A 57,671-nucleotide genomic window follows, 5' to 3' on the forward strand; every position below is an offset into this window, starting at 1 on the left:
AGAAAGATTTTCTTCCGATTTTATTAACACGCTGCCTGTTTCGCTTTATAATCTCATCATTGCCGACATAGCTCATAGTGAGAAATGCCAGGACGAGAGACATGATAACTATAAAACCGCCTATAGTTTTTGAATGTGCTCTGTCTATTTGAATAATCCACAAGTCCTTTCCGAATATAAATCGTATAGCAAGGAATATATCCGTTAAGACGAAACAATAAAATACAGAAAGAAGTGTTCCTATCCCACTTTCAAATAAGTGTCCAACATTAGCATCGCTTAATTTAGAATTATGTTGCAATATATAATCTGCGTTCTGTTCTGGAGTTTGCCCCTGCTTCCTCAGATTCCTTTTAATAAACGGAAACAGATTAGGAATTAAAATAAGTAGCCACCTACCAAGAGGGTTCAAGAGTCTAACGCAGAAGCGGTCGAACCTCCAAACAGAAAAATAGATACCGAAATATAAAAGTTCTATATATTTCTTTACCAACATAATTTCTTGGATTAAAACATTTAAAAGAGTTTATGATTTCTATACCATTTATCATATATAATGTCATTTACTTGCAAGTAGCAACAAAGTAGGATAAAGCAATAAGTAAAATTGTTTCATATTCATTTAGGTTTATATAAGTTAGTTTTGCCATCTTTGATACTCCTGCTTTCATCGTAGCCAGCATCCTGTTTACTGAGGATGATTTGCGATGGGGTCATTATCGTTTGTTTGGTAGTAGCCATCTATCGCAAAGGCTTCAAGATAGTACAGTTGGTCTTATAACAGCATTTCTGCACAAATATACGAAGAAATGTTGTTAGCAACAAGAAAAAGAAGTTTTATTTAATGGTGTCTTTATGACACTCTCGCTATTCTGACCGTTGCCCACGCATTAGACTGCGCCACTTGAGGTAGCCCGCCACGGCAATGACCACATAGAGGGCATAGAGCGAGGCCTTGAAGGGGATGCCCTTGTAGAAATAAAGCACGCAGGTAACGATGTCCACGACGATCCAGATGAGCCATTGCTCCAAGTATTTGCGCGCCAAGGCCCAGATGCCGACAAAACTCAATGCCGTGGTGAAGGCGTCGGCCACGGGCACCGTGGAGCCGATCTGCGTGAGCCAGTACCAAAGGGCGCCCCATGCTGCCAGGGTGAAAACAGCCCATGGCAGGATGAGGCGCGGCTTGAAGTGCGTAACGGGCAGTTCCTCTCCCTCCCTCTGCGCATGCTTCCGCCCGAACTTCCAGGTGGCGAAGCCGTACACGGTCATGGCGATGTAATAGAACTCCATGGCGCAGTCGGCGTAGAGGCCGTGCTGATAATAGAGCACGATGTCCATCACCTGCATCACGAAGCCTACCAGCCAGAGCCATATCGATGCCTTGTATTCCAGCAGGATATAGGCCAGGCCGAGCAGGGTGGTGGCGATGTCGAGCCAGTGGAGGGAGAGGAATTCCGTCATAGGATGCTTAGAACCTGAGCGTGAGGTTGGTCATGCAGGTGAATCCTGCCATGGGAATGAAGCCTATCTGGTAGTAGCGGTTATCGGGGGTGTACTTGTTTTTCGCGCTTACCGCACTATACACCCATCCGCTGGCGGCATAGCGTCGGCTGAAGAGGTTGTTCAGGTCAAGCCCCAGTGCCACCTCCTTGATGCCGAGCGTGCGGCGTGTGGTCTTGGCGGTATAGCCCAAGTGGAGGTTGCTCTGCGAGAAGCAGGGCAGCGAGCGCAACTTGTCGGCGGTGTTGTCGAGATACTGCCGGCTCACGAAGTTGGTGTGCCACACAGCCTGGAAGCCCCTGTGGTGGAAGTCGATCACGCCGTTGAGGATGGTCGACGGCGAGAAGGCCAGCACCGAGCGGTCGTAGTGTGCTGTGGTGGGCTTCCAGTTGGGGTTCGACGGTGCAGATTGGGTCTTGAAGTCGTAATCCTTGGGGCGAGGATTATCCCAGTCGTCAATATACTCCGTGAAGTCCTTCACCTTGTTGCGGCTCAGGGCGGCGTTACCTTCCAGCGTGATCCATGCAAGCGGACTCCAGCTGGCCGAGAGTTCCACTCCCATGCGGAAGCTCTTGTCGATGTTGGTGGTCAGGTCCTCGCCGATGTCGCTTTGCTCTCCGGTTTGCACCAGCTGGTCTTTGTAGTCCATGTAGTACAGGTTGAAGCCTACGGTCCAGTTGCTGCCCGTGTAGTCGTAGCCCAGTTCGAAGTCGAGCAGGTGTTCGGCGTCGGGGGCGGGATAGTTGCCGTTGTCGGTAAAGTTGTTGCGCTCCGGCTCGCGGCTGGCATAAGCGGCAGAGGCATAGGCCTTGTGGCCGCCACTGTGGAAGGTGATCCCCGCCTTGGGGTTCACGAAATTATAGTCGGCATCGATGTCAAGCTGCTGGTTGCGGTAGGTTCCGTCGGGCTGCTCAATGAACTTGTCGTTGATGCCGTTGGTCTTGTAGGCCACATGGCGGTATTGGATGTCCGCGAAGAAGTCGAGACTGGAGCCGGCATGCAGCGTGCCCTTGACAAAGGCCGAGTAGTCGTCCTTGCGTGCGTCGGAGTCATAATATTGCAGTCCCGTGAAGTTGCGGGTCTGTCCTTTGTCCTTCACATAGGTGAGATAGCCGAAGTGGCTGCCGCGGAACTGCTGGAGGTTGACGCCCCCGAGCACTTCCATGAGCTCGTCGCTGTAGTTGAGGTTGTAGACCAGTCCGTAGGTGTGCTGTGCCAGTCCCTTTTTGCGCACGAAGTCGGTGCGCTTGATATTGTTGCCGGCGGCATCAGCGGCCGTGAGTCCGAACTTGGAGAACTTGTTGTCGGGGCGGAACTCGGAGTAGTAGCCGTAGCCGTAGGTATAGTGCAGGGCAGCGTTGTGAGTCCATCGGGTGCCCGGTCGCCAGACGGCGGAGAGGATGTTGTGGTTCTGGTAGAAGTTGTCGGTGGTCTTTCGCCAGAGCGACCCATCCTGCATCGTGTAGCGGCGGGTGATGAAGTTTCCCCCTGCGTCCTGCGGGAAACTCCAGTTGTCTTCGTCGAAGACGAGACGCTCATAGAGCGAGTTGAAGCGTCCGAGCCCGTGGCGGTACATATCCTTGTAGGTGCGGATGTCGTCGCCCATGAGCGTGGCATCGTCGTTGCCCGCCGTTACTCCGTTCCATGCCTGACCGGTCTTCTCAAAGTTGCCGATGTTCTTGTAGCTTAGCGTGAGGCGGTCGGCATAGTAGGTGAGGCCGCCGAAGTAAGAGCCCGAGCGTCCGCTCGTGCCGTGGAGGAATCCGTCGGTGGCTGTCTCGTGGTAGGCCCCGTTGAAAATCCAGTGGTTGCCGAGCATGCCCGACGAGAAGCTGAGCCCGAGGTTATAGGTGTTGTAGGAGCCGTAGGAACCGGTCAGCTCGAGGCTCGCCACCTGAGAGGGGGCTGCCGTGGCGAGGGAAACGGCACCGCCGAAGGCACCGTCGCCATTGGTAGATGCCCCCACGCCGCGCTGAATCTGCACGCTGCCGAGCAGGGCGGCATAGGAGTTCATGTTGGCCCAGAACACGGTCTGGTCTTCCGGCGAGTTGAGGGCTACGCCGTCGAGGGTTACATTGATGCGCGAGCCCGCCGCTCCGCGGATACGCATATAGGTGGTTCCCGTGCCCATGCCGTTCTCGCTCCATGCCAGGATGCCCGGCGTGCGGGCGAAGAGGAAGGGCAGTTCCTGGCCAGACTTGCCGAATTGCTGCAGTTCCTGTTTCCTGATGTTGGCCACCGCAAACGGGGCGTTCTTCTGCGCACGCACGCCCTTGACCACCACTTCCTGAATCTCCTCGTGCAGCAGAGAGTCTCTCGGAGCCTGTGCACTTGCCGTCGCCACGCATGTCAGCGCGGCCGTCAGGATAAAAAGTTTCTTCATCTTTGAATCTTATAGATTAAATAATTAATGTATAAGGGATGTTTCATAGACCTACCTACGCCAGCATTATCTGGATCAGGTTATCGGGTATATTCTCAGCACCGTCAATCGTACGGGCACCCCTTAACAGGCCATTTGCCTGTCGACTGCAAAGGTACGAATAAAAAAGGAAACCTGCAAGACTTGCGGGATAAAAACTTCCCCCGCCCTCAGAAAACAAGGACGGGGAAATGTGTGGTTATGGGGTTGCGGGGATTGCCGTTGCCCTCCTTTCCAGGGCAGGTTCCCGATGGTTACTATTTCTTTCCGTAGATCATGCCCAGCCCCGTGAGCATGCCGGGCATCTGCGTGAGTTGAGGCATGGGGAGGGTCTTCTCCGTGTTGGGCACGAAGTGCAGCTCGCTGATGCCGTCGGCTTTCAGGTGATTTATAATGGTGTCGAAATCTTTATAGATCTGCTTGTTTGAGAAGAGGTCGTGCAGGGCAAATGCGCCGCCTTTCTTCAAAACGCGCAGGGTTTCGCGGATGAGGGCTTCCTTGTCGGGATTGTTGTGCACCTCGTGGTAGACGAAGTTGCTCACCACGGCATCGAAGGTCTCGTCCCTGAACTCCAGCCGATTGGCATCATCCTTCCTGAATGAGCATCGGTCGCTCACGCCCTCTATCTCGGCATTACGCTCACACATCTTCTGGTTGTAGTCCCACATGGCTCCCCAGTAGTCGATGCCCGTGCATTCGGCCTCTGCAAAGGCCTTGGCACAGCGGATGGTGAGTGCGCCGGAGCCACAGCCCACATCCAGCAGCCTGCCTTTGCCGTCCCATGCGAGGTGATCCAGTACATACTGGTGTATTTTGCCCATGAGCCCCCCGTGCCTGAAGTCGAAGGCGCGGCGCACATAGATCATGTAGCCGAAGATAAAGACGGCCGCAAGGAAGAGGAGGGTGGTGAGCACTTTCAGCAGCGTGCTCTCGCTGTAGAGCATCGTGAGGCCGAAGACGACGAAGAAGACAAGGGTGATCGAGAGGAGGATTCCTACCAGCTTTACGGGTATCCAGTTGCCGTATTCCGGTTCGTACCTGTTGTTCTTGTGAATAATTGATTCTGTCATGTTGCAAGTTTATCTGTTGTTTATGACAAAAGTAGTAAAAAGGCAGATGGTTTGCAATACTCAATAGTCGGTATTTTTAGCGTTTCTCGAGCAACTTCTCCACGAGGCGGGGAAGGGCATAGTCGGCGAGGTCGGCGAAGTCTATCCACTGATAGCCTTCGGGCAGGTCGGCGTCCGTGGCCCCCACCGCCATCATCCGGGCGTAGAGGGTCTGATGGGTAAGGATGTGCCTGACCTCGGCCTCCTCCCTGGGGAAGGGGTCTTCTTTCAGGAGGGGCTCCCAAAGACCTTGCCAGATGTCGCCGGGACCCCGTTGGTGGATGGCTGTCAGGCCGTTGTTTTGGAGTAGGTAATAGGTAAAGAAACGCTCGCGCCGCCTCAGCTTTTTCTCTTTCACGGGCAGCTCTTCTATCTTCCCGTTGCGCAGGGCGTGGCAGCTTTCCTGTAGCGGACAGAGGAGGCAGCGGGGCGACTGTGGCATGCACTGCAGGGCGCCGAAGTCCATCATGGCCTGGTTCCATGCGGCAGCCTTATCGCGCGGCAGCAGCTCGTCGGCTAATTGCTGGAATTCCTTCTTGCCGGCCGTGCTGTTGATGGGGGTGGTGATGCCGAAATAGCGGCTCAGCACACGGTAGACATTGCCGTCTACGGCCGCATGCGGCAGGCCGAAGGCTATCGAGGCGATGGCCGCGGCGGTGTAGTCGCCCACGCCTTTCAGGGCTCGGATGTTCTCGTAGGTATGGGGAAAGCCGCCGTTGGCAACAATCTGCCGGGCTGCGGCATGCAGGTTACGGGCCCGTGAGTAGTAGCCCAGCCCCTGCCATTCCTTCAGCACTTCATCCTCGGTGGCGGTAGCCAATAACTCCACGGTCGGCCACCGGCGCATGAAGCGGTGCCAGTAGTCGGTGCCCTGTGCGATGCGCGTCTGCTGGAGGATGACCTCCGAGAGCCAGACGGCATACGGATCGCGGGTCTCCCGCCAGGGGAGGCTGCGCCCGTTGTCGGCATACCACCGGAGGATGGTAGATTGGAAATTGCTGTTTGCCATGTCGGAAGGGCAGTTGTTCGAGTCTGTTAGCTTACCATAGTGCCTGCTCCAGCTCGTCGGGATGAATCACGAATCCTATCTTCTGTCCGCTCTCACTTCCCTTGATGGTGAAGGCGATGTCAATATGATTGTCCAAGGCCTCTTCCATGACATCCTTATCGTCATTGCTTGCAGCTCCTATGCTCTGTATGAATTGTTTCCTCAGGTAGTCGGCCACTTGGTTCATGTCCACGCTCCTGCCTTTCTCGTCGAGGGCGAGGTGATAGGAAACCTTATGGTTGCGGTAGTCCACGCGCGTCAGCGTGAGATCGTCGTAGAGCACCCGTCGGGGCAGGTTCTGGTTTATCTTCTTCACCTCCGACTTCAGCTTCCAGTCGGTTACTTGTGAACAACTTGCCAGCAGTAGCGTGGCCAGCAACAGTATTAAAGCTGCTATTCGATTCTGTTTGCGATACATGTCTTGTAGTTAAGTTGCTATGATTCTTTTGCAAAGATACGAAAAAAAACGGAATGTCGCCTCAGCCCGGCCGACATTTTTTAGGTGTGGAAACCTTTGAACAACCCTAACGCCGCTCCTCCTACAGCCCCGCCCTTGCCCTCCCGCGTAGGGAGGGCGTTAACCATTGGCTTTTATTCCCTTATTCTCTTAGTTTCCTTTTAGCCGCCTTTTACTCTCCTTTTAGCCGTTAGAAGCATTCCTTTTAACGGCTAAAAGCAATCCTTTTAACGGCCTTTTACTTTACCTCCCGCAACCTCCTCCCCACAGAGGGGAACTTCCTCTCTACAGGGGCTGTCGGGTTAGGGGGAGACGGTTGGATTTACCAATCCTCCTCTTTCCCCTTCTGGGCTTATATCACCTAAAATTCCGCAACATTTATTTCCCATGTGTGAGTTTGAGGATTTGCCCGTTTTTCTTTATTTCTAAGTGGTAAGCTCCGCCTTGGTAGCCTCTAAAAGTTCCCTCTATTATCCATATTCCATCTTGCAGCCCTGTCGGGGTGTGGGGATGTCAGGCTGTCTTCCGCCGCCTCCGCAGACAGAGCCAGACCACGAGGAGGCCGATGGCCAGCACATTCGCAAATAGCAGCCATCCCAGCCGGTCGACCTGATGGAGGGCGTAATCGCGTAAGTGGAGCGGGGGCACCGCTCCACTCTTGAAGGTCTTTATACTGAGGCGCGTCGTGTCCCAAATGTAGTAGTCGGTCATCATCAGGCCGTGGAAAGCCACCAGGAGTCCTATTTTCTGCCAGTTCTTCATATTGTTTCTTTTATTAAACCTCTCCTCACCCCTCCTCCTGCAGGGAGGTGGCGTGAAACCGGTACAAAGAGGAGAAGCTATTGGCTTTTATTCTCTTATTCTTTTATTCTCTTATTCTTTTATTCCATCCTTTTCCCTCCACAGGCAGATGAAGAGGAAGATGCACAGGGCTATGCTGATGCCCAATGCCACCGAGAGGCTGGTTACTATCAGATAGTATTCATGTACCAAGCCCCAGAGGTCATCGTTCATGCCGGCATGCGGCTCTACCATATACTTCATGTCGACGAAGGCGTTGAGCCATGTCATGAGGCCTGTTATCGACAGGCCGGCCAGCACGATGATTCCTGTGATTTTCTGCCAGTTCTTCATCTTTCATTCTTTTATTCTTTTATTCTCTTATTCTCTTATTCTCTTATTCGTCCCCCTGATTCTCCCTCTCCTTGGGAGAGGGTTGGGGAGAGGTCTTTCTTTGAAGAGAGGGTCGGTGAGAGGTTTTCATTCTCTTATCCGTTTCCTCTTAATTCTCCCTCCCTTTAGGGGAGGGTCGGGGAGGGGTTTCCATTCCATGACCGGTAGAACTCCTCCCGACTGATGCGCTCGTCTTCATGCAGCTTGTAAATGAAATCTCCGTTATGAGCCTCAGTCTCATTGATGAGTGCGAAGAACTCATCGGAAACGGGCTCGTCGGCCTCCTCCCGCTGTGCTTCGGTCAACTCGTCGTCGGGCGTGTCGAGATACCCGCATTGCTCTGAAGTTCCGTCTTGTCGCCTCCAGATGATTTTCCAGCTCTCCCGTTTGCTTTCCTCAAGTTCGATGAGCAGCGTCTCGCCCTTCACGCAGATGCGCCAATAGCTGAACCCTTTGCCTGTTTCCGATTCATTCATTTTCTTTTTTCCTTTGCTTTATATCACTCCATCCACTTCCTGCACAGGCGGTAGCAGATGATGATGGGAATCATGGCGAGGAGCGTGGCCATGCTGAAGAGCATGATGGCGAAGACGAAGGCCGAGTCTCTGAGTATGAACAACCTCATCATGAACGCCAGCATGCTCCAGAGGAGGATGCTGCTCACGATGATTTCCACAAGAGTCCGGTTGACCCGGCCCCATCTCCGGCAGACGAACCAGGTGATGATGCCGCCCGCCAGGTAAGGCAGTCCCAGCCACACGGCGGGCGCCACGACAAGCGTCAGGACTTCCCGGAGGCCTTGCGTCGGTATGTTCAATGAGAGCAGGAAGCCATAGCCCACTATGATAAACAGGGTGGCGAGCGCCGTTACGGCCTCAAACCTCGCCAGTCGTTTCCATTCCGTCTTTGTCATGTTGTTCAGAGGAGTGATGCGTTGCCGCCGTTAATATTTGATTCCCATGTTGTGGAAGATGAAGCTGTAGATGTCGGCCGTCTCCTCGAGCTGCTTGCTCAGGGGCTTGCCGCCGCCGTGGCCCGCCTTGGTGTCGATGCGGATGAGCGTGGGTTGGTTGCCCGCGTTGGCCTCTTGCAGGGTTGCCGCGAACTTGAAGCTGTGGGCCGGAACGACGCGGTCGTCGTGGTCGGCGGTGGTAATGAGCGTGGCGGGATAGTTCACGCCCTTGCGGATGTTGTGCAGGGGAGAGTAGCCCTTCAGGTAAGAGAACATCTCCTTGGAGTCGTCGCTCGTGCCGTAGTCGCTCGCCCAGTTCCATCCGATGGTGAACTTATGATAGCGCAGCATGTCCATCACGCCTACGCGGGGGATGCAGACCTTGTAGAGGTCGGGCCGCTGCGTCATGCACGCTCCCACGAGCAGTCCGCCGTTGCTGCCGCCGGCGATGGCGAGATAATCACGGCTGGTATACTTGTTGGCGATGAGGTATTCGGCCGCGGCGATGAAGTCGTCGAACACATTCTGCTTCTGCATCTTCGTGCCTGCCTGGTGCCACTCCTCGCCATACTCGCTGCCGCCGCGTATGCTGGGCTGGGCATAGACGCCTCCACGCTCCATGAAGGCCAGCAGCGAGGAGCTGAAGCTGGGCGTCATTGAGATGTTGAAGCCTCCGTAGGAATAGAGATAGGTGGGATTCTTGCCGTTGAGGCGGAGTCCCTTCTTATGGGTGATGAACATGGGCACGCGCGTGCCGTCCTTGCTCTCGTAGAACACCTCCTTGGTCTCATAGCCGGAGAGGTCGGCCTTTATGGCGGGCTTGGCGTAGGGGGTGGAGGAACCGCTCTCGTAGTCGTAGCGGTAGACCACATTGGGCTGGGTGAACGAGGTGAAGCTGAAGAATACCTCCTCGCGGTCTTTCTGTCCATATACGCCCACGGAGCCCGGTCCGGGCAGGCTCATCTCGCGGAGGAGCTTGCCGTCGAGGCTGTATATGCGCACCCTGTCGCAGGCATCCACCATATAGGTGAGGTAGAGCTTGCCGTCGATGACGCTGGCACTCTCCAGCACATCGTCGCCCTCCGGTATCAGGGTCTTCCAGTCGCCCACGCCCGGACGGCTGAGGTCGGCCACCATGAGCTTATACTTCGGCGCGCCGTCGTTGGTGAGGATATAGATCTTGTCGCCGATGAACTCCACGGGCGAATAGATGTTGTCCATGTTCGCCGTCATCTGCACGAACTGCGCGTCGGGCTCCTTGAGGGATCGCACATAGAGATTAGAGCCCGCTCCCGCCCCGCTCTCGAAGAGCATCTGGAGGGTCTCGTCTTCGTTGACATAGGTGGAGAAGAACTCCATCGGCTTCGAGGGGTTCTGATAGAAGAGGCGGTCGCTGCTTTGCGGCGTGCCGAGCTTGTGGTAGTAAATCTTGTGGGTGGAGTTCTTGCCGGAGAAGGCATGACCCTCCTCGGGCCTGTCGTAGGCGCTGTAGAAGAATCCGTCCTTATACCACGAGGCTCCGGAGAACTTTGCCCACACGATGTGGTCGTCCAGCAGGCGGCGCGTCTGCAGGTCGATGACATAGAACTCCTGCCAGTCGCTGCCGCTGCGCGAGATGGAGTAGGCGCAGTAGCGGCCGTCGTGGGAGATGGATGTGCTCTTCAGGGCCACCGTGCCGTCGGCCGAGAGCTTGTTGGGATCGAGGAACACGCGGGCATTCTTCTCGTCGCCGAGGCGGTCCATCTCGTAGAAGACGCTCTGGTTCTGCAGTCCGTCGTTCCTGGAGAAATACCATTTGCCGGTCTTCTTGCTGAATGACGGTGCCGACACCTTGCCGTAGTTGGCCAGCTCCTTGAGCCGTTTCAGGATTTTGCCGCGGAACGGAATCTTCTGCAGGTATGTCTGCGTCAGCCGGTTCTCGGCCTCTACCCACTGGGCCGTGGCCTCCGAGTTGTCGTCCTCGAGCGGGCGGAAGGGGTCGGCCACCTGCTCGCCGAAGTAAGTGTCCACGGTGTTGTCGCGCGGAGCTACGGGGTATTGAAGCCTCTGTGCCGTCATTGCCGTAGGTGCAATCATTGCAATTGCGAGTAATAGTTGTTTTTTCATCATGTGGCAAATATATATATTTTCCGCCGTTCCGCCAAATGTTAGCGGCGATTTTTGCCCTCCTCCCCGCACCTTGGGAGCGAAGATACGCCAAGGTTGGGCGAAGGGAACGCATTGCGGACGATGGCGTAACCCCCTATGGGGTTGGACATTTCTAAATACCGTTTAAGAGTGTACTGTACCCTGTAAATGGCATAATCCCCCAGGGGGGTGTGCATAGCAGCCGGTATCCTTTTCTCTATGGTTTGCGGGTGAGCTAAGTAAAAGGCCGCTAAAAGCTCGCCTTTTAGCCGTTAAAAGGAGAGTAAAAGGCCGCTGAAAGGAGAGTAAAAGGCCGCTAAAAGGAATGCGGGGGAGCGGAGGCTGACATTCGGGCTGTTTCCTCCATGGCAGGGGGAGACAAAGAAAGGCACCGGCGGAGATAGTCTCGCCGATGCCTGTGAGTTGATGAGAGGTTTGCCCGTTTACTTCCGGCAGGTCTGACAGGGTGCCCACGGCTTGAGCTGCTTGAAGAAGTCGTTGCCCTTGTCGTCTACGAGGATGAAGGCCGGGAAGTCTTCCACGGTGATCTTCCAGATGGCTTCCATACCCAGTTCGGGGTATTCCACGCACTCGATCGACTTGATGGAGCCCTGCGAGAGCACGGCTGCCACGCCGCCGATGGTGCCCAGATAGAAGCCGCCGTGCTTCCGGCAGGCATCGGTAACCACCTGCGTGCGGTTGCCCTTGGCTATCATCACGAGGCTGGCTCCGTGGTCCTGGAACTCGTCTACATAGGGGTCCATGCGGTTGGCCGTGGTCGGTCCCATGCTTCCGCAGGGATAGCCCTCCGGCGTCTTGGCCGGTCCGGCGTAGAGGATGGGGTGATCCTTGAAGTAGGCCGGCATCTCCTCGCCTGCATCCAGTCGTGCCTTGAGCTTGGCGTGGGCGATGTCGCGCGCCACGATGATGGTGCCCTTGAGGTTGACGCGGGTGGAGACGGGATACTTGGTGAGTTCGGCGCGCACGGCGTCGATGCCCTTGTCGAGGTCGATCACGATGCCCTTGCCGCCTTCGCCCGGCCGGCGATACTCCTCGGGAATGAGTTCCGTGGGGTTCTCGTCCATCCGCTCGAGCCAGATGCCGTCCTTGTTGATCTTGGCCTTGATGTTGCGGTCGGCCGAGCAGCTCACTCCCATGCCGATGGGGCACGATGCCCCGTGGCGCGGCAGGCGGATGACGCGGATGTCGTGGGCGAGGTATTTGCCGCCGAACTGTGCGCCGAGGCCTATCTTGTGGGCCTCGTCGAGGAGCTTCGCCTCGAGGTCGGTGTCGCGGAAGGCACGCCCCGTCTCGTCGCCCGTGGTGGGCAGGCTGTCGTAATACTTGATGCTGCCGAGCTTCACGGTGAGCAGGTTCTTCTCTGCCGAGGTGCCTCCGACGACGAAGCAGATGTGGTAAGGCGGGCAGGCCGCCGTGCCGAGGCTCTTCATCTTCTCCACGAGGAACGGGAGCAGGGTGCCCTCGTTCTGGATGGTGGCCTTCGTCATGGGATAGAAGTAGGTCTTGTTGGCTGAGCCGCCGCCCTTGGCCACCATCACGAAGCGGTATTCATCGCCCTCCACGGCCTCGATGTCGATCTGTGCGGGCAGGTTGCAGCGGGTGTTCACCTCGTCGTACATGTTGAGCGGGGCGTTCTGCGAATAGCGCAGGTTGTCCTGCGTGAAGGTGTCGAAGACGCCGCGGCTCAGCGCTTCCTCGTCCTCGAAGTCGGTCCACACGCGCTGTCCCTTCTCGCCGTGGATGATGGCGGTGCCGGTGTCCTGGCAGAAAGGCAGGATGCCCTTGGCTGCCGTCTCGGCGTTGCGCAGGAACTGCAGGGCCACATACTTGTCGTTCTCTGAAGCCTCGGGGTCGTTCAGGATGCTGGCTACTTGCTCGTTGTGCTCTCGGCGCAGCATGAACTCCACATCGTGGAAGGCCTGGCGTGCGAGCAGCGTGAGGGCTTCGGGAGAGACCTTGAGGATGGTCTTGCCCTCAAACTCGGCCGTGCTCACGCCCTCCTTGGACAAGAGCCGGTACTCGGTGGTGTCGGCGCCCAGCTGGAACATCGGGGCGTACTTGAAATCAGGTGTCTTACTCATATTCTTCCTCACCATTACCCTCCTGCGGGAGAGGGAACGCCGTGTGAGGTGTCGCGTTAAAGTTTATAATGTTGTTGTATCTGTAGTCTGCCGTTTATCAATAGCCGAATATCTCCTCGGTGGTGAGGCGGCGCACAGGGCCTATCTTCTCAAGAGCCTTCATGTCGAGGTTTTTCTCGTCGCCGAGGATAATATATTTATAGGTCTTGCCCTGGATGTTTTCTCGGGCGAAGTCCATCAGGTCTTTCAGGGTGAGCTTCGGCAGCATCTCGTATTCCTTCTTGTAAGGGTCATAGTCGATGCCGAGGCGCAGGGCGTACATATAGGCGTTGAGGATGCCGAACTTGGTGGTGCGAGCCGAGGCCAGGTTCTTCAGCAGGCTCTGCTTGGCGAGGCTGAAGCCAGCCTCTCGCTCGGGCGTGTTGTTCAGCAGTTCGTTGAACTCCTTGATGCAGTCCATCATCTTGTCGTTCTGCGTGATGATGTTGGTATAGAAGAATTCCTTGTCCTGTTTGCGACTTGGTAGGCTGTAGCGGGCGGAGGCACTGTAGGCCAGTCCGCGCGCCTCGCGCAGCTCCTGGAAGACGATGGCATTCATGCCGCCGCCGAAATATTCGTTGAAGAGGTCGATGATGGCTCTGCGCTCGGGCGTGTACTCCCTGTTCTCGTTGTGCAGCTGCGTCATGTAGATGTTTTTGGCATCATAGGGGGCTATCCACACCTCGTTGCGGGGCGTGGTCTGCGCGACATAGGGGCGTGCGGCATCGGCTTTTAGGAATGTCTTGAGCGTGGGGTGCTCTTTGCTGATGAGCGTGCTCAGGGTTTTCAGGGTCGACGGTCCGTAGTAGAGCACGGTCTGGTCGTGGTTGCTCAGGTCCTCCATGAGGTCGGTCAGCTCCTCGGGAGAGCCTTCCCGGAGTTTCTGCTCGCTCGGAATGTTGCGGGTGGAGTTGTACTCACCGTGGATTCCATATTCCATGAGTGCCTGGAAATTGCTTCTCTGATTGGTTTTGTTGTCGGCGCGGCCTTTGAGCACGAGGTCCACATACTGGGTATAGGCCTGCTTGTCGGGCTTGGCGTTCTGCATCAGGTGCTCCAGCAGGCGCAGTGCCTCGGGCAGGTTCTCGTTAAGTCCGGAGAGCGAGACGATGAACTGGTCGGCCCGCTGGTCGAAGCTGTAGTCGCAGGCCAGGCGGTAGAACTTCTGCTTGATCTGCTCGCTGGTGAACTTGTCGGTGCCCAGATATTCGAGATAGCTGGCGGCGTAGCCCACGAGGGGATTGGTCTCCGTGCCCAGCGGATAGCGGAACTGCAGGGTAAAGAGGTCGTCGGTCGTATTCTGCCTGTAGACCACGGGAAGTCCTTTCTCGGTCGTAGCCGTTGTCAGGTCCTTGTCGAAGTCGAGGAACTGGGGCTGGATGGGCGCCGGCTTGCTGGCCTGTATTTCCAGCAGGAACGCCGAGTGCTTGTCGTTGTTGGTGGGAATCGGGGTGATGGCGGGCTTGTCCACCTTTTTGAGGGTGGTGTCGTTGCCCTGCCGCTTGTAGACGCAGACGAAGTTGTCGTTCAGGTATTTGTCGGCAAAGGCCACCAGCTCGGCCTTGGTCATCTTCGAGAATCGGTCGAGCCTGCCCACATGCTGCTCCCAGTCTTCTCCGTTGATGAAGGCGTCGACGAACTGACTGGCGCGCGTCCGGTTGTTGTCGAGTCCCTTGTAGAAGTCGCGCTTGTAGTTGTTGATGACCGACGGAAGCAGTTCGTCGGAGAATTCTCCACGCTTCAGCTTGCCTACTTCCTCGAGCAGGAGGGCTCGGACCTCTTCCAGGGTCTGCCCCTGTTTAGGTGCACCGCCCACGAGGAAGATGGAATAGTCGCACATAGCCTCGGAGCCGGCAAACGCCTCCTGCACCTTCATCTTCTGGCTGAGGTCGAGATCCATCAGTCCGGCACGGCCGTTGTTGAGCAACGATCCGAGAATATCGAGCGTATCGCTGGTGAGTTCCTTGCCTGCGGGGAATCGCCAGGCCATGTACAAGCTCTCCGCCTCCTGTCCTACGACGCTGGTATCCTGGGGAGCCGTGATGGGTGCGAGCGGTGCATACTCGGGACGGGAGAGCGTCTCGCTCTTCTTCCATGAGCCGAAGTATCGGTCGATGGTGGCGATTACCTCGTCAGGATTCAGGTCGCCGGCCATGCAGATGGCCACATTGTTGGGCACATAGTAGCGGCGGAAGTAGTTCTTGATGTTGGTGATGGAGGGGTTTTTCAGGTGCTCGCCCCGTCCGATGGTGCTCTGCGTGCCGTAGGGGTGGGTGGGAAAGAGCTTGGCCGTGAGCGCCTGAAACATCTTGCGGCTGTCTTGTGCCAGCCCGATGTTATACTCCTCGTAGACGGCTTCAAGCTCGGTGTGGAACCCGCGGATGACCATGTTCTGGAAGCGGTCGGCCTCCACCTTCGCCCAGTTGTCCACCTCGTTGGCCGGGATGTTCTCCACATAGCAGGTAACATCGTTGCTGGTGTAGGCGTTAGAGCCCTCGGAGCCGATGCCCGACATGAGCTTGTCGTATTCGTTGGGGATGTTATATCGTGCGGCGAGCCCGCTCACGGAGTCGATTTCGTGGTATGCCTGCTTGCGGGCCTGCGGGTCGGTGAGCTTGCGGTAGGCCTCATAGCGCTGCTCGATCTCATTCAGGAACGGCAGCTCTGCCTGATAGTCGGAGGTGCCGAAGTGGTTGGTACCCTTGAACATGAGGTGCTCCAGATAGTGAGCCAGCCCCGTGGTCTCGGCCGGGTCGTTGCGGGAACCCGTGCGCACGGCGATATAGGTCTGGATGCGCGGTTTCTCCTTGTTCACGGAGAGATAGACCTTGAGCCCGTTGTCAAGGGTGTAGATGCGGGTCTGCATCGGGTCGCCCTTCACGGTGGTGTACTTGTAGTCCTTTGCCTGCGTGGCAGTCAGTCCGAATGCCAGCAGCAAGGAAGCCAGGAAAAATCTTGATTTCATAGTCTTTCTTATTTCTATAGGTTTATGTGTTCAATTCTCGAAGTCCACTTCGTGGTCGAGCTGCTCGATGAAGTTGTCGAGCACACTGCGCTCCACATCTCCCATATGAAACTCTTTCTCGGCGTCCTTGCGTATCTCGGCAATCCATGTGCGGCGCGCGGCGACATAGTCGTCGTGGATGCGCTGGAGGTCGTCGGAGTCGAGGCTGTCGAGGTTGTAGTAGTCAAGTATCAGCTTGTAGGTCCACGCCCACTGGTATTCGCGGTACCGGTCGTTGATTTCGGTGAATCGGCGGGTGATTTCCCCGATGCTGTCCAGGCAGCCCGACTTGATGTCGTCGAGCATGCGCCGTTCTTCCGATGCCGGCAGGAGCAGTCCCGAGAGGTCGTTCCACTCGCCCTCTCCGACGGTGGTTGTCGGGAGCTCTACGGCTCCGAGGCGCTTGATGACCCGCTTCAGCACGGCACCCATGTAGATGCGCAGGGCGATATCGTAGTATTTGATGCCTTTCTTCAGCGACGAGGCGCGGATGACATACTCGTGATAGTTATAGGTCGACACCTCGTCGCCCGAGGCCTCGCGGAGCTTTTCCAGAATCCGCTTGCCCTGGATGATCTCGCCCACGCTGAACGGCGAGAGCCAGTCGAAGTTCACGATGCTCTTCTGCGAGCCCTGGGGGCGGACATCCCTCTTGGGCCATTTGCGGATGTCGCGATACAGGCCCACGGTGGTGATGTTGCGGCCGGGCGAGAGATACATGGTGTCGCCGTAGGCCACGAGATAGGAGAAGGGCAGCCGCCGGGTGTCGGGATGATACATCAGCTTGCCGAAGCACACCGAGAATGTGCCGATGTGGGCGGGCATGAGCACATAGGCTCCGCTGGCGGTCTTCGTTCCGCGCTCGAGGATGCCGTAGTGCATGGGTCCCATCTTGTAGGCGTGGTTGCTGAAGTTGGTGGCCGACCCGGCGTTGTAGAACGAGAACTCGCCGCCGATGAGCAGGCTGCTCTTGTGATGGGATGCCGTGAACGGACCGCAGAAGGCGGCACAGGCCTCGCCGTTGCTCATATAGCTGTTGGCGAAGAACAGGCTCTGCGATGCCGTGAATCCGTTGGCTATCTGGCAGGCCTCGCCCACGAAGCAGTCCTGCATCTTCACGGAGTTGATGAGCGACGAGCCGTCGGAGATGATGGAGTTCTCGCAGATAACGCCCGTGCCGATGAACACGCTTGCGTTCTGCGAGCTCAGGATGGTGCAGTCGCTGAGCCTTGCGGCTCCGGAGATTTCGCACTCGTCGTTGATCACAGTGTTGGTAATCTCCTTGGAGTTGACGATTTTCACGCCGTTTCCCACAGTGCCGCGCGAGGGCTGCTGCAGCCTCACTTCCTCGCTGATGATACGGCGCAGGGCATCGCGGAAGCCCGTGTCGTCGGCATGCTTGATCATGAGGGCGGCCAGCTGGCTGTTGAGGCTGTTGAAGAGCACCACATTGCCTTCGCCCACCTCGTTCAATACCGAGACGAGGTTGCCGTTGCCGTAGGTGGCTCCCTCGGTGGTCTCCATGGTGCATACATTCGAGATGTAGCAGTCGTCGCCGATGGTATAGTTGTTGATGAAGTTCCCGATGTTTTCAATCAGGCAGTTGTCGCCCACCGTTACATTGCGCAGGGTGGCGTTGTTGATGCCCGAGTGCTTCAGGAACCCCGGGCTCACCTCCACATTCCGCTCAAAGGCACCGATGTTGACCTCGCCATAGAGCATCACGCGATGCATGTAGTTGGGCCTGAAGTCTTCGCCCACGCTTACGGCCGTCCAGTCTTCCGCCCAGCAGCTGTTGTTCTCGAGGATGCTGATTTCCTGCTCCGTCAGCGGTCTGTATTCATTCATTCTTCCGTGGGATATAAAAAGTCGTTGTAGGGGTATTTCTGTACATGCAGCTCGCGCACCTTGCGGTAGAGCACTTCACGCAGCTCGTCGATGTTCTCCCGCTTCTTTGCGGAGACGAAGAGGCAGCCCTCGTCGAGGCGCGCCATCCATGTCTTGCGGAGGTCGTCGAGGGTGAGGTTCTCCTTCGTGGGCGGCGTCAGGTCGTCGGGCTCCTTGTCCGTCCATGTGTAGTTGTCAATCTTGTTGAAGACGATCATCGAGGGCTTGTCGGCGCATCCGAGCTCCTTCAGGGTCTGGCTGACCACCTCTATCTGTTCTTCGAAGTCGGGATGCGAGATGTCTACCACATGTAGCAGCAGGTCGGCCTCCCTCACCTCGTCGAGGGTTGACTTGAAGGAGTCCACCAGGTCGGTGGGCAGCTTGCGGATGAAGCCCACGGTGTCGGCGAGCAGGAAAGGCAGGTTGTCGATGACCACCTTGCGCACGGTGGTGTCGAGGGTGGCAAAGAGCTTGTTCTCGGCAAAGACTTCGCTCTTGGCGAGCAGGTTCATCAGGGTCGACTTGCCCACATTGGTGTATCCCACGAGCGCCACGCGCACCATTCGGCCGCGGTTTTTGCGCTGGGTGGTCTTCTGCTTGTCTATCTCCACGAGCCGCTGCTTCAGGAGCGTGATGCGCTGGAGGATGATGCGGCGGTCCATCTCGAGCTGCGTCTCACCGGGACCTCGCAGCCCTACGGAGCCCTTTCCGCCGCCGCTGCCGGAGCCTCCGCCCTGTCGCTCGAGGTGAGTCCAGAGGCGTTGCAGCCGCGGGAGCATGTAGCGGTATTGCGCCAGCTCCACCTGCGTCTTGGCATTGGCCGTCTGCGCCCGCATGGCGAAGATGTCGAGGATGAGGCTGGTGCGGTCGAGGATCTTCACCTGCAGCTCCTTTTCTATATTGCGTATCTGGCGCGCGGAGAGCTCGTCGTCGAAGATGACCATGCCCACCTCGCGCTCCGCGTCTTCCTCGTCCTTGATATATTGCCTGATCTCCTGCAGCTTGCCGCTTCCCACATAGGTGGTCAGGCTGGGCCCGCCCATCTTCTGGGTGAAGCGCCTGAGCGTTACTACGCCCGCCGTGTCGGCCAGAAACTCCAGCTCGTCGAGGTATTCCCGGGTCTTGGCCTCGTCCTGGTCCTTGGTGATGAGTCCCACGAGGACTGCGGTTTCGGCCTTGACCTCAGAGATTACGAATTCTTTCATTACATCTTTTATTATTCAGATGCAAAGATACAAAATATTGTAGAAACAAGGCATCCTGCCCGCTTTTTTTTCTTCTTGTCGGGCAGGTGCGGGAGTCTTCGTTTGCAGGAGGCCGTCTCCGGCAAAGCTTTTAGCCGTTAAAAGGAAGGCTTTTAACGGCTAAAAGCCCGCCTTTTAGCGGCCTTTTACTCGCCTTTTAACGGCTTCCTGTCTGCCGGTGGGAAAGCCTTTTCCTTCCGTCTGCCGGCAGAGGACTGTAATTATTTGTATATCAGTGAGTTGGAGAAGTATTTCGTGATGAGCTTCCGGGACAGCTCCACGGGGTCTTGGGGGGCGGGATAGCTGATCTGCCCTTCACCCTCGGCAAACTTTTCCTCCCATGCGAAGCATTCCCGGGCAAAGGCGTCTTCGTCGAACTCACGCCCTTCGCCCACGGCCTTGAGCGTGGCTTCGAGGAACATCTGCCAGCGCGGCAGGTAGAAGCAGCCCACGAGCCCCGCCCAGGCACGCTCTGCATAGTCGTTGATGCTCGACAGGCTGTTGTTCCAGGTGGTGATGATGGTGCGTGCGTCGCGCTCATAGTAGTCTTTCTCCTCCGTCGTTTCGCCCCAGCCTCGGGCGCTGTCTATCCACGGGCGCATGGAGAAGGTGGGGTGGCATGCCAGCAGCTCGTCGTAGTCGCCGAGCAGTCCGGTCATCTCGCCGGCGAGCCGCTGCATCTGTGCGAGGTCGTGCAGCTCATAGGCCAGCTTGTATTTCATCCACAGGGTGCAGAACAGGTCGGCCAGGGTCTGCCGCCCGATGTTCACGAGGTCGAGGCGGTAGGCATCCCTGTCGGCGTTCAGGGCCGTCATCTTGCGCCATAGCCTGACGAGGTCGAAGAAGGCCGGTTCCACGGTTTTCTCCGCGTCTCCGTACTTGGGCAGCTGGCTGCGCATCGAGGGGCGGTTCTCGATGAAGGTGCGTATGTAGGGTGCGAAGTTCACATCGAGCACCTTGAAATAGTCGGCGTAGGCATCCCTCGCGTTCGCGGAGACGGCTCCCACATGCCTGTCGGCCAGCCTATCGCGCCACTCCGAGAGGGTCAGGGGCAGCTCCCATGCCTTCTCGAGCGTCAGCTCATAGGCAAACTGGTTGGGGTCGAAGCCCTCGAGCGTGGCTCCCACGCCCTTGAAGTTGTCGCCGCCGCGCCGGCATACGGTGTCGATGCGGTTGAAGATGCGCTCGGTGGGGGCCACGAGGCGGTGGCGTCCGCCGAAGTTGCCGAGGTAGTTCCAGAGGTAGTCCTGCCCGAAGAAGGCCTGGTTGCGCTTCCACAGCTCCTTGTTCTCGCAGAAGTAGTCGAGCAGGATCATCCGGCCCTGCGGAGCTCCGTGGTACAGGGCCCGCTGCCGCTCGTCGTTCCAGTATTTCTTGTAGTAGTAGGTCCATGCCATCTGGAGCCACACGGCCTGCTTGTCGGCAGCCTCGAGACTCTGGTAGATGTGCTTGGAAATCATGCCGATGGAGTCGGCGTCGAGGGTGGGCGGGTCCACCTCGTTGAAGGGGTCGAGGCCATAGATGTGGTCGGTGCCGAACTGTCGGGCCTGCTCCGTGAGGAATTCCTTTTGGATTTGGGCGAACAGGGGATCCATGGAGTTGAGGAAGGTGCACCCGTAGAGCTCCGGATTCTTGAAGTCGCCCCATCCGTGATGGTTGTCGTCCACCTTCGTTGCCATGATGTTGGGGCGCCGCTTGAGCAGCGCGGCGGGGATGTGGCCTGCAAAGGCGGGCAGCACGGGCTTCATGTTCAGCTCCCGCTCGCGCCTCACGATTTTCTTCTGGAGAGCTTCCTGTCCGTCCAGCCAGGCCTTGGGCAGCGGACCGTGCCAGGCGTCGATGTTGCACATGCGGTGCCAGCCGAGGAAGGCGGGACCGGTGAAGTAGGAACGGATCTCCTCGTCGCTGAGCCCGTATTTCCGCCAGACCCTGTACCAGATGCTCTCCGTTCCCGTGATGGAGAGGGGCAGGTTGACGCCGTTGAGCGCCATCCAGTCGATGAAGTGTTCCCAGTCGGCCCACTTCCACCACGGCATGGTGTATCCGTAAGTGCAGTAGTTGAGGAAAAAGCGCATGGGCATGCGAGCCTTGATCTTCACGGTGCCTTCCACCTTCGGCAGCACCTTGGGCATCTCTATGGGGTCGTCCTTGTACCACGAGATGGTGGTGAGGCAGAAGTATTTCAGGTAATAGTTCAGTCCCACGGCCATGGAGTTGGCGTTGTTTCCGCCGATGACGACCTTGTTTCCCTCGCTGCGCAGGGTGAAGATGTCTTGGTTTTCGTTGATTTTCTCGAATATGAACGACGAGGCTTGCCTCGGCAGCAGTCGCCGGGTGAGGGCGCGGGCGTTCCTGACATCGTCGCCGGCCATAGCCATGACGGTGCTGAACAGTAGCAGGAACAGGGGGAGGATGATTCTTCTCATGTTTCTTGATTTTGTGTTTTAATGGAATTATTGCTGCAAAATTACTATTTTTATTTGAATAACAAGCATTGCGGGGCATTGTTTTTGCAGGAAAATCTCCAAATGCAGTCAGATTGCCCGCCGGCGGACTGGCAGGACGGGAGCGGAGGGCGACTGGAGCCGGGCTGTGTTTTCGTTTAATAAACCTAAAAAAAAACTCCTTCCCGCCGTTTTCTTACTTTATTTTGCTATCTTTGCAATCTAATAAAGGTAATTCTAAATAAATCAGAGAACTATGAGATTAATTATTGAGTCAGATTATGAAAAATTGTCTCAGTGGGCGGCAAACCATGTCGTGGAGCGCATCAATGCTGCCAGGCCTACTGCAGAGCATCCGTTTGTGCTGGGGCTTCCTACGGGCTCTTCCCCGGAAGGCATGTATCGCTGCCTCGTCGAGGCCTACAAGGCGGGCAAGGTGAGCTTCAGGCATGTACTCACTTTCAACATGGATGAGTATGTAGGGCTCCCTGAGGAGCATCCCGAGAGCTACCATTCCTTCATGCGCCGCAACCTCTTTGATCACATCGACTGCCCTAAAGAGAACATCCATATACTGAACGGCAACGCACCAGACCTCGAGGCCGAGTGTGCTCACTATGAGCAGATGATAGCCGAGGCGGGAGGCATCGACCTCTTCCTGGGCGGCATCGGGCCCGACGGGCACATCGCGTTCAACGAGCCCTTCTCGTCGCTGACCTCAAAGACCCGCGTCAAGACGCTCACCACCGACACCATCATCGCCAACAGCCGGTTCTTCGACAATGATGTGAACAAGGTTCCGAAGCACGCCCTCACCGTCGGCGTGGGCACCGTGATGTCGGCACGCGAGGTGATGATCCTCGTCAACGGCCACCACAAGGCCCGCGCCCTGCAGGCCGCGGTGGAGGGTCCCGTTACCCAGGCCTGGACCATCAGCGCCCTCCAGCAGCATCCTCATGCGGTGATCGTAGCCGACGAGGCCGCCACCGAGGAACTCAAGGTGGGCACCTACAAGTATTTCAAGGATATAGAAAAGGACAACCTATAATATTCAGACGATATGAGACTCCATTTAAGTTCAGAGATAGTATTAAACACTATACCCGAAGAATTCTATGCTCCCAAGAGTGCCGTGGAGCGTTCGGAGATAACCCGGCAGGAGAAGATACGCACGGATATATTCCCGAAGGTGGACGACGCGGCCCGCAACATAGCCGATGCCATCGTGGCCGAAATCAAGGCCAAGGAGGTGCTGGGCAAGTATTGCGTGCTCTGCGTGGGCACCGGACAGTCGCTTACGCCCGTCTTCAACGAGCTGATTCATCGCTATGAGGAGAAGCAGGTGTCGTTCAAGAATGTCGTGCTTTTCAACGCCTATGAGTATTTCCCCCTCCAGGCCGACTCCCAGCACAGTGCCATCTTCCAGCTCAGGGAGCGCTTGCTGAACCACATTGACATTCCCGAGCAGAATGTCTACTCGCTCGACGGCACCATCGCGCAGGAGGATGTGCAGAAGCAGTGCCGCCTCTACCAGCAGCGCATACAGACCTTCGGCGGAATCGATGTAGCCCTCCTGGGCATCGGCCGTGCCGGCAACATCGCCACCAACGAGCCCGGCTCGGGGCTCACATCCAGCACCCGCCTGATTCTGGTTGATGCCATCTCGCGCGAGGAGATGACAATGAGCTTCGGAACCAACGAGCCCGTGCCCCCGTGCTCCATCACCCTGGGCGTGGGCGACATCCTCGGAGCCCGCAAGATCTATCTCACGGCATGGGGAGAGGAGAAGGCCGACATCATCCAGAAGGCCGTCGAGGGACAGATTACCGAGGCCATACCGGCCAGTTTCCTGCAGACGCACAACGACGCGCATGTGGTCATCGACCTCTCGGCCGCCGGCAAGCTCACGCGCATCATACATCCCTGGCTGGTGGCCAGCTGCAAGTGGACCGACAAGCTTACCCGTGCGGCCCTCGTATGGCTGTGCGGCATAACCAAGAAGCCCATCCTGAAGCTCACCAACAAGGACTATAACGAGAACGGACTCTCGGAGCTGCTGGCTCTCTACGGCTCGGCCTATAATGCCAACATCAAGATTTTCAACGACTTGCAGCATACCATCACGGGATGGCCGGGCGGAAAACCCAACGCCGACGACACCTATCGCCCGGAGCGTGCCAAGCCGTTCCCGAAGCGGGTGGTGGTATTCTCGCCGCATCCCGACGACGATGTCATCTCCATGGGAGGCACCATCCAGCGGCTCGTGAACCAGGGACACGACCTCCATGTGGCCTATGAGACTTCCGGGAACATAGCCGTGGGCGACGAGGAGGTAACGCGCTTCATGCACTTCGTCAACGGTTTCAACCAGCTCTTCCTTGACAACAAGGACGAGAAGATAACCAAGATGTACAAGGACATCAAGAAGTTCCTCGCCAACAAGAAGGAAGGCGATGTCGACATGCCCGATGTGCGCACCATCAAGGGGCTCATCCGCCGAGGCGAGGCGCGCACGGCGTGCACCTACAACAATATTCCGCTCGACCATGTACACTTCCTCGACCTGCCGTTCTATGAGAGCGGAAAGATCGAGAAACTGCCCATGACGGAGAAGGATGTAGAGATTGTGCGCGCCCTGCTCCAGAAGGTGCAGCCGCACGAGATATTCGTGGCCGGCGACCTTGCCGACCCCCACGGCACTCACCGCAAGTGCACCGACGCCGTGTTTGCGGCCATCGACCTCGAGAAAGAGGCAGATGCGGCATGGCTCAAGGACTGCAAGATATGGATGTATCGCGGTGCGTGGGCAGAGTGGGAGATAGAGAACATCGAGATGTGCGTGCCGATGTCGCCCGAGGAGCTGCGTGCGAAGCGCAACGCCATCCTGAAGCACAGCTCGCAGATGGAGAGTGCCCCGTTCCTCGGCAACGACGAGCGCCTGTTCTGGCAGCGCGCCGAAGACCGCAACCGCGGCACGGCACAGCTCTACGACGACCTCGGACTGGCCAGCTACGAGGCCATGGAGGCCTTCGTGGAGTATAAACCTCTGTAACGCAATCGCCCTGAATCCTCCTCGCAATGAGGTGTTCAGGCGTTAGGATAATCGAGTGGCATCCGCATCGGGTGCCACTCTTTTTCATGTTTGTATCCGTCCATTTTGTCGGAAGCCGCTAAAAGGGGAGTAAAAGGCCGCTAAAAGGAGAGTAAAAGGCCGCCTTTTACAAAGCTTTTAGCCGTTAAAAGGAAAGCAGGAAGCCGCTTTCTGTCTTCATGCGTCATGCCCTGTGCCTTTTCAGGTATTTCCGCCAGGCATAGTGGCGGCGGCGGAGCAGATAGTTAGGGTCGTTCATGTGCTCGTAAGCCTCCCGCTCCAGGGAGATGTTCGCGTAGGCCCGCCCCCTCATCGGGAGGCGTATGAGCCATTCGAGGAGATACCACAGGTAGAACCCCGCGAACCCCATCTCCACCATCTGGGCGGTATGGATGCGCTCGTGCTGTATCAGGTCGGCCGTTACGGTGGTGCCTTTCCTGCACAGCAGCAGTCCCAGGATGTTGATGGCGTCATATCTCCGAGGCGGCAGGAGGGAGTTGTGTATAATCTTCATACGGGTGCAAATATAGCCCGACTTTCGTGAAAAACCAAATTTATTCTGATTTTTCGCTCTTCTCCTTGTTTTTCTCTGGAATTTATTATCTTTGCAGAAAAACTACTCGCCGTCAAAGATTGGGTAGAAATTAGAAAGGCTATGCACTTCTCTCATATGAGTATCAGATACTTTTTCATATTCTACGGCAGGACTTTAAGAATAACCCTACCCGTTGCCATTGGGATAACCCTTCTGGCTAAAACTACTCCTCTATTGATTGAAGATGCTCTGAGAATCGGCTTGAAATGGTTTCCGACCTTTGCTCTTGCGGTTGATGCTTGCTATAGAATATTGTTTAAGAAGAAGGAATTCTATTTCTACCGTAATGGCTCATGGACTGTCGCGGGATTGTATACAGGTGCATTTATCTTCTCCGTATTCATTTCGGTTGTGCTTCACTTTACCTTTAAAATGATGATGAGATGGTATTAGAAGCAGATAGTATTATATTCAAGGTCGGTGATAGGGATATTCTCCGGGGTGCTTTTATTAAATGTGAGCTGGGAGAAGTCGTAGGCGTCCTGGGCAGGAACGGCTCCGGGAAGTCAGTTTTGTTTGAAATTATATTTGGAACACTGAAGGCTAACAACTCCTTTGTCCGTATTGACGAGCGTGTGCTGACCGGGAAGGCCTATCGTTCGGGACTGATTACATTCATGCCCCAGTTTGATTACCTGCCAAGACACCTCAAGGTCAAGACCATTCTGTGGACGGCAGCCATTCCCAGAGAAATTTATATGAGTGATGAGGTCATCAATCGCATCTGTAATCACAGGGTGAATGAACTGTCGGGTGGTGAGTTGCGCTATCTGGAACTTTTCGTGGCATTACACTCCCAGCCGCCTTTCATCATCTTGGACGAACCTTTTACGGGCATGTCTCCTATCGTAGTGGAGAAGATGCAGAAGGCTATCAGAGGCGCAAGCAAGAATCACGGTATCATAATCTCTGACCATAAGTATAAAGTTCTGTGTTCACTGGCAGATAGAATCGTATATCTTGAAGAAGGCACTACGAAATATATAGAAAACATATCCGAACTTAAAGGTAAATACTATATGGGTTCTGAGGAGGAGATTCCCATGCCTTTTGTTTCAGAAAGGAGTGAAATAGGAGCATAGCATGGGGCAGGAGCCCTGATTGTCTATATCTGATCCTAATGAAGAATGTGGAGATTACGAATCATGCAAAGGGAGACAGGGCTTTATTCCCGAGTGGAATATGGGGAGGGAAATCACTCATTTTGAATTTCATAAAGATGCCCCCGACGGCTCAATGCATAGGAACCATGAAGTTGCGAGTATGAATTGTATTCAATTTTTTTTGTTGTCGTTTAGACATATATATTTAATAGAAATAGCCAGATATGGAAAAATGGCAGCCCTGTTCTCGCGAAACCCCAAATTTATTCTGGTCTTTCGCTCTTCTGCGGTCAGCTCATTATTTTATTATTGTTTCAGTTCAATGTCGTCGTTGCCAAACCCTTCTGCAGCCTTATGCTCGCGGAACTGTTTTCCGAAGTTCCATGTAATGTTTATTTGTAAATCGTTGTAATGCGTCTTTTGCAGCGATGTTTGGTGCATATTGGCAAAGTGGGTTGTGGTGCGGCTTGTGGTGAAGTAGCGCAACGAGTTCATTGCCACTATGCTAAAGCCAAGCCTGTCATGGAAGAAGTTCTTTGAGACGCTTGCCCGGAAGAGGGGATGTTGGTGCGAGAGCGTGTTGAAGCCGTAGTTGTTCGGATGATATGTGCCCCAGAACGAGTACACCCAGCTGCGTTTCGTGCGGTAGTTGAAGTTTAACATGCCGTAGCATCCGAAGCCTTGTGAGGGCAGCATGAGGGTCCTGTCGGCGAACGCCGGTGCTATGTCGTAGTTCGTGTAGTCGCCAGTTAATATTAGCGATGCATTCATCCGCCCTTCGCAGAGCCTCTGCGTCCAGTTCAGCGACAGCGATGCGTAGTCGCTTCGGCCGAGGTTTGAGTAAGTGGTGGCATTGAAATCTGTAGGCGAGAGGTAGGCCGCCTTTATTTGCTTGCTGTATGATAGGCTCAGCGCGTCATTGTGCTGAACGCCGAGAGCCGTGTTGCCCACAAGTGTTTCATTCTTGCTGATCATGAGCGTGTCCTCGTTCATGTAGTCGATGCTCGGGCGCGTAATGGTGCGTTGGTAGTTTGCAGAGAGCGATCCGTATTTCCCCATGCTGTAATTTATCCTCGCCGATGGCAGGAAATAATAGCTCTGCCTGCGACGCAGGTTGTCGGTCTCACCCTTCAGGATGGAGTAGAGCGAGAAATGTTTGCCTATCGAGCGCGAATGGTCGATGTATAATTGATGAACGGAATATGTGCTCCAATCGGTTGACTGTGTGCCATTCTGCCGCCAGGTACTCTTCCAACCAAGACTGACATTGCCGCCAAGCCAGTCTATCTTCTCATTCTCCGACTTCAGGCTCACGCCATATTCGCGCATGTCCGACTCGTAGCGTGTCCTCGTGCCCAGTTTGTCTCGATATGAGTAGGAATAGTCTATGTAGCTTGCTTTCAGAAGCAGGCGGTTGGTATTAGTTATGTTATAGAATGTGTTGAGCAATGTGCCATAGGTCTCTATCTTGTCTTTGCTTCTCAGCTCGACGGAGTGGTTGTCAAAGTCGGTGATATGTTGTTTTATATTCGTGGCGTTGAGATTGTACACACCCCTTAATATTACCGACAACTTCTCTGAAGGATAAAAGCCCAGCTTCAGCAATCCGCCGCCCTGTGGCCCCTCGAAGCATCTGTCTTCGTGCATTGTCTCGTTCGCGTTGCCGTTGGAATAGCTCCTTGTTACATTGTTGGTAAGTTCAGGCTTGTTGTAAATTAATCCGGCGGTGGCATTCAACTCCCATTTAGGACTTTGATAGTTAATGCTGTTGTATGTCATCAACGAAGTGTAAACCAGGTTGAGGGTGTTCCGCGAGCTTCCGTAGAACTTGGGGCGTTCTCTCTTCTTGCGTATTATGTTTATAACGCCCGAGCTGTTGGCATTGTCATTGGCGTCGATTTCCTTGACTTCCACTCGTTCAATGTCGGTGGCGTTAAGGGAGCGCAGCTCGTCGAGGCTCGCTTCCACACCGTCGACTTGCAGACGGGCGTTGGCTTGCTTGCCAAGAATCTTGAATGCGGTACCGTCAGATTCTATTCTGGGTAGGAATCTCAAGGCTTCGTTGGCTTTGGTGTCTTTCAGGAAACTTCGTGTATCTACGGTATAGACTGTCTTCTCGGCGTTTCCCTTGGCGATAGGGCGGAAAGCCTTGACCTCTACATCTCTCAAGTAGTATGTCTTTGGTATGAGTGTTATTCTTATATCCTTGACAGTCGTCTTAATAGTTGTGTCTTTGTCTTGATAGAGTTTACTGTTGATGTGCAGGCGTGCTTCCGCGCAGTTGCCGATGTTTGCTTTGGCCACGCCGTGCTCGTTCGTAATTGCCTGCACTCTCTTGCCACATGCGTCTATGCGCAGGTTGATGTTCGGTAATGGCATTCCATTACTGTCGGATAAGGTTAAATATATAATCTGTGCTTTGGCATTAGTTGACAGCGTGAGCAGCAATATGACCAATGCACTTTTGCAAAAGGCGCAGACCAATTGCCTCATCTTGGATGCTACCATTCTGCCCATACGCCATACATTCCACATAGGCCAGTGATATTTTTAGTTTGTTTTTCTGTGTTATTTGAATTAAATCGTTGGTAGTTTCTGCAAACTAAATAATAATAATTGAATTTTGCAAATTAATTTATATTTTTGGAGTCGCAAGCGTTTCTTTTAACAATAAAACATTAATTTTGCATTAAAGTAAAATAACGAAGACAAGAATAAAGTATGTGATATCTTACCGTGTACCGTCGACCCTTGATTATTTTCTTGTTGCTTATATGAGAACCATGTTCCGGCTTAGTAATGATAGTTTTAGAATGTTGAAAACAAAAAGAAAGGAGGACTCATGAAAAGGTATAGCGAGTGGACTCCCGACGCCAGCCAGCAGGCGGTGATAGACGCCCATGGAGGATACCATCTGGTATTGGCACCCCCGGGATGCGGCAAGACCCAGATTCTTACCGAGCGCGTGCGGAGAGCTCATGAGCAGGGCGTCGCCTATGAGGACATGCTCTGCCTTACTTTCACCAACCGTGCCGCCCGCGGCATGCAGGAACGCATCCACGAACGCATTGCTGACGGCGAGGTGTCGGGGCTCTATGTGGGCAACATCCATCGGTTCTGTTCCAAGTTCCTTTACGATAACGCCCTCATCGAGGCGGGCACTTCCATCATCGACGATGAAGATGCTCTGAGCATCCTTGCCCGTTACCTGGACGAGCAGGAAGACGAGGTGAAAGACGACTATCGGCGGCGGCGCGGCTATGAGGAGATTATCCAGTTCTCGCATTTCATGTACCAGATTGAGCACGGGCATCCGAAGGCGCTCCGGCTGCATGCCGACTGTCTCTCGGCGGATGATGTGGAGGCCATGCGCCGGATATGTCGGGTGGAACGGCGACCCTTTGACGCAGCGGCGATGATCGATATCTACGAGCATACGGACTATTACTCCGACGCCGTGAGAACCGAGGCCTACGACTACGCCGTGCAACTGCTTGCCCTGCGCATGTTGCGCAAGATGCGCTATGCCCATGCCTTCAGGGCCTATCAGCGGCAGAACCATCTGATGGACTTCGAAGACCTGCTCCTCCTCACCTATGATGCCCTGCGGAGCGGCGAAGACCATCGCCGCTATCCCTGGATACAGGTAGACGAGGTGCAGGACCTGAATCCCCTGCAGCTGGCCATCATCGACCTGCTCTCCACGCTCTGCCCGCAGTCTCCCGACGCGTCGGCCGGCGAGGTGCTCTATCTGGGCGACGAGCAGCAGGCCATCTTCTCTTTCATGGGTGCCAAGATGGATACGCTCACGCAGTTGAAGACCCGTTGTAGTGGCTGCATCCATCACCTGAGCGTCAACCACCGTTCCCCCCGCTATCTGCTCGAGGTCTTCAACGAGTATGCCGAGAGTCAGCTGGGCATCGACGAGGAACTGTTGCCCGATACCGCCGACGACCGGAAGGGCACGGGACGCGAACTGAAGATACTCTATTCCGACACCCTCGAGGGCGAATATGAGGATGTGGCTCGTTTCGTGGGCGGCCTCTTCATGGAATATCCGCAAGATACGACCGCCGTCATCGTCAGCTCCAACCGCGACGCCGACGAGGTGAGCAGCTGCCTTCATCGGCTACAGCTGCCCCATTTCAAGGTATCGGGGCAGGATTTGTTCTCCACGCAGGAAGTAAAGATGCTGCTTGCCCACCTGAATGTGCTCACGAACGAGAACAACTTCATCTGCTGGTCGCGCCTGCTGAAGGGGCTGGGCGTATTCCAGACCAATGCCGCCGCACGGGAGTTCATGCGCAAGCTCTTCAACCGGGCGATGACGCCCACCGACTTCCTCCTTTACGACGATTCCACTTATGTGCAGGAATTCGTGGCGGCCTGTGAGCAGGAAGAGATCGTGGTCTTCGATACCGAGACCACGGGACTTGATGTCTTCGAGGACGATATCCTACAGATAGCCGCCGTCAAGGTAAGGAACGGGCAGAAGGTGCCCGGCTCCGAGTTCTCCATTTACATCGAGACAGAGCGTGAGATACCGCCCATGCTGGGCCCGATCGTGAATCCCATCATCGAGGAGCGCCGCCACCACGCCCTCTTGCCGCATGGGGAAGCTCTCACGAAGTTCATGGCCTATGTGGGGAATGATGTCCTGATAGGCCACAATGTGGAGTTCGACTATCACATTCTCGACTTCAACCTGAGGCGATACGCTTCCCATACCAACCTCCGCACGGACTGTCCGCGCTATTTCGACACGCTGAAACTGCTCCATATGCTCGCTCCCGACCTGCACAGCTACCGCCTCGACGACTTCCGCAGGCAGCATCTTTTCGGGATAGAGGAGGATGAAGCCCATCTGGCCGATGTCGATGTGGACGACACGCTCAAGGTCTTGCACCATTGTTATGAGCAGGGCAGGGGAGCGCTGGCCTCCCAGACGGAGTTTCTCAGCCGCCAGAATGTACAGAATCGGATAGAGATTTTCCGCAAGGCCTATATGGAAACCTATTTCCACGCACGCGGACTGCTCTACGAACGCAGCTTTCGTTCGGCGGAGCCCGTGCTTGTGAGCGAGATGCGGAGCGTCTATCAGCACCTGCTGGAGGCCGGCAGGATGATGCCGATAGAGAAGCTCCACTATATCTTCGAGTATCTCTCGCACGACATCCTGCGCCCCGCCGAAGAGCCGTCGCTCATCGAACAGCTGCGGCAACACATCATGGAGATCAACACTTTGAAGGAAGCCGACCTCTGCAATTCGTCTACCATCACGGACCGGATATTCGTTACCACCGTCCACAAGGCCAAGGGTCTGGAGTTCGACAATGTGATTGTCTTCGACGCAGTCGACGGGCGTTATCCCAACTATTATAATAAGGAAAATCCGAGGCTGCTCGAGGAGGACAAGCGCAAGTTCTATGTGGCCATTTCAAGGGCCAGGAAGCGGCTCTTCGTGTCGCAGAGCCTCACGCGGATTGACTACAAGGGTCAGCCTCACCGCAAGCTCCTCACGCCGTTCATGCAGACCATAGCACGCTTTTTCAGTTAAGCCAGTCCCTTTAAGCAAGGGCAAAAAGAAAAGAGACTCCTTGTGGAAGCCTCCTTTCCGTGAATTTTATAAGTGGTTAATCCTGTGTATCCATTTCCCCGGCCTTGGGCCTTGTGGCGATGATGAAGTAGGTGATGAGCAGCAGGTAGGCCGCCAGGGAGAGCAGCTCCGAGAGATGGTTTGCCCACCAGGCTTCGTAGTTGAACTCCAGTCCGCCGAACTTCAGCAGCGCGCTCACCACTCCCATCAGGGCTCCGCCGGCAATAAAACCGCTGGCAATCAGCGTTCCCTTTTCACCGCGAGCCTTGTTCAGCTTCTCGTCCTTGCTGCGAGTGGTTACGAACCAGTTGACCGCTCCGCCGATGACCAGCGGTATATTCAGCTGGATGGGAATGAACATTCCGAGGGCGAAGGCCAGCGCGCTGATCTTGCAGCGGTCGAGAATCAGGGCGATGACGGCACCTATCGCGTAGAGCAGCCACGGCGCCCCCTGCCCGTTCATGAGGGGAGCGATGACGGCGGCCATGGCATGTGCCTGTGGTGCGGCCAGCGCGTCGCTCTTGAATCCGTAGGTCTTGTCGAGCAGAATCATCACTCCGGCCACGGTTGCCGCCGCGATGACGGTGCCCAGGAACTTGAAGCTCTCCTGCTTCTTCGGGGTCGTCCCGAGCCAGTAGCCTATCTTCAGGTCGGTGATGAAGCTGCCGGCCATGCTCAGGGCGGTGCACACCACGGCTCCCATCAGCAGCGCGGCCAGCATGCCGGCCTCGCCTTTCAGGCCGACGCCGACCATTACCACCGAGGCCAGGATCAGCGTCATCAGGGTCATGCCCGATACGGGATTGCTGCCGACGATGGCTATTGCGTTGGCGGCCACCGTGGTGAAAAGGAACGCGATGACGGCTACGAGCAGGATGGCAACGACTGCGTGCAGCAGGTTGAAGTCCATCACGCCCATGTAGAAGAAGGCGAAGATAACGAGAATGGTGAGGACAGAGCCGATGGCGATGATCTTGAAGGAAATATCACGCTGCGTGCGAACCACCTCTTCCAGTCCTGCGCCTTTGCCTTTCATCTCCCGGGCAGCCAGTCCCACGGCACTCTTGATGATGCCCCAGCTCTTGATGATGCCGATGATGCCGGCCATGGCGATGCCTCCGATGCCTATGCTGCGGGCATAGCTGGAGAAAATCTGCTCGGGGCTCATGGCTCCCACGGCGGTCGTGATGGTCGGGTCCCACTGGTTGAGCACGGTGTCGGGGAAGAGCAAGGCCATGCCCGGCACGACGAGCCACCACACGGTGAGCGACCCGAAGGTGATGATGGCCGCATAGCGAAGCCCGATGATATAGCCCAGGCCCAGCACCGCGGCTCCCGTATTCACCTTGAACACCAGCTTGGCATGGTCGGCCAGCTGTTGTCCCCAGCCGAACACGCGCGAGGTGAAGTTCTCGTTCCACAGCCCGAAGGTGGCCACGGCGAAGTCATAGAGACCGCCGATGAGACCGGCAAACAGTAGCGGCTTGGCCTGGCTGCCGCCCTTCTCGCCCGAGACGAGCACCTGCGTGGTAGCGGTGGCCTCCGGGAAGGGGTATTTGCCGTGCATGTCCTTCACGAAATACTTGCGGAAGGGTATGAGGAAGAGAATGCCCAGCACACCTCCCAGCGACGAGGCGATGAATATCTTGAGGAAGCAGGCCTCCAGATCGAGCATGTAGATGGCGGGCAACACGAAGATTGCGCCGGCCACGACGGCGCCCGAACAGGCACCGATGCTCTGGATGATGACATTTTCCCCTAACGCGTTCTTGCGCTTGGCTGCAGAGGAAACGCCGATGGCGATGATGGCGATGGGGATGGCAGCCTCGAAAACCTGACCCACCTTGAGGCCTAAGTAGGCAGCGGCGGCCGAGAAGAGCACCACCATGAGCACGCCCCAGGTTACCGACCAGCCGTTCACCTCGGGATAGGTCTTGTCTGCCCTCATCACGGGCTGGTATTCCTCGCCGTCCTTCAGTTCGCGAAACGCATTCTCGGGCAGATTTACTGCTTCTTTCTCTTTGTCTTCCATTTGTCTCAAAATTATGGTATTGACTGCAAAGATAAAGATTTCCCGATAGACTCCCAAATATATCCTTGCGTTTTTTAGGCTCCTGTCCGCACATTTAACTAAATATATTTGTTCTGTGAGAAGTAAAAGGCTAACTTTGCATTCGTTTTTCTAAAATCGAGAATTTAAGCCAATACACTTAAAATGAAAAAGTTTTTCTTGCTGCTTTTGTTGATGGCCGCCGTGCAGGCTGTCCATGGCATACCTGCCCGCAGGGGGTTGTGGAGTAACATAACGCTGGCCGACGGAACCGTTGTCAGGGTCGAGCTGGTGGGCAATGAGCACTTGCATTACCTGCGCGCAGCCGACGGAAGGTGTTTTCAGCAGGACTCCGAGGGCGTCTACCGGCCGGTGTCCGACCTCACGGCCCTGAGCCGGAAGGCCTCCGGGCGGCGGGCTGCCCGCCGCAAGGTGTGCTATGCCTCTACGGCCGACGGCCTCGGCAAGTTCGGGCAGAGCGGCATGGGTGCCGTCAACAGCATAGGCTCCTATACCTTCCCCGTCATCATGGTGCAGTTCTCCGACCTGTCGTTCAAGCCGACGACGACCGTGGAGAAGATGAACCGTTACTATAATGCGCAGGGCTATTCGGAGGAGACGGGCTGCGTGGGCTCCGTCAAGGACTATTTCCGGGCGCAGAGCTACGGGGCCTTTGTGCCGTCGTTCGATGTCGTGGGAATCGTTACCCTCTCCAACAGCTATAGGCATTACGGCGCCAACGACCAGCAAGGCAGCGACAAGAATGTAGACGGACTGGTGGAAGATGCCGTGGCCGCCGCGGTGAGCCAGCTGGGAACCGACTTCTCGCGATACAATACGGGCTCCGGCGTGCCGCTCGTCTGCATCCTCTACGCCGGCAAGGGCGAGGCCACGGAGGCGCAGACCGAGGCTAACGAAGACTATGTCTGGCCCTGCGAATACGACTGCGAGAGAACCATGAGCGGCACTTACTTCAAGTCATATTTCGTGGGAAACGAGCTCTATACCGGCGGCCGGACCTTGATGGGCATGGGCGTGTTCTGCCATGAGTTCGGCCACGCGCTGGGTCTTCCCGACTTCTATGTTACCGACCAGAGCTATTCCGAAGACGACCCGTTCGGCAACTGGTCGATCATGGACTGCGGCGCCTATGTGAACGACACGCGGGCACCCGTGGGCTATACGGCCTACGAGAAGAGCTACCTCGGCTGGCTCGACATACCCGAGCTGTCGACGGTGGTGTCGGAGGCCGACAGCACCGTAACGCTGGGCAATCCCAACGAGGCAAACACGGTGTCGGCCGTGAGGATAAAAATCAGTAATACGGAGAACTTCATCCTGGAAAGCCGATACCAGGGAACATGGTATCCGGAGACCTATTCCGACGACTACGGCACCTATTCCATGGGAAGCGGACTGATGCTTACCCGCATCGCCTACAGCCAGACAGCCTGGAACTACAACAACCTGAATAACACGCAGGCCGGGAAGCGCGCCTGCATCCTCACGGCCGACAAGGCGAAGCTGAGCTATTCGAGCAGCAACGCCAACCTCTATGGCAACGGCGTAGACAGCATCGTGTCGCTGCGCACCTACGGTGGGGCGTCCCGGACGGTGTCGCTCGGGAAGATTACGAAGCAGGCCGGCGGCTCCATCACCTTTGTCAGCAAGCCGGCAGCGGCCACGGGGGCGAATGCCGGCACGGGCAACTATTATTTCCACGAGACCTTCGGCGACTGTGCGGGTACCGGTGGAAACGACAATCTGTGGAGCGGGAGCATCGCCAATGGCAGCTTCAGTCCGGATAACGACGGCTGGACGCATTCCCTCGCCTTCGGTGCCAGCCAGTGTGCGAAGTTCGGCTCGTCAGCTTCTGCCGGGACGGCCACGACCCCCGTCTTCACCATCGACGAGGGCGCCACGACCCTGACCTTCAGGGCGGCGGCATGGAATGCGTCGAAAGACGGCACGGGCCTCGCCCTCTCGGCCACGGGCGACCTGAAGATCGGCACGCCGAGCTTCACCATGAAAAAGGGCGAGTGGACCGAATGCTCCACCACGATATCAGGCAGCGGCGAGGTGCAGATCACCTTCACGGCCACCAGCCGCATGTTTCTCGACGAGATTTCCATTCCCAAGCCGGTGGCAGCGGGCATCCAGGGCGTGAAGACCACGCCTGTGCGCCCGGCCGACAACCGTGTCTACAGCCTCGGCGGACAGTATCTGGGCACGGAGCTGGACGCTCTGCCGCGGGGCGTCTACATCCGCAACGGGCGGAAAATCATCAAGTAAGGCCGGCTTGTAATCATGGCAAGGCGAGCTTATATCATAATCAAGATAGGCTTATAATCATAAAGAGGAGCCTGTCCGACGGTCTTCAGGCATATCGGCAGCCATTTCCTGTGGGATTACACGCTGCTTGTAATGCGATTACACACCGCTTGTAACATCGTTACACGCTGTTTGTAACTTGCCTGAAGACCGCCGGGCAGACTCCTCTTAGCGTTTGGCAGGGCTCCCCTCGGCGTCTTTTCGGGGGGAGGGGAGTGTCTGCCGGTTAGTTGCGAAACTGCAGTCCGGCCGCGTTGGCGTCGACGATGACGGGCTTCTCGCGCAGCACCTGTTCGGCCAGGAGCTTCCTGGAGAGCTCGTTCAGCACATAGTCCTGGATGGCGCGCTTCACCGGCCGGGCGCCGAACTCGGGGTCGTAGCCCACCTGTGCCAGATAGTCGATGGCGGCGGGAGTCCACTGGAGCGTGAAGCCCTGCGACTCGAGCATCTGCTTGACGCGGTTCATCTGGAGCTCCACCACCTTGGCGATTTCCTGTCTCGACAGCGGCAGGAACATGATGGTGTCGTCGATGCGGTTCAGGAACTCCGGCCTTATCGTCTGCTTCAGCATCCCGAAGAGCTGCTGGCTGAGGCTCTGCAACTCGTGCTTGCCAAGCACTCCGCCCGCCTCTTCCAGCCGTTCGCGGATCATCTGGCTGCCGAGGTTGGAGGTCATGATGATGATGGTGTTCTTGAAATTCACCACCCGGCCCTTGTTGTCGGTAAGGCGGCCGTCGTCGAGCACCTGCAGCAGGATGTTGAACACATCCGGATGCGCCTTCTCTATCTCGTCGAAGAGCACCACGGAGTAGGGCTTCCGCCTTACGGCCTCCGTCAGCTGGCCGCCCTCGTCGTAGCCCACATAGCCCGGAGGGGCGCCGATGAGCCTCGACACGCTGAACTTCTCCTGATACTCGCTCATGTCGATACGGGTCATCATGTTCTCGTCGTTGAAGAGATATTCTGCCAGGGCCTTGGCCAGTTCGGTCTTGCCCACGCCCGTGGTACCCATGAAGATGAACGACGCGATGGGTCGCTTGGGATCCTGCAGGCCGGCCCGGGAGCGGCGCACGGCGTCCGACACGGCGCGGATGGCTTCCTCCTGGCCGACGACGCGGCGGTGAAGCTCGTCCTCCAGATGGAGCAGCTTCTCGCGCTCACTCTGCATCATGCGCGTTACGGGGATGCCGGTCCAGCGGCTCACTACCTCGGCGATGTCGTCGGCCGTTACCTCCTCGCGCACCATTCCCTCGCCGCCCTGCGTGGCTTTGAGTTGTATCTGGATGTTGTCTATGTCGTCCTGAAGGGCCTTGAGCTTGCCGTAGCGTATCTCGGCCACGCGCTCGTAGTTGCCTTCACGCTCCGCCCGCTCGGCCTCGAACCTGAGGTTTTCCATCTCCTGCTTGTCTTGTTGGATCTTGTTCACCAGCCCTTTCTCCGACTCCCACTTGGCGCGGAAGTCCTTGTCCTTGTCCTGCAACTCGGCTATTTCCTTGTCTAACTGCTGGATTTTGTCGGTGTCGTTCTCGCGCTTGATGGCCTCGCGCTCAATCTCGAGCTGCTTGAGCCTGCGTTCCAGCTCGTCGAGTTCCTCGGGCACGGAGTCTCTCTCCATGCGCAACTTTGCCGCCGCCTCGTCCATCAGGTCGATGGCCTTGTCGGGAAGGAACCTGTCCGAGATGTATCGCTCCGACAGTTTCACGGCCGCGATGCACGCGTCGTCCTGTATGCGCACCTTGTGATGGTTCTCATAACGCTCCTTCAGGCCTCGCAGGATGGAGATGGCGTCGACCTCGGAGGGCTCGTCCACCATCACGGTCTGGAACCTGCGCTCAAGCGCCTTGTCCTTCTCGAAGTACTTCTGATACTCGTTGAGCGTGGTGGCGCCTATCGCCCGCAGCTCTCCGCGCGCCAAGGCGGGCTTCAGGATGTTGGCTGCGTCCATGGCACCCTCGCCTCCGCCGGCCCCCACAAGCGTGTGAATCTCGTCGATGAAGAGGATGATGTTGCCGTCGGCATGGGTTACTTCCTTGATGACCGACTTCAGCCGCTCCTCGAATTCGCCCTTGTACTTGGCACCCGCAACCAGCGCGCCCATGTCGAGTGAGTAGAGCTGCTTGTTCTTCAGGTTCTCCGGCACATCACCGCGCACGATTCGCTGGGCGAGTCCCTCCACTATGGCGGTCTTTCCGGTGCCGGGTTCGCCGATGAGGATAGGGTTGTTCTTGGTGCGCCGCGACAGTATCTGCAGCACGCGGCGAATCTCCTCGTCGCGGCCGATGACGGGGTCGAGCTTGCCCGACTGCGCGTCTTTTACGAGATTCTTGGCATATTTGTCGAGCGCCTGGTAGTTCTCGTCGCCCGAAGCCGACTGCACTTTCTGACCCTGGCGGAGCTCAGCCACGGCCTTGCGGAGCCCTTCACGCGAGCAGCCCGCGTCCTTCAAGATGCGCGAGGCAGGGCTGTCCACCTCGAGCAGGGCCATCAGCAGGGGCTCTACCGACACGAATTCGTCGCCCAGCTTGCGGGAGATGTCCTGCGTGCGGGTGAGCACTTGGTTCGCCGTATTCGAGAAATAGGGCTGCCCGCCCTGCACTTTAGGCAGGTGGGCGATTTCCCCCTGCACGAGCGTCTCTATCTGTGAGGCGTTGATTCCGAGCTTCTGGAAGACATAGTTTGCGATGTCCTTGCCCTTGGCGAGCACGCCCTGGAGCAGGTGTATGGGTTCTATGGCCTGGTTCTGGGCCTGCTGCGCGGTGTTGACAGCTTCCTGTACGGCCTCCTGCGCCTTGATGGTGAATTTGTCGAATGTCATAACTGGTCTCTCCTTTCTTTTCTTTTTTCGGAGCCCGCGTCGTCTCTTTTGGAAACAAGACATGTTTAGAGCCCCGAGTATATTCTGTTGTGATTCTTTCGCAAACAGACCATCAAAGAGCATTCCGATTTCAAAAATGCTGCCATTCTGTCGTCTTCCGGCGACGAAATGGCAGTCTGTAGGTGCGGTCTTAGCGTGAATGTCTCCATTTTCTCCAGGCCAGCAGGAGGGCTGCGAGCATGACGAAGGCGGTAAGGATGAAGGCCCACAGGTTGCTGACCCTTACAAACGAGTCGACGGTATACTCGCCTACGAGGAGGCGGGAGCCGGAGAGCCGGTAGCGAAAGAGGTTTTTCCCTCCTGCATCTCCTTCCTTTCCGTCGTTGCCCGGCATGCTGATCTGGTAGTCGACGGTGGTGCGGATGAGACTTTCAAATTCCGAGAAGGCTTTCTCCAGGGTAGAAGTCTTGCCCTCGTCATTCAATATGACATCGTAGGCCGATGAGTGAAACACCTTCCGGAAAACCTCGCGGATGATGCCTTCGTCCATTTCCCGGACTATGTCTGAGCTCCGCCAGTAGGTCTCCCGGAGCAGTTTGTCCCGCTTGGAGACAAACTCCTGCTTGCTTACGGGTGCGTCCTTGATGGAGGAATAGTTATCCTCTATGAGGGTGCAGAGCTCTTCCACCCAGTTGGCTGCCAGCCATTTGCTGTATTTCTCCTTGATGCCGTCCATCATGTCGTCGATTTCCCATCCCGACAATCCCTGTCCGAGGTTGGGCTCTCCGCTGAACCAATAGCCGATTTCAGCCTTCGACAGATATTTCTCCAAGGGTATTTTGAAGTTCAGACTCACCTTCGGATAAGTCTCCTTAAAGGTATAATCGGTGTAAAACCATCTAAAAGAACGCTTGTATTCGGCCTTGGGAATGATGGTTTTGGTGCCGGGGATGAAGAGCGTGTGTCGCGCCATGTCAGCCACATTGCCCCATTCAGAGGAGGCGATGACGACGATGCTGTCCGTCCGGGCATGCCTCACGGGGAAGGGATGCCTGTCTTTTGAACCCTTTTCGGCCCAGCTCAGCGTCCAGTTCCGGTCAAATCGGAAGGCCATCTTGTCGTAGTCCGGCCGGCCGTTTGTCAGCTGGGCCGTGTCGAATTCTATCTCGACGGTACGGGTGCAGGAACCGTCAGGCTTGATGAGGGTGCGCATGGTGCTGTCCTGCTTTGCGCAGGAGACGGCCACAAGGCTTGTGGCGATGAGCACAAAGAGTTTAATGATGGTTTTCATATGCCTTTCGTTTTAAGATTGAATACGCGTTTTGCCCATGCAGTTTGTCTTGTATATACCTTATATGATTGCCTTTTTCTGCGCGCGACGGCCGCTCGCCGACTGTGCGCTCTTGGTAAGCGAGTATGGCGGGGTCGGTCTTGGGAGGCACCGTGGCCGTCAGCTGGAGCCAGGCAAAGCCGATGATGGCAATTATGGAGGCTGCCACGGACAGGCGGCGCAGCACGCCGAGGAATGCCTCCTGTCGGTCGGCTCGCTTTATGTGCAGCATAATCCGGTCGGCCATCAGCTCGGGGTTTTCCAGTCGCGGACTGTCGTTCCGCAGGCTTTCTATCAGTTTTTCGAGTGTCTTTTCATTCTGTTCCATAACCTAATAGCTTGAGTTGTTCCTTGATTTTCTGGCGGGCAGCATAGAGGTTGCCCTTGATTTTCTCGGCGGAGAGCCCCGTTATCTGTGCGATTTCCTCGTGGCTGAGGCCTTCGAGGGCACTCAGGGTGAACACCGTTTGCTGCTTGCGCCCCAACTTGGAAGCCAGCACCTTGACGAGCCCCAGCCATTCCCTGGCCTCCAGGCGGCGTTCCGCGCCGTTGTCAAAGAGAGGCCTGAACCGCAGTTCTTCTTCCGGCAAGGCCACCCATCGGCGGCGATGCTTCATCCTGTCGAGGCAGATGCGGGTGGCGATGGCATATATCCAGGTGGAAAAATTGCCTTTCTCGGGTGCGTAGTCGCCGATTCTCCGCCATATGCGCAGGAATGTTTCCTGCACCGCGTCCTTGGCCTCGTCCTCGTCGCAGAGCATCTTCAGGCTGACGGAGAACACCCTTTCCTGATATTCGAGCACCAGTATCTGGAAGGCGTTGGCGTCGCCTCGCCGGCATGCTCGTATGGTTTCTGATAGCTCTGCTTGGTTCATTCTCGGTGGATTGCTTCTATTTGATGATACGACGGAGGGTCGGGAAAGTCGAAAACCGGGCTCTCGCTTCAAGGTGCGGGATGCTCTCCCCGGATGCTGCAAAGATAATAAAAAACAAGGGAAGCCGTTGTCCTCTTACCCTTAATTATCAAGGACTTCGCCCTGCCGCCGCATTTTTTTTCGCCGAAAAAGGCATCTCGTTTCAGAATATTTTGTATTTTTGCGAAAACTATGATGCAAATTCTTAAACAATGAAGCGTAGTTCGGTGAGAGTTTCCAAGGCTTGTGGTGTATGGAATGTGGTGTTCCTGCTCGTCGGAGCGGTCAGCCTGTTGCTTGGCCAGTATATGACCGACATCGTAAACCTTACTCATGGCGGCGCAATGTCGCTCCTCTTGGCAAAGGTCTACTATCTCGGAGTCTTCGGAATCCTCTTCACCGTCTGCGAGGCGGCGCTTGCTTTTAATCTTGCCCGCCACCTGAAGAAATACGGGGATTCTGTCTACTGGCTGCTCTATGTGTGGATTGTCGTGAGGGTAGGGCTCTTCGCGTTAGGCAACATATCCTCTTTCGACCCCACGCTCAACATTGTCCGCCAAGTGGCGGGCGTGGCCTACAACCTCGTCATGCTGGCCGTCGGCATCGTCTTCTGCGTTCGCTACCGGGGCTGGCTCCGCTGGCTGGGCATCCTGCCGCTTGTCCTTTTCTCCCTGGGTATTGTTTCCGGGCTTGTCAACTTTGTCTTCGGGGATGCTGCGGAATGGATGATGGCGAAGACGGCGGTGTTCCTCATCGTGCTCGCAACCCTGTTTGTCCTGCAGCGCACGATGGTGGCGAGGCGGTAGCGCCTTTCCTTTCGGTTTCCGGAAATCGGCAGGCTGCCATACAGAAACGAAATAGAAACTTAAACAATCATACAAAAATGGAAAACCCCAAACTGAAAATGTGCCCGAACAGGGTCGTTGCCTATTTGCAGAAACCTCCGTGTGAGTTTACCAAGGAGGATGTAATCCGTTTCATCCAGGCGAACGACATCCGCATGGTCAACTTCATGTATCCCGGTGGAGACGGGAAGTTGAAGACCCTGAACTTCGTCATCAACAGCCTTGAATACCTCAGCACGATCCTCTCCTGCGGGGAGCGGGTGGACGGGTCGAGCCTCTTCGACTTCATCGAGGCGGCCAGCAGCGACCTCTATGTGGTGCCGCGCTACTCCACGGCGTTCGTCGATCCCTTTGCCGAAATCCCCACGCTGGACATGCTCTGCGAGTTTTATAACCGCGACGGAAACCCTCTGGCCAACTCGCCCGGGTATACTTTAAGAAAGGCGCAGCAAGTGCTCTTGGAGAAGGCGGGCATTGAGTTCGACGCCATGGGCGAACTGGAATACTATGTCATACGGCCTGCCGAAACGGTCTATCCCGCCCTTGCGCAGCACGGATATCACGAGTCGATGCCCTATGCCAAGACAAATGACTTCCGGGCGCGCTGCATGGACTTCGTGGCACAGTGCGGCGGACAGATCAAGTACGGACATTCCGAGGTGGGCAACTTCACTCAGGACGGCCTCACCTACGAGCAGAACGAGATAGAGTTCCTGCCCGTGCCCTGTCTGGAGGCCGCCGACCAGCTGCTCATAGCCAAGTGGGTGATTCGCAACGCGGCCTACCGCGAGGGACTGAATGTAACCTTTGCCCCCAAGATAACTGTCGGCGAGGCCGGCTCCGGCCTGCATGTGCACATGCGCCTGATGAAAGACGGCCGCAGCGTGATGACCCGTCCCGACGGCAGCCTTACTGACGAGGCCCGCCGGGCCATAGCCGGCCTGATGGATCTTGCCCCGTCTATCACCGCCTTCGGCAACAAGAACCCCACCTCTTATTTCCGTCTGGTTCCGCATCAGGAGGCTCCCACGAATGTGTGCTGGGGCGTGAGCAACCGCTCGGCGCTGGTGCGCGTGCCGCTGGGGTGGACGGCCGGCGTGAACATGAGTGCCGAAGCCAATCCGCAGGACCCCTTGTCGGGAGCCGGGTTCGACACCTCCGGCAAGCAGACCTTCGAGATTCGCAGCGGCGACGGCAGTGCCGATGTCTACCAGCTCATCGCGAGCCTCTGCGTGGCCGTCCGTCATGGATTCGAGATGCCGGATGCCCTCGAGGTGGCGGAGCGCACCTTCGTCGACGGCAACATCCACGACGAGCGCCTCGCTGAGCGGTTTGCCCGTCTGGCTTCGCTGCCCGACAGCTGCGAGGCCTCTGCCGAATGCCTGGAGCGGCAGCGTGCCGTCTACGAGGAATACGGCGTCTTCAGCAAGTCGATGATTGACGGCGTGGAGCGCCAACTCAAGTCTTTCGGCGACCGAACGCTGAGGGCGGAGACAGAGGACGATAAGGAAAAGGTGAGCCGGCTTGTGGCTCGTTTCTTCCAGTGCGGATAGTGGAAGAAAAATAAAAGACGGCTTCCAGCTTGACAAAATCGCCGATTTTGTCCCATGTTTTCGCCGATTTTGTCGTACAATCTCGCCGATTTTGTCAGGCTTCCAGCCGTTTGTTGGGAGTGAAAAAAGCCTAAAAGCATGACTTTTTATCACGAACCCGTCATGGATTCATGTTTTTTTTGTTATCTTTGCCTAATAATCGCCCCGGTAAAAGCAAGTTTTTGCCAGAGGCCGCATTTAAGGATAGAATCCTAAAAAGATGGAGTTATGAAACATATTGTCGGTTTAATCGCCATGCTGCTGTGCATGTTGCCTTTGTCAATGAATGCGGATAACTATACCCAATTGTGGAAGGAATTTGAAGCGGCGCGATCGAAAGACCTGCCCAAGACCGAGCTCGAGGTGCTGGAAAAGATTTCCCGCCTGGCCTCTCGGGAAAAGGCCTATGGCCATCTGGTGAAGGCTCAGGTGCTCACCGTCGGCCTTCAGTCAGCCGTATCGCCGGATTCCCTCCAGCCGGCGAGGGCTCGCCTGGAGGCTCTGGAGCAAAGGACGGGCGACCCAGCGCTGAAGGCCGTCTACGATGTGGTCATTGGTGCGCTGTATGAATACGACTACGACAACGAGGAGCGTGAGGCCCGGCGCGACGAATACTATGCCCGTGCCATGGAGAATCCCGACGCCCTGGCGGCCATCCGGGATGCCTCTTACGCCCCGCTGGTGGAGGTGGGCGTAGACAGCAAGGTGTTCAACCACGACCTGCTGCATGTCATCGGCTTCGCGACGGCCGACTATGCCGCGCTCCACAAGTATTACGAGGCCAGGGGCAACCGCTCCGCGGCCTGCTACACGGCGTTGAAGCTCAACGAGAAAGAGTCCCAGACCGACAAGACGAGGATGGCCTCGCTCGACTCTCTCCTCCGCCTTTACGGCGACCTGCCGATAGCCTGCGAGGTGGCCATCAGGCGCTACGACCTGATGGAAGGCGGCACCAGGGAGCTTAACAAGGCGCGCTTCGACTATCTCAACGAGGCCATCGCCAAGTGGAACGACTATCCCCGCGCGGATGTCCTGCGCAACAACCTGAGCCGGCTCACGCAGCCGGAGTTCTCTGTCAATGTCGCCAAGACCCTCCTGTTGCCCGGCCGCGAGCAGCAGCTGAAAGTCAATCTCGCCCGCAACATCCGCGAACTCACCATGAAGGTGTATCGGGTAGACGCGCTGCCGGACGATGGGGGCGATGTCGACAATGCCAAGACGCTGGCTCGCTTGATGAAGAACGCACGGCTTCAGGCCGACGCCACACAGGCGAAGAACTTTGCCGGGCACCCTGCCTATGAAGAGACGGAGGACTCCATCACGCTCAAGGGACTGCCCTTGGGTGCCTATCTTCTGGAGTTCCAGACCGACAACAAGAGCGTGAAGCCCAGCCGGATGCTCGTTCGGGTGAGCAATCTGCAGGCGGTCTGGACCGAGTTGCCCGACCATTCGGTGCGCATAGCCGTGGTGAATGCCACGACGGGCGAGCCTGTTCCGGGTGCCCGCCTGGCGTTGAGCCGCAACGAGTCGGCACCTGAGACGATTATCAATACCGACGCGAAAGGTGAGAACCTCTTAAAAGGGGCAAATTATTCCTATATTCGTATTTTCAAAGGAGAAGATCTGTATAGTCCAAGGCAGTATTTCCGCCCGTTTTTCAGTTATTATGACACGAAGATTAGTTCTTATGAGGTAAGCCTCTACACCGACCGCGCGCTGTATCGACCCGGACAGACGGTGCATGTGGCGATGGTGGCATACGGCAAGGAGGAATACGACGAGCTGAATGTGCTTCGCCGTAAGGAATACACGCTCACCCTTCGCGATGCCAATGGCAAGGAGGTGGAACAGAAGAAAGTTACCACCGACGAGTTCGGTTCGGCCTCTGCCGACTTCGTCCTGCCCACGGGCGGGCTGACGGGGGAGTTCTCGGTGCGTGCGAACACCGGTGCTGTCTACTTCCATGTGGAGGAGTATAAGCGTCCTACCTTTGAGGTGGAGTTTGATGAATACAGGGAGAAATACGAGGCCGGCGACACCATTATGGTGTCGGGAAAAGCACGAAGCTATGCCGGAGTGCCCGTGCAAGGTGCCAAGGTGGCCTACACGATATCGCGAAACCGCTCGCTCTGGTGGGGCTATTGGAACGGTCAGGAGTCCGGTTACGGCCAGCTCCGGCAAGACACGACGGTTACCGACGCCAACGGCGAGTTCAAGATTCGCGTCCCCATGACGCTGCCCGAGCGGCACGACGGCAAGCCTATATTCTGCAACATCGTGGTGAACGCTACCGTAACCGACCTCGGCGGGGAGTCGCGCGACGGCCGGCTGACATTGCCCGTAAGCTCCAAGCCTACCGCCTTTGCCTGTGATATGCCGCAGCGGGAGCTCAAGGACAGCCTCCGTACCCTCACCTTCGGCTATCGCAACAATGCCGGGAAGGAGATTCCGGGAACGGTGACCTATACCATCGACAATAAGAAATATACGGCCAAGGCCAACGAGGAGCTGGACATCCGGACTCAGATTGCCCCCCTGCAGTCGGGCAGGCACCATCTGCGGGCCGTGTGCGGGTCGGATACCATTGAACAGGACTTCGTGGTGTTCTCCCTCCAAGACAACAAGGCCGTGGTCGAGACGCACGACTGGTTCTACCAGACAGCCGAGGAGTTCCCCCGCGACGGCAGTCCCGTGCACATCCAGCTGGGTTCTTCCGACCCGGTGCAGCATGTGGTCTACACCATCATGAGCGGCAATAAACTCCTCGAAAGCGGAGTAATCGACCTGCACGGCGAGCTCCATAACCGTTCGTTCACCTATAAGCCGGAGTATGGCACCGGGCTCGTGCTCAACTATGCGTGGGTGAAGGAGGGCGTGGTCTACCGCCACAATGTACAGATTCGCAAGCCGCTGCCCGACAAGCGGCTCATCATGAAGTGGACCACCTTCCGCGACAAGCTCGTGCCTGGGCAGCAGGAAGAGTGGACGCTAAACATCATCCGTCCGGGCGACAAGGCCGCCAAGGCGCAGCTCTATGCGACGCTCTTCGACAAATCGCTTGACCAAATCCGCAAGCACGGCTGGTTTTTCAATCCTCCCATCTGGTACTCTTATCCACAGACGGCATGGATAGGCGGCTTCCTCCGCGACGCATATGCCAGCTCGGCGCAGGGCATCAAGTGGCTCAAGGTCGATGCCTTCACCCTCTCCAGAATCTGTTACTTGGAATTCAACGCTCCCATCATTCATAAGCATGCGGCTGTCAAGGTAAGGGGGATTGGCATGCTCTCAAAGGAAGCAGCCGCTCCGGCCAGCGTGGAGGATGGTATCGTTGCGTGTAGGGCAGATGTCCGGGTGCGCGGGAGGTCTGTGGCCTCGGGCGACGAGGCGTTGAACGAGAGCATCGTTGTCGGTTACGGGTTCAAGGGAAAGTCGGAAACCGCCGGCGAGGAAGATTCCCCCGGTCTGCCCGGCGGCCAGATACGCGAGAACCTGGAGGAAACGGCGTTCTTCTATCCGAACCTTGAGACCGACGCCCAGGGCAATGTGAAGATCAAGTTCACGCTGCCCGAGAGCATCACCACATGGCGCTTTATCGGCTTTGCCCACGACAGCCAGATGAACTACGGCTTCCTCGAAGGCGAGGCCGTGGCCAAGAAGACGGTGATGGTGCAGCCTAATATGCCGCGCTTCCTGCGGGTAGGCGACAAGGCAACGATAAGCAGCAAGGTCTTCAATACGACCTCAAAGACTGTCTCCGGCACGGCAAAGATGCAGCTCCTTGATGCCGAGTCGCAGGAAATCGTCTATGAGGAAACGGCTAAATATCGCATTCCTGCCAACGGAACGACGAGCGTGAGCTTCAGTTACAGACCCGAATCTGCCGACAGAATGCTCGTATGCAAGATTGTGGCAAGCGGGAAGAACTACAGCGACGGCGAGCAGCATTACCTGCCGATACTCCCGGACATGGAACTCGTAACGAATACCGTGCCCTTCACCCAGAACAGTGCGGGCACCAAGACGATAGACCTCGATGCGCTCTTCCCTGTGAAGCGCGACGACAACAGTCTCACCGTGGAGTACACCGACAACCCCGCATGGCTGATGGTACAGGCCTTACCCTATGTGGGAGATGTCAATGAGCACAACGCCATCTCGCTGGCGGCAGCCTATTATGCCAACTCCATCGCCTCAAACCTGCTCCGTCAGAGCCCTGTCATCAAGCAGACGCTTGACCTTTGGAAGCAGGAAAAAGGCACGGAGACCACCCTCATGAGCAGTCTGGAGAAGAATCAGGAACTCAAGTCGATGGTTCTCGAGGAGACGCCGTGGGTCATGGATGCCGAGAAAGAGACCAGTCAGAGGCAGCAGCTCATCCGTTTCTTCGACGAGAACACCCTTTCCATGCGCATGGCCAACATGCTCGACAAGCTTCGGGAACTGCAGCGACAGGACGGATCGTTCAGCTGGTGGTCGGGCATGGAGGGCTCCCCGTACATGACGGTGGCAGTAACGAAGATGCTCACGCGCCTCAACAAGATGATTGGCAACCAGGAACCTACTCGCCAGATGCTGTCCAAGGCGTTCGGATTCCTTGACAAGGAGATAAGGAAAGAGGTCGTAGAGCTGAAAAGACTGGAGAAGAAAGGGGTGAAAATCCTTGTGCCTACTGAGCTGGCCTGCAACTATCTCTATTGCAATGCGCTGGCAGGAAGACCGACGACGGCCGACATCAACTATCTGCTGAACCTCCTCGTGAAGCAGCCGGCGGAGTATACCATCTACGGAAAGGCCAACAGCGCCGTCATCCTCAGCCTCTACGGCAAGGATTCCAAGGCGCGTGAATACCTGCAGAGCGTGAAGGAATACACGGTCTACAAGGAGGAAATGGGTCGCTATTTCGACACTCCGAAGGCGCAATACAGCTGGTTCGACTATCGCATTCCTTCCCAGGTGGCGGCCATCGAGGCGCTGAAACAGCTTCAGCCGACCGAGAAACAGACCATCGAGGAGATGCAACGGTGGCTCTTGCAGGAAAAGCGGACGCAGAGCTGGGACACTCCCCTCAACAGCGTCGACGCCGTCTATGCCTTCCTGAACGGGCAGACCGACAAGCTCACGCCCGAAAACAACACCCCGGCGGTATTGGAAGTGGACGGCAGGGAACTGTCGGCCGACCACCGGAGTGCCGCCATCGGCTATGTGAAGGGTCGCTATCAGGGTGGCGGCCTGCGGCAGTTTACTGCCCGGAAGACCACCGACCACACCAGTTGGGGTGCCGTCTATGCCCAGTTCATGCAGAAATCCACCGAGGTGCAGAACGCTTCCGCCGGCCTGACCGTCAGGCGCGAGATTCTCAACGAGGGGCGCAACCTCAGGGTGGGAGACAAGGTGAAGGTGCGCATCACCGTTACCGCCGACCGCGACTACGACTTCGTGCAGGTGCAGGACAAGCGTGCGGCCTGCATGGAACCCGTCGGACAGCTCAGCGGCTACCACTGGGGCTACTACTGCGCGCCGAAAGACAACACCACGAACTATTACTTCGACCGCCTGGCCAAGGGCAAGCATGTGGTGGAGACCGAGTATTACATTGACCGGGAAGGCGACTACCAGACGGGCACTTGCACCGTGCAGTGCGCCTACAGTCCGGAGTTCATGGCCCGGGAGGCTGCCAAGAACCTGAATGTGAAATAGGATATGAGAAAACAAATGATAGTAGGACTCCTGTTGCTGGCGGCTCCCCTCGGGGCGTCGGCACAGAAACTGGAGGCTAAGCAGAGTGTGATAGACTGCGGGCAGATACTCTTCCAGAGACCCGTAACCGTGGATTTTGAACTACAGAACAAGGGGAACCGACCGCTTTACATCCGCGATGTGAAGACCAGTTGCGGCTGTGCGACGGCCTCCTATCCGCGCAACGGCATTCCGCAGGACGAGAGTTTCAAGGTGAGTGCCAGCTACGACGCCCAGCAGCTGGGGCATTTCGAAAAACTCATAGCCGTCTACAGCAATGCCGACGACAAGCCGCTGCTGCTCACCTTGCGCGGTCATGTGGTAACCGAGGTTGTCGACTATGCGGGCGACTATCCCTTCCGCCTCGGGCAGTTGAGCACGGATGTCAACGAGATAGAGTTCGATGATGTCAACCGCGGCGACCGCCCTTTCAAGCGGATACATGTGTTCAACTCGTCATCGCAGACTGCCGAACCCCAGGTGATGCACATGCCACCCTACCTGAAGGCCGAGGTGTCGCCGTCGAAGATTGCGGCGGGACATGCCGGCGTCATCACCCTTTACCTGGATTCGCGGCGGATTCGCAACCTGGGACTGAACCAGACCTCGGTCTATCTGGGTGCCTATCCGGGCGACAAGGTCTCCGACGAAAAGGAAATCACGCTTTCGGCCGTGCTGCTTCCCAGCTTTGAGAATTTCAATGAGTCGGCGCGGGAATTCATGCCGAGCCTTGTTCTGTCGGCCCGTGAGCTCAATCTTGCCCTGAACGGGAAGGCCAAGAGGAAAGGGGAGATAGAAATCACGAACAAGGGGCGTACCACTCTGGAAATCCGAAGTCTGCAAATGTTCACCGAGGGACTGGAGGTTTCGTTGAGCAACAAGAAGATAGAGCCGGGCGGAACGGCGCGCCTGAAGGTTACGGCGATAGCAAAAGGCCTGCAGAAAGCCCGCTCGAAGCCCCGTATCCTGATGATAACCAACGACCCCGACAATGCCAAGGTGGTGATAACCGTTAATGTGAAATGATCCAGATAGAGATAGACAGCGGCAGCGGATTCTGCTTCGGCGTTACCACGGCCATCAAGAAAGCCGAGGAGGAACTGGCCGCGGGCAAGACCCTTTACTGCCTCGGCGACATCGTGCACAACGGTATGGAGGTGGAGCGGCTGCATTCCAAGGGACTGGTAACCATCAACCACGACCAGCTGAAGGAGCTGCACGATGTGAAGGTGCTGCTGCGGGCTCACGGGGAGCCGCCCGAGACCTATGAGATTGCCCGCCGGAACAACATCGAAATCATAGATGCCACCTGCCCCGTAGTGCTTCAGCTGCAGCGAAGAATCAAGCGGCAGAACGACAACAACCAGTCGGCGCAGATCGTGATTTTCGGCAAGACAGGGCATGCCGAGGTCTTGGGGCTGGTAGGGCAGACGCATGGACGCGCCATCGTGGTGGAGAACCTCGAGGGCGTGAAAGGCCTCGACTTCTCCCGCGACATCTATCTCTACTCGCAGACCACGAAGTCGCTCGACGAGTTTCACCGCATCATCGAGTATATCCAGACGCATATCCGGGAAGGAGCCACCTTCCGCAGCTTCGACACCATCTGCCGTCAGGTGGCCAACAGGATGCCCAATATCGCCTCGTTTGCCGCAAGGCACGACCTCGTATTGTTCGTCAGCGGGCGCAAAAGCTCCAACGGGAAGGTGCTTTTCCATGAGTGTTGCAGCGTGAATGCCAACTCTTACCAGATAGAGAGCCCCGAGGAAATCGATATGCGGTGGCTGGACGGCGTTCAGACCATCGGCATCTGCGGGGCCACGAGCACCCCGAAATGGCTCATGGAGCAATGCCGCGACTATATCCTGGCGCGTGTGGAGGAGTGATTCTGCCCCTGGGGGCACATTATTCGATTATGCCGACGGGTTCTCTCGTCGGTTTTTTCTTTCCCAATGGATGCGGGCAGGCACGGAGAGCCCTATCCTCCAGAAGGCATAGAGCACGCCGAGGGTAAGCAGGAGGCATACGATTCCCGCTGCGATATAGGCATACTTGCGGGTCTGCCAATAGAAGTCTTGATTGCTGACGAGGTCAGGCCGTGTCGGCGGCGTAGCTGAATATCGCCACGCCGGGCGAGCAGAAGGCGAGGAAGAGCTTCCTCCCCCTGTTCTCTCCTTTGGCTACGAGGGCTGCTATGGCCAGCGCAATGAGCCCGGCCAGCCCGGCAACGACTGAGAAAATAATCACCCAGAAGATTAAGACAAACCGTATGCCCATGTTCTTGAACTATTGTGCTGATGGGTAGATTTTCCCGCGGGCAGCGGTCAGGAGAAGGAGAGGGTGGTGCTCTCGGCCTCTCCGTTCAGCGAGCGCAGCAGTTTCATCCTGGCCACGCCGCCGTGAAAGTAGCTTCCCGCGGGGTATACCGGTTCGGTGCCGAAGTGCATCTTGGGGTCATAGGCCTTCAGGTCGGCCGCCTCGCAGTCCCAAGCCACATAGCCTAATCTTGAGCCGCTGGCCGTCGTGCTGCTGTTTCCGTTGAATGTATAGACCCATGTGGTGCGTGGCAGCGGCTGTTTCTGGTAGGAGGGATAATAGGGAATATCGTCCTTGGTCTCCACCTTTATGCGCAGGTCCATGTCGGTTTCGAGCGATGTATAGACAGACGGAATCAGGGTTGCAATCCGCCCCTTGAGGGTGTAGAGGTTGTCTCCGGTGCGGTGCAGGGTGTAGGCAAGGGTTCCTTCCGCCAGCTTGACGGTCCATTCTGCGTTTGCGGCAGTCAGTGGATTGTTGCCGGTATAGATCACGATGCCCGTTGAATAATGGTTTGTGGTGATGGTTCCTTTCTGGCGGTCTATTATGGGCGCCATGTTGCCGAAGTATTTTTCCAGATACTCTTTCTGCAGGTCAGGATTGTCTTCCGCCGCAAGATACAGGTTGCAGGCAAACACCTTGTTCAGTTGGTCGACCATGTCCGCATAGGTGAGGCTCAGCACCTTCTCGGGTTGCAGAGGCTCATCCTCGCGTTCTTCGCTTTCCTTGGAGCAGGATGCCTGTGCGAATACTATTGCGAGAGACAGCAGGATGTTGGGTAGCGTGTTCTTTTTCATTGTCTGTGGCTTTAGTAGATGAGATACTGTTTGCTTATCATCACGGCCCGGCCTTCTGCTATGAGGGCGTGTTCATGATACTGCAAATATACGATAATCTGATGACTATGACAAGGAAAGAGGATAAAAAAAAGTTAAGCCGGCGACCTTCGCGGGGCCTGCAAGCGGCGCGCCGGTTAGTCCGCAGTCGTTTTCGGGAAGATTACACACGGCGTGTAATCGGATTACACGCCGTGTGTAATCGTGTTACACGCCGCTTGTAACATTGGTGCAGGCCATCGCTCCCCGGGCTGAAGGTCGTTTCCCGCAGGGCCGGATGCCGTGTGCCGTCATTCCGGAAGCCTGTCCGGGCAACGATGGGGGTGGGGACAACGAAAAAGGACGGCATCTCACGATGGCGCCCCTCACAAAAAAAACAGTAATTAACTCAAAATTTATAATTTATATTTCTTCTGATATCTTAGTCTCTTTTACGATTTTCTGTCTTGTTGCTACCTAAATTGTATTTCTATAAAACTCATGAAAACTAAACCTGATAGTTTCTGTTTTCTGTTGCAAAGATACAAATAATTTCGATTCAACCAAAAAATATTCGTTAAATTTATAGTTTTTTTTATGGGCAGGGGTTATTTTTCCCGTATTTTCTCCTGATATTGCTTCATCAGCCAGGCCTTTTGCTCTGCAATGGTCATATGGCTGTTGTCGAGCTCGATGGCGTCGTCGGCCTTCCTCAGGGGTGAAACCTTGCGGTGGGAATCTATATAGTCGCGTTCCTCCACATTCTTCAGGATGTCGGCGAAGTCGGCCGGCATGCCCTTGGCCTTCAGCTCGTCGAAGCGGCGGCGGGCACGCACTTCGGCGCTCGCCGTAACGAACACCTTGAGCTCCGCGTCCGGGAAGACGGTGGTGCCGATGTCGCGGCCGTCCATCACGATGCCTTTTTCTCGCCCCATTTGCTGTTGCTGGGCCACGAGTGCCTTGCGGACGAAGGGCAGCGCGGCTATCGGGCTGACATGGTTGCTTACCTCGAGGGAGCGGATTTCCTGCTCCACGAGCTCATTATTTAAATAGGTGTCGGGGCGTCCTGCCTGCGGATTGAACTTGAAACTGATGTTGATGCGGGGCATCTGCTCCTCCAATTCACGGGCCCGGATGGTGCCGTCGGCGTTGAAGAGGCCGTTGCGGAGGGCATGGAGCGTTACCGCACGATACATGGCTCCCGTGTCTACATAGATGTATCCGATTTCTTTGGCCAGGTCTTTGGCCATCGTGCTCTTGCCGCACGACGAGAAGCCATCGATGGCGATAGTGATTTTTCTCATGACGCTATAGTGTATAGGCTAAGTTTACGACGAAAGAATTGCTCGACACATGATACTTGGCATAGGCCAGGTTGATCTTGAAGCGGTCGAGGTTGATGCCCGCCCCAAAGGAGAGACCTGCCCCGTGGCTGCTCTCGGTGTCGTCGCTGCCGAGGATTTTCATCTCGTTGGCGCGGCGGAAGTTATATCCGCCTCCTATCCAGATGTTGTCGCTGAGGAGGATGTCCACGCCCGCCACGAGGTGATAGATGAACTTATAGTCCCAGTGGTTGAGGTCGATGAGCGACGCCGAGAGGCGGAAGGGGGTGTGCAGGATGCGCTTGCTCACGCCGGCCTGGACATCGATGGGCATCTTCTCGAACCGGTCGTTGTAGGCCTTGAGCTGGCCTCCAAGGTTCTTTGCGACCAGCGACAGCGACCATTCCCGGTCTGGGTCGTAGTAGTTCAGGCCGAGGTCTATGCCCATGGCGATGGAGTTGTAGCTGCCGATATACGAGGTGATGAACTTGGCCGCGATGCCTCCGGCCACCCGGTCGCCAAGCATATAGCTGAAATATCCCGCTATCGAGATGTCCTTTGCGCTGAATTCGCCGGTCTGGACATTGTTCTCGTCAACTTCTTTCATCGTCCCGTAGTCGATGTACTGTGCCGAGACGGCCACCGTGGCGCGGTTGCGAATGGTCTTGTTGAATGCCGCGCTGGCCGTATTCGCACCCTTCATATAGTTCATATAGTTCAGGTTGACGGTCTTGTCGCTTACTGACGACAGCAGGGCGGGGTTATTGAATATCAGTGCCTCGTCGTCTTCGATGACCGTTATGTTGTCCCCTCCCAGTGCCGCGGCGTGCGCACTCACGGGCAGACGCAGGAAGTTGTACTCCGTCTGGCTCTCCTGAGCTGCCGCAAAAATGGCAAAAAGGGTTAACAGGAGGGTAAAAACGCTTTTTTTCATTTAATTTTCCTAATTATTCGACAAAGTTACACCTTTTTTCAAATATCTGCGTTATTTTTGTAATTGAATTCATTTTCATAACGCGGAATCTATCGTTTTAGTGTGGCAGAACTGAAGAAATCAAACAAGGCGAATCTGGATAACAAGAGGTGGCAGGGCTTCCTCTTGGGCTTGATAGTTGCTTGTTCGCTGTTCTTCGTGGCCATGGAATACACCACTCGTCCCAAAGTGGTGGACAACGACATGGAAGTGGACGAGGATTTCATAGAGGATCTGGAACTTAAACTTAAACGGGACAAGGAGGATATGATATCCGTGGCCTCGCCGAAGCCGCCTCCCCCGGCGGTAACGGAGCGTGTGAAGGAGGCGGAGACCAGACCGTCTGAGGCGGAAAAGATTTTTCCCAACACGAGCGACATCGACGAGGGGGAGGGCGACGCGCTGAAGAAAGAGGCTACGGTGAAGGAAGCCGTGCCGGCAACTCCCTTGGTGGGGAACGACGATCCCTTGAGTTTCCGCATCGTGCAGCAGATTCCCGAGTTCCCGGGGGGGATGGCCGCCTTCACCCAATGGCTCACCCGGAACTTGAGATACCCGCCCATAGCCCAGCAAAAGCACATAGAGGGGCGGGTGGTGGTCTCCTTTATCATCAACCGGAACGGGTCGGTATCTGACCTGAAAATTGAGCAGTCGGCCAATGATTCCTATCTCGATCAGGAGGCTTTGCGCGTGATGAGGCTCATGCCGAAGTGGAAACCTGGACTGGAAAACGACAAGCCCTGCCGGACGATGATGGCCGTACCGATTGTTTTCGCAATTTAAAGAAACTTTCATGATATGTTCACGCCGGAAGAATTACTAAGACTCTTCAATGAGTATTTGGACCATTTACCTTACGACCGCAAGCCGGAGTCGCTCTATGAGCCTGTCCGCTATGTGCTCTCCATGGGCGGAAAGCGCATCCGTCCCGTCTTGATGCTGCTGGCCTACAATCTTTTCAAGGACGATCCGGAAACCATTCTCTCCTCGGCCTGCGCCCTGGAGACCTACCATAACTATACGCTCCTGCACGACGACTTGATGGACAACGCGCCGATGCGCCGCGGGCATGAGACCGTGCACATGAAGTGGAATGCCAACACGGCCATTCTGAGCGGCGACTCTATGCTCGTCCTGGCCTATCAGCGCATGTCGGCATGTCGTCCCGACAAGCTCAAGGCCGTCATCGACTGCTTCACGGAGACAGCCCTTGAGATAGGGGAGGGGCAGCAGTATGACATGGACTTTGAGTCTCGCACCGATGTGCGGGAGGAGGAATACATAGAGATGATCCGCCTGAAGACCAGCGTCCTCCTGGCTTGCGCCCTCAAGATAGGTGCCATTCTGGCGGATGCGCCCGAGGCGGATGCCGAGAATCTCTATCGGTTTGGTGAGCAAATCGGGCTGGCTTTCCAGTTGCAGGACGACTATCTGGATGTCTACGGCGACCCTGCCGTCTTTGGGAAGGCCATCGGCGGCGACATTCTCTGCAACAAGAAGACCTATATGCTGATCAACGCCTTCAACCATTCGGATGCCGCGCAGCACGAGGAGCTGGGGCGATGGCTGTCGGCCAAGGACTTCGATGCCCGTGAAAAGATTGCCGCGGTAACGCATTTGTATGACGAGATGGGCATTGATGAGCTTGCCCGCGACAAGATACGGTTTTACTTCGAGCAGAGCAAGAAGTTCCTGGATGCCGTCAACCTCCCTGCCGAGCGCAAGAAGCAGCTTGCTGACTATGCGGCTCAGATGATGCACAGAGAAAAGTAAACTCCCTCCACCAGCTTCCCTCAGATGGGTCGGATGCGTGTAAGACATTGAATCCCAATCGTAAAATATCTACCAATAAGTGCCCTACAGAAGATTACCCAAGAGCGATGCAGCCCGACTGAAAGCCTTGAAGACGCTGCTCGACAACAATGACATCTATACCGCCCGCAACCGGTTTATCGACTGGAAAACGCTCAACATGGCCCAGTCGTTGTACGACCGGCTGCTGACTGCCACCGAGCAGCTTCGCTTGAGCAGGCTGGCGCTGAAGCGCTATAATACCCGCATGGGCAAGTTGCACCATAATGCGTGGATGTATGTGAGCCATTTCATACAGGTGCTGATCATGAGCGTGGAACGCGGGGAAATCAGGCGCAGTCTCTTGGAGTTATACGCACTTCCGCAGGACGCGACTGCCGTGCCCGACATTACTACCGCCGGCAAGCTCATGGAGTGGGGAAAGAAGGTCATCGAAGGCGAGAAAGCGCGCATCAAGAAGGGCGGCCGGCCTATCTATAATCCGTCGCTGGGCATGCTGAATACCCATTACGACATCTTTTCCGAGGCCGTTCGCCAGCAGCAGTCTTTGCAGGAGCGCTGCCAGAGGGATGCCCGCGACATTCAGGAACTCCGCCCCCAGGTAGACAAGGTGATACTGGACTTGTGGAATCAGATAGAGAAGTATTATGAGAACGAGCCTCCAGAGGTGCGCTTCAAGGCGTGCCGGAAGTTCGGGGTGATATACTATTACCGCCGCCACGAGGAGCATAATTATTAGGATTAAACATTTAAGACATTGAATTTCATCGATACACATGCTCATCTCGACGGTGAGGAGTTTCGCGAAGATCTGCCGGAAGTCGTCGCAAGGGCGAGGGAGGCCGGCGTCAGCAAGGTCTTCCTGCCCTGCGTCAACCTGTCGTCCATTCCCACGATGGAGGCGGCGTGCCGCGCCTTTCT

General features: G+C 56.3%; 42 protein-coding genes, 1 pseudogene and 1 riboswitch (1 of these 44 running past the window's edge). Of the genes and pseudogenes, 15 read left to right on the forward strand and 28 right to left on the reverse strand.

Annotated elements, in window-relative coordinates; all coding sequences use genetic code 11:
• The 17 genes and pseudogenes from BM114_RS14535 to BM114_RS09700 form a co-directional block, all read right to left on the reverse strand.
• Nucleotides 1-496 (reverse strand): hypothetical protein (locus BM114_RS14535; protein WP_218151485.1); only part of this gene is annotated, 496 nt, incomplete at its 3' end.
• A gap of 371 nt (nt 497-867) precedes the next feature.
• A complete protein-coding gene (gene pnuC, locus BM114_RS09625) occupies nt 868-1,464 on the reverse strand; it encodes a nicotinamide riboside transporter PnuC (protein WP_092112856.1) in 597 nt (198 codons plus the stop codon).
• Nucleotides 1,465-1,471: 7 nt separating this feature from the next.
• Nucleotides 1,472-3,886, reverse strand: coding sequence for a TonB-dependent receptor (locus tag BM114_RS09630; protein ID WP_092112858.1), 2,415 nt, complete (start codon nt 3,884-3,886; stop codon nt 1,472-1,474).
• 35 nt (nt 3,887-3,921) lie between these two features.
• Nucleotides 3,922-4,020, reverse strand: a riboswitch (TPP riboswitch).
• Nucleotides 4,021-4,182: 162 nt separating this feature from the next.
• Nucleotides 4,183-4,995: a class I SAM-dependent methyltransferase gene (locus tag BM114_RS09635; RefSeq protein ID WP_092112860.1), complete on the reverse strand. Its 813-nt coding sequence runs from the start codon at nt 4,993-4,995 to the stop codon at nt 4,183-4,185.
• Nucleotides 4,996-5,071: 76 nt separating this feature from the next.
• On the reverse strand, nt 5,072-6,043 hold the full coding sequence (mutY, locus tag BM114_RS09640; RefSeq protein ID WP_092112862.1) for an A/G-specific adenine glycosylase: 972 nt from the start codon (nt 6,041-6,043) through the stop codon (nt 5,072-5,074).
• A gap of 31 nt (nt 6,044-6,074) precedes the next feature.
• Complete coding sequence (locus BM114_RS09645) at nt 6,075-6,500, reverse strand: hypothetical protein (RefSeq protein ID WP_092112864.1); 426 nt, start codon at nt 6,498-6,500, stop codon at nt 6,075-6,077.
• Nucleotides 6,501-6,917: 417 nt separating this feature from the next.
• Nucleotides 6,918-7,037, reverse strand: a pseudogene (locus tag BM114_RS14730) (NTF2 fold immunity protein); the annotation flags it as partial.
• Between the two features lie 15 nt (nt 7,038-7,052).
• Nucleotides 7,053-7,301 carry a hypothetical protein gene (locus BM114_RS09655; protein WP_092112866.1) on the reverse strand — a complete coding sequence of 83 codons (249 nt, stop codon included), beginning with the start codon at nt 7,299-7,301 and terminating at the stop codon, nt 7,053-7,055.
• A 111-nt stretch (nt 7,302-7,412) separates the two neighbouring features.
• Nucleotides 7,413-7,673, reverse strand: a complete 261-nt coding sequence (locus BM114_RS09660; RefSeq protein ID WP_092112868.1) for a hypothetical protein — start codon at nt 7,671-7,673, stop codon at nt 7,413-7,415.
• 164 nt (nt 7,674-7,837) lie between these two features.
• Nucleotides 7,838-8,188 carry a hypothetical protein gene (locus BM114_RS09665; RefSeq protein ID WP_092112870.1) on the reverse strand — a complete coding sequence of 117 codons (351 nt, stop codon included), beginning with the start codon at nt 8,186-8,188 and terminating at the stop codon, nt 7,838-7,840.
• A gap of 23 nt (nt 8,189-8,211) precedes the next feature.
• Complete coding sequence (locus BM114_RS09670) at nt 8,212-8,625, reverse strand: hypothetical protein (protein ID WP_092112872.1); 414 nt, start codon at nt 8,623-8,625, stop codon at nt 8,212-8,214.
• 30 nt (nt 8,626-8,655) lie between these two features.
• Nucleotides 8,656-10,770, reverse strand: coding sequence for a prolyl oligopeptidase family serine peptidase (locus BM114_RS09675; protein WP_092112961.1), 2,115 nt, complete (start codon nt 10,768-10,770; stop codon nt 8,656-8,658).
• 464 nt (nt 10,771-11,234) lie between these two features.
• Nucleotides 11,235-12,893 (reverse strand): fumarate hydratase, encoded by a 1,659-nt coding sequence (locus tag BM114_RS09680; RefSeq protein ID WP_092112964.1) that lies wholly within the window; start codon nt 12,891-12,893, stop codon nt 11,235-11,237.
• A 97-nt stretch (nt 12,894-12,990) separates the two neighbouring features.
• Nucleotides 12,991-15,897 carry a M16 family metallopeptidase gene (locus BM114_RS09685; RefSeq protein ID WP_092112874.1) on the reverse strand — a complete coding sequence of 969 codons (2,907 nt, stop codon included), beginning with the start codon at nt 15,895-15,897 and terminating at the stop codon, nt 12,991-12,993.
• Between the two features lie 30 nt (nt 15,898-15,927).
• Nucleotides 15,928-17,784 (reverse strand): DUF4954 family protein, encoded by a 1,857-nt coding sequence (locus BM114_RS09690; RefSeq protein WP_092112876.1) that lies wholly within the window; start codon nt 17,782-17,784, stop codon nt 15,928-15,930.
• Complete coding sequence (hflX, locus tag BM114_RS09695) at nt 17,781-19,028, reverse strand: GTPase HflX (RefSeq protein ID WP_092112878.1); 1,248 nt, start codon at nt 19,026-19,028, stop codon at nt 17,781-17,783. The genes BM114_RS09690 and hflX overlap by 4 nt, the downstream gene beginning before the upstream one ends.
• Before the next feature lie 260 nt (nt 19,029-19,288).
• A complete protein-coding gene (locus BM114_RS09700; RefSeq protein ID WP_092112880.1) occupies nt 19,289-21,493 on the reverse strand; it encodes an alpha-N-acetylglucosaminidase in 2,205 nt (734 codons plus the stop codon).
• Between the two features lie 274 nt (nt 21,494-21,767).
• On the opposite strand from BM114_RS09700, the gene nagB reads away from it, so the two are divergent.
• Nucleotides 21,768-22,559: a glucosamine-6-phosphate deaminase gene (nagB, locus tag BM114_RS09705; protein ID WP_092112882.1), complete on the forward strand. Its 792-nt coding sequence runs from the start codon at nt 21,768-21,770 to the stop codon at nt 22,557-22,559.
• A gap of 12 nt (nt 22,560-22,571) precedes the next feature.
• The gene (locus BM114_RS09710) at nt 22,572-24,563 is read left to right on the forward strand and encodes a glucosamine-6-phosphate deaminase (RefSeq protein ID WP_092112883.1); all 1,992 of its coding nucleotides are present in this window, start codon (nt 22,572-22,574) and stop codon (nt 24,561-24,563) included.
• 223 nt (nt 24,564-24,786) lie between these two features.
• Here BM114_RS09710 and BM114_RS09715 read toward each other — a convergent pair whose 3' ends face one another.
• Complete coding sequence (locus BM114_RS09715) at nt 24,787-25,116, reverse strand: hypothetical protein (protein WP_092112885.1); 330 nt, start codon at nt 25,114-25,116, stop codon at nt 24,787-24,789.
• A 464-nt stretch (nt 25,117-25,580) separates the two neighbouring features.
• Here BM114_RS09715 and BM114_RS09725 point away from each other — a divergent pair, with 464 nt between their 5' ends.
• The gene (locus BM114_RS09725; protein ID WP_092112890.1) at nt 25,581-26,279 is read left to right on the forward strand and encodes an ATP-binding cassette domain-containing protein; all 699 of its coding nucleotides are present in this window, start codon (nt 25,581-25,583) and stop codon (nt 26,277-26,279) included.
• A gap of 327 nt (nt 26,280-26,606) precedes the next feature.
• Here the strand turns inward: BM114_RS09725 and BM114_RS09730 are convergent, their stop codons facing one another.
• Nucleotides 26,607-28,679 (reverse strand): outer membrane beta-barrel protein, encoded by a 2,073-nt coding sequence (locus BM114_RS09730; protein WP_177207088.1) that lies wholly within the window; start codon nt 28,677-28,679, stop codon nt 26,607-26,609.
• 40 nt (nt 28,680-28,719) lie between these two features.
• On the opposite strand from BM114_RS09730, the gene BM114_RS14625 reads away from it, so the two are divergent.
• Together BM114_RS14625 and BM114_RS09735 are read left to right on the forward strand one after the other, a co-directional pair.
• On the forward strand, nt 28,720-28,845 hold the full coding sequence (locus BM114_RS14625; protein ID WP_255406483.1) for a hypothetical protein: 126 nt from the start codon (nt 28,720-28,722) through the stop codon (nt 28,843-28,845).
• Nucleotides 28,846-29,142: 297 nt separating this feature from the next.
• A complete protein-coding gene (locus BM114_RS09735) occupies nt 29,143-31,857 on the forward strand; it encodes a 3'-5' exonuclease (RefSeq protein ID WP_092112894.1) in 2,715 nt (904 codons plus the stop codon).
• 76 nt (nt 31,858-31,933) lie between these two features.
• Here the strand turns inward: BM114_RS09735 and BM114_RS09740 are convergent, their stop codons facing one another.
• Nucleotides 31,934-33,928 (reverse strand): OPT family oligopeptide transporter, encoded by a 1,995-nt coding sequence (locus BM114_RS09740; protein WP_092112897.1) that lies wholly within the window; start codon nt 33,926-33,928, stop codon nt 31,934-31,936.
• 183 nt (nt 33,929-34,111) lie between these two features.
• Between BM114_RS09740 and BM114_RS09745 the strand changes: the two genes are divergently transcribed.
• The gene (locus tag BM114_RS09745) at nt 34,112-36,238 is read left to right on the forward strand and encodes a M6 family metalloprotease domain-containing protein (protein WP_092112900.1); all 2,127 of its coding nucleotides are present in this window, start codon (nt 34,112-34,114) and stop codon (nt 36,236-36,238) included.
• Between the two features lie 265 nt (nt 36,239-36,503).
• Here the strand turns inward: BM114_RS09745 and clpB are convergent, their stop codons facing one another.
• The 4 genes from clpB to BM114_RS09765 all read right to left on the reverse strand — a co-directional run bounded on the left by clpB (nt 36,504) and on the right by BM114_RS09765 (nt 41,297).
• Complete coding sequence (clpB, locus tag BM114_RS09750; RefSeq protein WP_092112902.1) at nt 36,504-39,092, reverse strand: ATP-dependent chaperone ClpB; 2,589 nt, start codon at nt 39,090-39,092, stop codon at nt 36,504-36,506.
• 190 nt (nt 39,093-39,282) lie between these two features.
• Complete coding sequence (locus tag BM114_RS09755) at nt 39,283-40,383, reverse strand: DUF3054 domain-containing protein (protein WP_092112905.1); 1,101 nt, start codon at nt 40,381-40,383, stop codon at nt 39,283-39,285.
• Nucleotides 40,367-40,750, reverse strand: a complete 384-nt coding sequence (locus BM114_RS09760; RefSeq protein WP_092112907.1) for a hypothetical protein — start codon at nt 40,748-40,750, stop codon at nt 40,367-40,369. The genes BM114_RS09755 and BM114_RS09760 overlap by 17 nt, the downstream gene beginning before the upstream one ends.
• Nucleotides 40,737-41,297, reverse strand: coding sequence for an RNA polymerase sigma factor (locus tag BM114_RS09765; RefSeq protein WP_092112910.1), 561 nt, complete (start codon nt 41,295-41,297; stop codon nt 40,737-40,739). Before BM114_RS09765 ends, BM114_RS09760 begins: the two co-directional genes overlap by 14 nt.
• 251 nt (nt 41,298-41,548) lie before the next feature.
• On the opposite strand from BM114_RS09765, the gene BM114_RS09775 reads away from it, so the two are divergent.
• The 5 genes from BM114_RS09775 to BM114_RS09795 all read left to right on the forward strand — a co-directional run bounded on the left by BM114_RS09775 (nt 41,549) and on the right by BM114_RS09795 (nt 51,398).
• Nucleotides 41,549-42,142, forward strand: coding sequence for a hypothetical protein (locus tag BM114_RS09775; protein ID WP_092112915.1), 594 nt, complete (start codon nt 41,549-41,551; stop codon nt 42,140-42,142).
• Between the two features lie 77 nt (nt 42,143-42,219).
• A complete protein-coding gene (locus BM114_RS09780; RefSeq protein WP_092112918.1) occupies nt 42,220-43,734 on the forward strand; it encodes a glutamine synthetase family protein in 1,515 nt (504 codons plus the stop codon).
• 267 nt (nt 43,735-44,001) lie between these two features.
• On the forward strand, nt 44,002-49,473 hold the full coding sequence (locus BM114_RS09785; RefSeq protein WP_092112921.1) for an MG2 domain-containing protein: 5,472 nt from the start codon (nt 44,002-44,004) through the stop codon (nt 49,471-49,473).
• A gap of 3 nt (nt 49,474-49,476) precedes the next feature.
• Nucleotides 49,477-50,538 carry a DUF1573 domain-containing protein gene (locus BM114_RS09790; protein WP_092112924.1) on the forward strand — a complete coding sequence of 354 codons (1,062 nt, stop codon included), beginning with the start codon at nt 49,477-49,479 and terminating at the stop codon, nt 50,536-50,538.
• On the forward strand, nt 50,535-51,398 hold the full coding sequence (locus BM114_RS09795; protein ID WP_092112927.1) for a 4-hydroxy-3-methylbut-2-enyl diphosphate reductase: 864 nt from the start codon (nt 50,535-50,537) through the stop codon (nt 51,396-51,398). The genes BM114_RS09790 and BM114_RS09795 overlap by 4 nt, the downstream gene beginning before the upstream one ends.
• Before the next feature lie 205 nt (nt 51,399-51,603).
• Here the strand turns inward: BM114_RS09795 and BM114_RS09800 are convergent, their stop codons facing one another.
• The 4 genes from BM114_RS09800 to porQ all read right to left on the reverse strand — a co-directional run bounded on the left by BM114_RS09800 (nt 51,604) and on the right by porQ (nt 54,899).
• Nucleotides 51,604-51,789, reverse strand: coding sequence for a hypothetical protein (locus BM114_RS09800; protein WP_092112930.1), 186 nt, complete (start codon nt 51,787-51,789; stop codon nt 51,604-51,606).
• 47 nt (nt 51,790-51,836) lie between these two features.
• Nucleotides 51,837-52,625 (reverse strand): hypothetical protein, encoded by a 789-nt coding sequence (locus tag BM114_RS09805; RefSeq protein WP_092112933.1) that lies wholly within the window; start codon nt 52,623-52,625, stop codon nt 51,837-51,839.
• Between the two features lie 626 nt (nt 52,626-53,251).
• On the reverse strand, nt 53,252-53,947 hold the full coding sequence (cmk, locus tag BM114_RS09810) for a (d)CMP kinase (RefSeq protein WP_092112935.1): 696 nt from the start codon (nt 53,945-53,947) through the stop codon (nt 53,252-53,254).
• Nucleotides 53,948-53,951: 4 nt separating this feature from the next.
• Complete coding sequence (gene porQ / locus BM114_RS09815; RefSeq protein ID WP_092112937.1) at nt 53,952-54,899, reverse strand: type IX secretion system protein PorQ; 948 nt, start codon at nt 54,897-54,899, stop codon at nt 53,952-53,954.
• A gap of 102 nt (nt 54,900-55,001) precedes the next feature.
• Between porQ and BM114_RS09820 the strand changes: the two genes are divergently transcribed.
• From BM114_RS09820 to BM114_RS09835, 4 genes are all read left to right on the forward strand, one after another.
• On the forward strand, nt 55,002-55,721 hold the full coding sequence (locus BM114_RS09820; RefSeq protein WP_092112940.1) for an energy transducer TonB: 720 nt from the start codon (nt 55,002-55,004) through the stop codon (nt 55,719-55,721).
• Between the two features lie 15 nt (nt 55,722-55,736).
• Nucleotides 55,737-56,711 (forward strand): polyprenyl synthetase family protein, encoded by a 975-nt coding sequence (locus BM114_RS09825; RefSeq protein ID WP_092112942.1) that lies wholly within the window; start codon nt 55,737-55,739, stop codon nt 56,709-56,711.
• 79 nt (nt 56,712-56,790) lie between these two features.
• Nucleotides 56,791-57,489 (forward strand): hypothetical protein, encoded by a 699-nt coding sequence (locus BM114_RS09830; protein ID WP_092112945.1) that lies wholly within the window; start codon nt 56,791-56,793, stop codon nt 57,487-57,489.
• Between the two features lie 18 nt (nt 57,490-57,507).
• On the forward strand, nt 57,508-57,671 hold the 5' end (the start) of the coding sequence (locus BM114_RS09835) for a TatD family hydrolase (RefSeq protein WP_092112947.1). It continues 643 nt past the right edge of the window; the window shows 164 of its 807 coding nt (coding positions 1-164); the start codon lies at nt 57,508-57,510; the stop codon falls past the right edge of the window.

The sequence above is a fragment of the Prevotella sp. KH2C16 genome, from assembly GCF_900113305.1.
Taxonomy (GTDB): domain Bacteria; phylum Bacteroidota; class Bacteroidia; order Bacteroidales; family Bacteroidaceae; genus Prevotella.

What these genes read in the sequence shown, in the direction of transcription:
- BM114_RS09755 (WP_092112905.1), bottom strand. Translation starts at nt 40,383, where the DNA reads ATGAAAACCATCATTAAACTCTTTGTGCTCATCGCCACAAGCCTTGTG.
- BM114_RS09655 (WP_092112866.1), bottom strand. Translation starts at nt 7,301, where the DNA reads ATGAAGAACTGGCAGAAAATAGGACTCCTGGTGGCTTTCCACGGCCTG.
- BM114_RS09680 (WP_092112964.1), bottom strand. Translation starts at nt 12,893, where the DNA reads ATGAGTAAGACACCTGATTTCAAGTACGCCCCGATGTTCCAGCTGGGC.
- BM114_RS09675 (WP_092112961.1), bottom strand. Translation starts at nt 10,770, where the DNA reads ATGAAAAAACAACTATTACTCGCAATTGCAATGATTGCACCTACGGCA.
- clpB (WP_092112902.1), bottom strand. Translation starts at nt 39,092, where the DNA reads ATGACATTCGACAAATTCACCATCAAGGCGCAGGAGGCCGTACAGGAA.
- BM114_RS09710 (WP_092112883.1), top strand. Translation starts at nt 22,572, where the DNA reads ATGAGACTCCATTTAAGTTCAGAGATAGTATTAAACACTATACCCGAA.
- cmk (WP_092112935.1), bottom strand. Translation starts at nt 53,947, where the DNA reads ATGAGAAAAATCACTATCGCCATCGATGGCTTCTCGTCGTGCGGCAAG.
- BM114_RS09745 (WP_092112900.1), top strand. Translation starts at nt 34,112, where the DNA reads ATGAAAAAGTTTTTCTTGCTGCTTTTGTTGATGGCCGCCGTGCAGGCT.
- BM114_RS09790 (WP_092112924.1), top strand. Translation starts at nt 49,477, where the DNA reads ATGAGAAAACAAATGATAGTAGGACTCCTGTTGCTGGCGGCTCCCCTC.
- hflX (WP_092112878.1), bottom strand. Translation starts at nt 19,028, where the DNA reads ATGAAAGAATTCGTAATCTCTGAGGTCAAGGCCGAAACCGCAGTCCTC.
- BM114_RS09660 (WP_092112868.1), bottom strand. Translation starts at nt 7,673, where the DNA reads ATGAAGAACTGGCAGAAAATCACAGGAATCATCGTGCTGGCCGGCCTG.
- BM114_RS09800 (WP_092112930.1), bottom strand. Translation starts at nt 51,789, where the DNA reads ATGGGCATACGGTTTGTCTTAATCTTCTGGGTGATTATTTTCTCAGTC.
- BM114_RS09665 (WP_092112870.1), bottom strand. Translation starts at nt 8,188, where the DNA reads ATGAATGAATCGGAAACAGGCAAAGGGTTCAGCTATTGGCGCATCTGC.
- mutY (WP_092112862.1), bottom strand. Translation starts at nt 6,043, where the DNA reads ATGGCAAACAGCAATTTCCAATCTACCATCCTCCGGTGGTATGCCGAC.
- BM114_RS09685 (WP_092112874.1), bottom strand. Translation starts at nt 15,897, where the DNA reads ATGAAATCAAGATTTTTCCTGGCTTCCTTGCTGCTGGCATTCGGACTG.
- BM114_RS09670 (WP_092112872.1), bottom strand. Translation starts at nt 8,625, where the DNA reads ATGACAAAGACGGAATGGAAACGACTGGCGAGGTTTGAGGCCGTAACG.
- BM114_RS09735 (WP_092112894.1), top strand. Translation starts at nt 29,143, where the DNA reads ATGAAAAGGTATAGCGAGTGGACTCCCGACGCCAGCCAGCAGGCGGTG.
- BM114_RS09780 (WP_092112918.1), top strand. Translation starts at nt 42,220, where the DNA reads ATGGAAAACCCCAAACTGAAAATGTGCCCGAACAGGGTCGTTGCCTAT.
- BM114_RS09645 (WP_092112864.1), bottom strand. Translation starts at nt 6,500, where the DNA reads ATGTATCGCAAACAGAATCGAATAGCAGCTTTAATACTGTTGCTGGCC.
- BM114_RS09825 (WP_092112942.1), top strand. Translation starts at nt 55,737, where the DNA reads ATGTTCACGCCGGAAGAATTACTAAGACTCTTCAATGAGTATTTGGAC.
- nagB (WP_092112882.1), top strand. Translation starts at nt 21,768, where the DNA reads ATGAGATTAATTATTGAGTCAGATTATGAAAAATTGTCTCAGTGGGCG.
- BM114_RS09740 (WP_092112897.1), bottom strand. Translation starts at nt 33,928, where the DNA reads ATGGAAGACAAAGAGAAAGAAGCAGTAAATCTGCCCGAGAATGCGTTT.
- pnuC (WP_092112856.1), bottom strand. Translation starts at nt 1,464, where the DNA reads ATGACGGAATTCCTCTCCCTCCACTGGCTCGACATCGCCACCACCCTG.
- BM114_RS09725 (WP_092112890.1), top strand. Translation starts at nt 25,581, where the DNA reads ATGGTATTAGAAGCAGATAGTATTATATTCAAGGTCGGTGATAGGGAT.
- BM114_RS09630 (WP_092112858.1), bottom strand. Translation starts at nt 3,886, where the DNA reads ATGAAGAAACTTTTTATCCTGACGGCCGCGCTGACATGCGTGGCGACG.
- BM114_RS09765 (WP_092112910.1), bottom strand. Translation starts at nt 41,297, where the DNA reads ATGAACCAAGCAGAGCTATCAGAAACCATACGAGCATGCCGGCGAGGC.
- BM114_RS09805 (WP_092112933.1), bottom strand. Translation starts at nt 52,625, where the DNA reads ATGAAAAAGAACACGCTACCCAACATCCTGCTGTCTCTCGCAATAGTA.
- BM114_RS09775 (WP_092112915.1), top strand. Translation starts at nt 41,549, where the DNA reads ATGAAGCGTAGTTCGGTGAGAGTTTCCAAGGCTTGTGGTGTATGGAAT.
- BM114_RS09795 (WP_092112927.1), top strand. Translation starts at nt 50,535, where the DNA reads ATGATCCAGATAGAGATAGACAGCGGCAGCGGATTCTGCTTCGGCGTT.
- porQ (WP_092112937.1), bottom strand. Translation starts at nt 54,899, where the DNA reads ATGAAAAAAAGCGTTTTTACCCTCCTGTTAACCCTTTTTGCCATTTTT.
- BM114_RS09690 (WP_092112876.1), bottom strand. Translation starts at nt 17,784, where the DNA reads ATGAATGAATACAGACCGCTGACGGAGCAGGAAATCAGCATCCTCGAG.
- BM114_RS09785 (WP_092112921.1), top strand. Translation starts at nt 44,002, where the DNA reads ATGAAACATATTGTCGGTTTAATCGCCATGCTGCTGTGCATGTTGCCT.
- BM114_RS09715 (WP_092112885.1), bottom strand. Translation starts at nt 25,116, where the DNA reads ATGAAGATTATACACAACTCCCTCCTGCCGCCTCGGAGATATGACGCC.
- BM114_RS09700 (WP_092112880.1), bottom strand. Translation starts at nt 21,493, where the DNA reads ATGAGAAGAATCATCCTCCCCCTGTTCCTGCTACTGTTCAGCACCGTC.
- BM114_RS09635 (WP_092112860.1), bottom strand. Translation starts at nt 4,995, where the DNA reads ATGACAGAATCAATTATTCACAAGAACAACAGGTACGAACCGGAATAC.
- BM114_RS09760 (WP_092112907.1), bottom strand. Translation starts at nt 40,750, where the DNA reads ATGGAACAGAATGAAAAGACACTCGAAAAACTGATAGAAAGCCTGCGG.
- BM114_RS09730 (WP_177207088.1), bottom strand. Translation starts at nt 28,679, where the DNA reads ATGCCATTACCGAACATCAACCTGCGCATAGACGCATGTGGCAAGAGA.